Genomic DNA, 56,455 nt, shown 5'->3' with positions numbered 1-56,455 from the left:
GAGCAGGACGACCGCGACGCGCCTCCACGTCGCACCGAGAATGAAGCGTGCCCGATCCCGCAGCATCGGCTTGTCATAGAGCGCCGGAGTTAACAAACCGGCCTCTGGCGTGTGTGCGTCACTGTCGCGCGCGCGCGCTCTGGTCGGTGGATCTGGCCTGCGACGGCTCCGCCAGCTGGTCATCGACCGCATAGAGCGTGCAACTGGGCGACCATTTCATGCAGGCCGCCAGCGAATCGCGCCGGGCCTCCTCGGCCGTCACGCGACCGGCGCGCCAGCCGTACCCGCCGTTCGGCGACGCCGCAAACGCCTTGTGCGGCAGCATGCTGGCGACGTAGCGCCCGAACTCGGCCCGCGCGGCCTCGTTGAGCTGGCGTGGCGGCGGCAGCGGATCGGGCAGGCTCAGGAGTTCATGGCCGGGCCCGCGCTCGCGCAGGAAGGCGTCGAGATACGGCGTCCATTGCGGACGGCCCGCGGCCGAATAGAGATAATGGCCGTCGTCGCCGTAGGGCGGCGCCGCGATGAACCTGGCGTTGCCGCCACCGGCGCGAAACCCGTCATGGAGGCGGCGCGCGAGGTCGGGACCGAAATACGAATCGTTGGTCGCATAGACCCACAGCATCGGCACGCGCGAGGTCTTGCCGAAGGTGGCGAAGGCCTGCACCAGCCCATCCGGATTGCAGACGTCGTCGTCGTCGCGCGAGCCGCGGCCACCGGCGAAGCTGATCGCGGCGACCAGACCAGGCGGTGCCTGCGCGCTCAGCGCGACCGTGGCGAGGCCGCCGGCGGAATGGCCGGCCGCGATCATGCCTAACGTCGTCACGTCGGCCCGGTGCGCCATCGCATCGATCGCGGCGCGCAGATCGGCAACGGCGACCGCAGCCGCCGGCAGGTACGCCGCCTTCGCGCAACCGCCTACGCTGTCGACGCGTCCGCCGGGCGAGGTGCCGTAGCCGCGCCGCATCACGACCAGCGCGGCAAAGCCGCGCCGGGCGTATTCCAGTGCGATGCCATAATATTTGTGCGCCGACATCGCCGCGCGGTCGTCGAACTTGCGCGGCGAGCCGTGGCTGAGCAGCGCCAGCGGATAGCGCTTTGTCCCCGCCGGGCGCACCAGGAACGCCTCCAGCCCCTGCGGTCCGGCCTCCGCCATCGGGATGCGGAGGTCTTCGGTGTAGAATTCCGCAGCCCGCGCCGGTGCGCTCGCCGCGACGAGGCCGGCGATCAGCAGGAGCAGCTTGCGCGATGGAATCATGAGACGATTCGAAAAGGCCGCGGTGGGGCGGAGCATAGCACGAAGTCCTTACTTGAAGCCGTGAAGCCGCTTCTATCACCGTCATCCTGAGGCGCTCGCCTTGCAAAGCAAGGCGAACCTCGAAGGACGACGGCCCGGCTGCATCCGGGCCCTTCATCCTTCGAGGCTCTCCATGCGTCGCGGTTGCGTCGCATGGCTCGCACCTCAGGATGACGGGTATTCTGTCCGCGTCACCACCCACGGAACGCCTTCCCCCTCGCGCGTGTTGTGCCCTTGGCGGGGGCCCGGCCGATGCTATGGTGTCCCGCACTCACGACAGGACGAGGATATTTCAGTGGCTGATGTTCATCCCGCGGCGGGCAAGCAGGCTTCGCCGGACGCGCTCACCAATATTCCGCGGCTGGTGACGGCCTATTTCGCGGGCAAGCCGGATGCATCGGACCCGGCGCAGCGCGTGGCGTTCGGCACGTCGGGCCATCGCGGCACCTCGTTCAAGAACACGTTCAACGAGGGCCACATTCTCGCGACCACGCAGGCGATTTGTGATTACCGGAAGGAGAAGGGCCTGACCGGCCCGCTGTTCATCGGCATCGACACCCATGCGCTGGCCGAGCCGGCGCTCACAAGCGCCATCGAAGTGTTCGCCGCCAACGGCGTCGACATCATGATCGATAAGGACGGCGGCTACACGCCGACGCCTGTCATCTCGCACGCCATCCTCACCTACAACAAGGGCCGCACCAGCGGCCTCGCCGACGGCGTCGTCATCACGCCCTCGCACAATCCCCCCGAGGACGGCGGCTACAAATACAATCCGCCGCATGGCGGCCCCGCCGATACGGATGTGACCGGTGTGGTCGAGAAGCGCGCCAACGCCTATCTCGCAGGCGACCTCGAGGACGTGAAGCGCATCGACTATGCCAAGGCGCGCAAGACCGCGAATGTCCACGCCTACGACTTCATCACGCCTTACGTCACCGATCTCGGCAGTGTCGTCGATCTCGACCTCGTCAAATCCGCCGGCGTCAATATCGGCATCGATCCGCTCGGCGGCGCCGCCGTCCACTACTGGCATCCGATCATCGAGCGCTACGGCCTCAAGGCCACCGTCGTGAACGAGGCGATCGACCCGACCTTCCGCTTCATGACGGTGGACTGGGACGGCAAGATCCGCATGGATTGCTCCTCGCCTTACGCAATGGCAAGCCTGATCGGCATGCGCGACCGCTTCGACGTTGCCTTTGCCAATGACACCGATGCCGATCGCCACGGCATCGTCACGCGCACCGGCGGCCTGATGAATCCGAACCATTATCTGGCGACCGCGATCTCCTATCTGTTCGCGCACCGCCCCGACTGGGGCAAGGACGCCGCAATCGGCAAGACCGTGGTGTCGAGCTCGATCATCGACCGCGTCGCCAAAAAGCTCGGCCGCAAGCTGGTCGAGACGCCGGTCGGCTTCAAATGGTTCGTCGACGGTCTCCTCAGTGGCTCCTTCGGCTTCGGCGGCGAGGAGAGCGCAGGCGCCTCGTTCCTGCGCCGCGACGGCACGGTGTGGACCACCGACAAGGACGGCATCATCCTCGGCCTGTTGGCTGCCGAGATCATGGCCAAAACCGGCCGCGATCCCAGCCAGCTCTTCGGCGATCTCACCGCCGAGTTCGGCGTGCCCCACTACGCGCGCATCGACGTCGCCGCGACCGGGCCGCAAAAGAACATCCTGAAGTCCGTCACGCCCGAGCAGCTCGGCCTGAAGGATCTCGCCGGCGATCCGGTTCGCTCGACGCTGAGCAAGGCGCCCGGCAACGGCCAGCCGTTCGGCGGCATCAAGGTCGAGACTGACTACGGCTGGTTCGCGGCAAGGCCGTCCGGCACCGAGGACGTTTACAAGATCTACGCCGAAAGCTTCCGCAGCACCGAGCACCTGACGCGGATTCAGGAGGAAGCCAAGGCCGGGCTGGCGAGGGTGTTCGCGGCATAGCGGCCAAGCGGCCGCTCTTGCCCTCCCCTGGAGGGGGAGGGTCGATCGCGCGTAAGCGCGAGCGGGGTGGGGTGATCTCTCCTCTCGGGTAGTGCCCTTGTGGAGAGATCACCCCACCCCGCTCCGCATTGCGCTGCGCTTCATGCGTAGCGACCCTCCCCCTCCAGGGGAGGGTAACGCCGCTGCGCTATATGTATACAGCATGGCGCAATGAGGTATTTGGATAAGCCAATTTTAGCCTTGATTGATCCTATCCCCGCGGTATTGTATACATAACGCATACATAACCCGTGGGAGTGAGACAAATGACAAAACCCTTCCCCATGAACGCCTGGTACGCCGCGGCCTGGGACGCCGAGGTGAAGCCGGCACTGTTGCCGCGGACGATCTGCGGCAAGCATGTCGTGATGTACCGCAAGGCCGACGGCTCGGTGGCCGCGCTGGAGGATGCCTGCTGGCATCGCCTGGTGCCGCTGTCCAAGGGCCGGCTCGAAGGCGACACCGTCGTCTGCGGCTATCACGGGCTGAAATACAATGCGCAGGGGCGCTGCACCTTCATGCCCTCGCAGGAGACCATCAACCCGTCGGCCTGTGTGCGCGCCTATCCCGTGGTCGAACGTCACCGCTACATCTGGCTCTGGATGGGCGATCCCGCGCTGGCCGATCCCGCGCTGGTGCCGGACATGCACTGGAATCATGACCCGGCCTGGGCCGGCGACGGCAAGACCATCCACGTCAATTGCGACTACCGCCTCGTGCTCGACAATCTCATGGACCTCACCCACGAGACGTTTGTGCACGGCTCTTCGATCGGCAATGATGCAGTCGCCGAAGCCCCGTTCGACGTCACCCATGGCGAGAAGACGGTGACGGTGACGCGCTGGATGCGCGGCATCGAGCCGCCGCCGTTCTGGGCGAAGCAGCTCGGCAAGCCCGGTCTCGTCGACCGCTGGCAGATCATCCGTTTCGAGGCGCCGTGCACGATCGCCATCGACGTCGGCGTCGCGCCTACAGGCACCGGTGCGCCTGAAGGCGACCGCTCGCAGGGCGTCAACGGCTTCGTGCTCAACACCATCACGCCGGAGACCGAGAAGACCTGCCACTACTTCTGGGCCTTCGTCCGCAACTATCGCATCGGTGAGCAGCGCATCACCACCGAGATCCGCGAAGGCGTCTCCGGCATCTTCCGCGAGGACGAGCTGATTCTCGAAGCGCAGCAGCGGGCGATGGACGAGAACCCCGATCGCATCTTCTACAACCTCAACATCGACGCCGGCGCGATGTGGTCGCGCAAGCTGATCGACCGCATGGTGGCGAAGGAAAACGCGCCGCAACAACTTCAGGCGGCGGAGTAACAGGTCATGGCCGAGCGTGAGGTCGACCGTTCCGTCTCGCAGACCGTGAAGGCGCAGCTCGCGCTGCGCGACCAGATCCTGTCGGGCGCCTTGCGTCCGGGCGAGCGCATCTCCGAGCTGCAGGCGGTGGAGACCACCGGCGCCTCGCGCACGCCGGTGCGCATGGCGCTGGTGCGGCTGGAGGAGGAGGGCCTGCTCGAGGCGATCCCCTCGGGCGGCTTCATGGTTAAGGCGTTCTCCGAGCGCGACATCTCCGATTCCATCGAGCTGCGTGGCACGCTGGAAGGCCTGGCGGCGCGCTTTGCGGCCGAACGCGGCGTCTCCGCGCGCGAGCTCGAGCCGCTGAAGGAATGCCTTGCTGCAATCGACGAACTGCTGCGCCAGGTGCCGATCTCGGTCGATGCCTTCTCGTCCTATGTCACGCTGAATGCGCGCTTCCACGCGCTGCTTACGGAACTGTCGCGCAGTCCGCCGCTGGTCCGGCAGATCGACCGCGCCTCGGCGCTGCCGTTTGCGTCCCCGAGCGGCTTCGTGATGGCGCAGTCGGCGCTGCCTGAGGCGCAGCAGATCCTGATCATCGGACAGGAGCATCATCGCGTCGTGATCGATGCCATCGAGAACCGCGAAGGCGCGCGCGCGGAGGCTATCATGCGCGAGCATGCGCGGCTCGCGGTGCGAAACTTGCGGCTCGCGCTGCGCAACCGGACCCATCTCGACCTCTTGCCGGCGCTCGCGCTGATCAAGACCGCAACCGATTGAGGGCCGTCACCATGCGCTTCATCGAAACCTGGATCCCGGCGACGCTCGTCTCGATGCGCGACCTTGCGCCCGGCATCCGCGAATTCCTGATCAAGCCGGATCAGTTCGACGGTGCGGCCTATCCGGTCGGCAGCCACATCAATGTCAGCGTGACCATCGACGGCCTGCCTGAGACGCGGTCGTATTCGCTGGTCGGTGAGGCCTCCTCGCGTGGCTTCATGATCGCAGTGCGCCGCACTGATGATTCCCGTGGCGGCTCGCGCTACATGTGGTCCTTGCAACCGGGCGCGCGGCTCGACATCACCCAACCCGCCTCGCTGCTTGCGGTGGACTGGGCGCGCGAAAACTACTGCCTGATCGCCGGCGGCATCGGCATCACCCCGATCCTGGGCGCGGCGCAGGCGCTGGCGCGCCGCGGGGCGGATGTCACGCTGCACTATGCTGTGCGCTCGCGCCGTGAGGCCGCCTATCTCGACGATCTCTCCGCGATGCTTGGCGATCGCCTCGTCGTGCATGCCAGCGACGAAGGCCACCGGCTTGATCTCGACGCGCTGTTCGCCTCATTGCCGCAAGGCTCGCTGGCCCTGTTCTGCGGCCCGATGCGGATGCTGGATGCCGCGCGCCATGCCTGGATCGGCGCCGGCCATCCGCTTCCCGATCTCCGCTACGAGACCTTCGGCTCCAGCGGCACGATGCCGACCCAAACGTTTCGCGTCCGATTGAAGGACTCGAACGTCGAGCTCGAAATCCCCCGCGAGCGCTCGATGCTGGACGTGCTCAACGCCAGCGGCCATGATGTGATGTACGATTGCAAGCGCGGCGAATGCGGCCTGTGCGCCATCGACGTGGTCGAGGTCGACGGCGAGATCGACCATCGCGACGTCTTCTTCAGCGACCACCAGAAGCAAAGCAACCAGAAGATCTGCGCCTGCGTCTCCCGCGCCCGCGGCACCATCACGGTGGATACGCTGCTGCGGGCGGATGCGGTTTGAGCGAGGCCGGGGCGGTGTCTATTGGGATGAAAGGACGGCGCCGCGGTCTCCACCTCTCCCGCTTGCGGGAGAGGTCGGCGCGAAGCGCCGGGCTCTCCGCCGCCGTAGCCGCCACTTCGGCCTCATACACCTATGCCGCGTAAATCGCCCGAAGCTTCTTCGTCTCCAGCAGCGCCAGCACGCCATCCGCCGACACCGGCCGGCTGATCAGATAGCCCTGCACTTCGTCGCAGGCGATCTGGCGCAGATATTCGAGCTGGTCGGCCGTCTCGACTCCCTCCGCCACCACGCCGATGCGCAGGTCGCGCGCGAGGCCAATCACAGATTTCACGATCGCGGCGCAATCCGGCTGCACCAGCATGTCGCGGATGAAGGACTGGTCGATCTTGATGCGGCTGAACGGCAGCTTGCGCAGGTAAGTCAGCGAGGAGAAGCCGGTGCCGAAATCATCGAGCGCCACGGTGACGCCGAGCTCCAGCAGCGCGTTCAGGATTGTCGCGGCCGAGCCGTATTTCGACAGCAGCATCGATTCCGTGATTTCGATCTCGAACCGGTTGGGGGAGACATTCGCATCGGCGAATGCCTGCACGATGGTCTGGAGGATAGCCGTGTTGTGAAACTGCGACGCGGAGAAATTCACGGCAACCCTGATGTCTTCGGGCCAGTCCGCCAGCGTCGCGCAGGCGCGGCGGATGACCCATTCGCCGATCTCGTTGATCAGCCCGGTCTCCTCCGCGATTGGTATGAATTCACTCGGCGGCACCAGCCCGCGCGAAGGATGCTGCCAGCGCAATAGCGCCTCGAATCCGGTGATCCGGTTGGTGCCGAGATCGAGGAACGGCTGGAACACCAGGAACAGCTCGTTTCGCGCGATCGCACCTTCGAGGTCCGATTGCAGCGCCTTGCGGTCGCGGGACAGCCTGTCGTCGGCTTGTTCGAAGAAGCAGACGGCGCCCGGCCCCGCCTTCTTGGCGCGGTAGAGCGCGGCATCGGCATTCTTCATGACGTCGAGCGGCGTGTTGCCGTCGCGTGGAGCCAGCACGATGCCGACGCTGGTCGCGCCGACGATCTGGCGGCCCTCGATCTCGAACGGTTCGGTGAAGGCCGCGACGAAGCGTTCGGCGATTTCGAGCGCATCGTCCGGCCGCGCCACGTTGTTCATCACCAGCGCGAACTCGTCGCCGCCGATGCGCGCGACGTGCTCGGCTGCGCGCGTGCAGCGCTGCAGGCGGTTTGCGACCTGGACCAGGAATTCGTCGCCGGCGGGATGGCCGAACTTGTCGTTGACCTCCTTGAAGCGGTCGAGATCGAGCAGGAGCACCGCGAACTCCTCGCCGGATAAAGCCAGGCGTCTCAAGGCCGCGTCGAGCGTTTCGTTGAAGGCGACACGGTTGGGCAGATGGGTGAGGGGATCCAGCCGCACCGTGCGCTCGGCCTCGATCTGCCGCATCACGCGCCGCGCGAACGAGAACGAATTGACGAACACGCCGCGCAGCAGGACGCTGCCGTAGACCACGACGAGAAAGGCGATCAGCAGGAAGGCGAGATCACCGTTCCGGCCGAGGCAGATGGCGATGCCGAGGAAGATGGGCGCCGTGAAGGCGATGGCCGCGATCGGGATCGTGGCGAAGGCCAGCGCGCCGCCGGCCAGCATGCCCGAGCACAGGCAGGTGATGACGAGCTGGCCGCCGGTCGAGGCGTCTGCGAAGAAGGCGACCGGGACGATGCCCCAGGCGGAGCCAAGGATGAAAGCGTTGCGCACCAGCCGGTGCATGGCGCGGCGCGAGACGAATTGCGGCTTGGTGATGCGTCGCGCGGCGTGGGATTGCAGGCCGAAAGCAATCGCGCCGCCGGCGACAGAAGCCGCCCAGATCAGGGCAGGCATCCTGTCCGGCGACTGCCATAGCGCGATGGCGAGCACGATGGCGTTGCAGGCATTGGCGAGCATGATGCCGACCGAATAGCCGAGCACCAGCGACATCTGTTCGGCCCGGATATGCCCGGCCATGGCCTCGTCCGTTGCGGGACCGCCAAAGGCCGACAGATCGCCGGCGAACAGCCGTGCGAAATAGCTGGTCAGTTGAGTCCGCATTCGAAGAGCCTAGCAGCGCGGGCCGTTTGTCCAGCGCGATCTGGAGAATTCGCCGCAAACCTTTGACGAACTATGAATTATCCCCGTTTGCCGCGCTGGCTGCGACCACTTCTGCGTGTTCGTCACGCAGTATCGATAACAAATCGATACAAATTGGCGCTATCCGTCGTGCCTGTGGCACATGGCCTGTTCGGTGGCGGCAAGGAAGCTGTCTGCCTCTTCGCAGAGCGGGCTTCGGGTCCCGGAAGAACTGCTTCCCGATCGGCTTTTTGCCGCACCCCGGCCGGATCGAGACGCCCCCATGATCGCGTGATACGTTTCCTGGACCGATCAGGCGACGCGTGCGCCGCGTCGGCACTGGATTCATTCGAAATCCCGAGGGCCTGTCCATGAGCGCGCCTTCAGCCGATGTGTCGGCAACGGTCGAATACACGATGGATAAGTGGCGGATGGACCGCCTTCCCTGGGCCATGTGGGCTTGCGTCGCCGGCCTTGCGATCGCGCTTCACGCCGAGAGCCGCGGCCAGAGCGGAGCGGCCTTGGCCGCCGTCTATCTGGCTCTCCTGGGTCTGGCGTTCGCAGGCTATGCACTGACCAGCCTGATCGGGCGGTCCGGCCTGCCCTTGCTTCTTGAATTGTTGATCGGCGTCCTTGTCCTGATCATCGTCTCCGGCGTGATCGGTGTGATCAGCGTGTTGGTCGGCGGGCCAAGCGGCCGCTCCAGCTATCTCGGCGCCATGCGCAGTCTCTATTGGAGCCATCTCGTGAATCCATCGCTGAACGTTTTCGGCTGGATGTTGCTCTATCTGGGTCTCGGATGGATAGCGTTTTCAGCTTACCGGCACTTCTACGCGGATCGGGCGGTCGTCTCCATGTCTGCCGCGGGCATCCGGTTTCACAGGCCATGGCTCAAGGGTCTCTTCATTCCCTGGCAGGAGGTGCGCGGGGTAGGCCATCTCGTCGTTCCCGGCATCTCGGGGGTGCCGTACGTCAGTCCATACGCTGCGGCCGTCACGGTCGGTCGGGACTTCTATGAGCAGCACATCGCCTCGAAGCGCAGCTTCTTCGCGCCACCCGGGGCCGAGGCCATGTTCCAGCCGAAAGGCGAGATGATGCAGGTGGTGCTGAACAGCGCCGACATGGCGGTCAAGCCGGAAGATTTTCTCGGGCCTGCCGAGGTGCGATGGAAGGCATTTCGGGATCAACCCAGGCCGTCATCCCAAAACGGCGGCACCATCGTCTATGGACGCTGGTCGATCGACGGCTCTCGGTGGCAGGCGGTTTGGTTTCTTGCGCCCCTCATCGGCATGTCCGTGGTCATGCTGTACCGATAGGGGCAATCCTGCTCACTGTCCGAGTTGCTTCGGATCGTAGAAGAAGCGCTCCTCGATGATCTCATTGCCTCGCCAGGTCTGCCACGCGATCTCCTCCAGCGTCCGCGTCACGCCCTCGGCGTTGGTGAAGGAGAATTTCCAGCGGCTGGCGACAACGTCGCCATCGATCAGGCTTGGGCCGAGGCGCACGGCGGTGACCTCCTTGAACGCCGCCAGCACGCCGCGCTCCTTGTCCGCGAGCTTGTCGCGCCCGACCACGGGCTCGGCGAGGTTCTCATAGGTCGCGGCATCCGGGGTGTAGTAGTCGAGGATCGCGCCGACGAAGTCGCCATCCTCCAGCCGCTTTGCAAAGGCTTCGACGATCTCACGGCTCGGCATGGCGACCTCACAATTAAAACCGACTGACGGTCGGTAAATACCGACCGATAGTCGAAAAGTCAACTGGCCGCCTGTCGCGAATTCGACTAGACGAGAGCACATGGCCAGACAGGCGGAGCGGCGGGCGGCGACGACGGAAGCGATCCTGACCGCGGCGCGCCGGCTGTTCGGGACGCACGGCTTTGCCGCCACCACCATGGACGAGATCGCGGAAGGCGCCTCCGTCGCCAAGGGCGCGGTCTATCATCACTTCAAGACCAAGGAGGCGGTGTTCGAGGCCGTGTTCGATCAGGTCTCGCGCGATCTCGTTGCCGAGATCGACCGCACCGCCCGCGCCGAGAAGGACGTGCTCGCCGCGATGGTCGCCGGCACTCAGCATTACTTTGCCGCGACCGCAAAGGGCCCGACCGGCCAGATCATCTTGCGCGACGGTCCCGCTGTGCTCGGCTGGGAGCGCTGGCGCGAAATCGACGCGCGGCACTTTGGCGGCAAGCTGCCGCGCGCGATCGCGGCCGCGATGGAGTCCGGCCTGATCGCGCGGCAGCCGGTCGAGCCGCTGGCGCGGCTCCTGCTCGGCGCGGTGACGGAGGCCGCGGTCGCCTGCGCCGGGCGCGCCGATATCGCAAGGGCCGGCGCGGAATATGCCCGTGCGTTCAAGTCGCTGGTCGAGGCGCTGCGCGTCAAGCCATGATCGTGCTAAGCCACGAAACGGAAACGCCACAGCAACAAGAAGAATGCAGCGCATGAACGCAAATTCCTCCCTCACTCCGTCAGATCCCGAGTTCGACTACATCATCGTCGGCGCCGGCTCCGCCGGTTGCGTGCTGGCCAACAGGCTCTCTGCGAACGGCAAGCACAGCGTGCTGCTGCTCGAAGCCGGCCCGAAGGACTCCAACATCTGGATCCACGTGCCGCTCGGCTACGGCAAGCTGTTCAAGGAGAAGACCGTCAACTGGATGTACCAGACCGAGCCGGAGCCCGAGTTGAAGGGCCGCCAGGTGTTCCAGCCGCGCGGCAAAACGCTGGGCGGATCGAGCTCGATCAACGGCCTGCTCTATGTCCGCGGCCAGCACGAGGACTACGATCGCTGGCGCCAGCTCGGCAACACCGGCTGGGGCTATGACGACGTGCTGCCCTATTTCAAGAAGGCCGAGAACCAGTCGCGCGGCGCGGATCGCTATCACGGCACGGGTGGTCCGCTGCCGGTCTCCAACATGATCGTGACCGACCCGCTCTCGAAGGCCTTCATCGATGCCGCCGTCGAGACCGGTCTGCCCTACAATCCTGATTTCAACGGTGCGACGCAGGAGGGCGTCGGCCTGTTCCAGACCACGACGCGCAACGGCCGCCGCGCCTCGACCGCGGTGGCCTATCTCGGCCCGGCCAAGACCCGCGGCAATCTCAAGATCGAAACGAGTGCGCTCGGCCAGCGTGTGCTGTTCGAGGGACGTCGCGCCGTCGGCGTGGAATATCGGCAAGGCGCTGCATTGCGCCGCGCGCGGGCGCGGAAGGAAGTCGTGCTGTCGAGCGGCGCCTACAACTCGCCGCAGCTGCTCCAGCTCTCAGGCGTCGGCCCCGGCGATCTCCTGCGCAAGCACGGCATTGAGGTGGTGCTGGATGCACCGGGCGTCGGTCACGATCTCCAGGACCACATGCAGGTCCGCATCGTGATGCGCTGCTCGCAGAAGATCACCCTCAACGACACCATCAATCATCCGCTCCGCCGCACCATGGCCGGCGCGCGCTATGCGCTGTTCCGGAAGGGCTGGCTGACGATCGCGGCCGGCACGGCGGGCGCATTCTTCAAGACCAATCCGCGGCTCGCCTCGCCCGATATCCAGGTGCACTTCCTGCCGTTCTCGACCGACAAGATGGGCGAGAAGCTGCACGATTTCTCCGGCTTCACCGCCTCCGTGTGCCAGCTCCGTCCCGAGAGCCGCGGCTCCTTGCGCATCAAGAGCGCCGACCCGACCGTGCCGCCGGAGATCCGCATCAACTACATGTCGACCGAGACTGACCGCACCACCAACGTCGAAGGCCTGAAGATCCTGCGCAAGATATTGAACGCACCGGCACTAAAGCCGTTCGTGATCAGCGAGTACGATCCTGGGGCAAAGGTATCCACGGATGCCGAGATTCTGGATTATTGCCGCGAGCGCGGCAGCACCATCTATCATCCGACCTCGACCTGTCGTATGGGCAACGATGCGCTCGCGGTGGTCGACCAGCGGCTGAAGGTGAGGGGGCTCGACGGCCTTCGTGTCGTCGACGGCTCGATCATGCCGGACCTCGTGTCGGGGAACACCAACGCGCCGATCATCATGATCGCCGAAAAGGCCTCCGACATGATATTGGAGGATACCCGCTAAACACGCGTCTCGGAAGGACCAGGACTTGGCTACGCGATTCAAGATCGGCACCCGCAAGAGCGCGATGGCGCTGGCACAGACGGACGAGATCGCGCGCCGCCTGACCGCCGCCGTGCCCGGTCTCGACGTCGAGATCGTCAAGTTCGACACCACGGGCGATCTCGACCAGACCAGCAAGCTCTTGCCGCATGGCGGCAAGGGCGGCGCCTTCGTGGCGCAGATCCGCGCCGCCGTGCTGTCGGGCGAATTGCAGGCGGCGATGCATTCGCTGAAGGACATGCCGGGCAACGAGGATACGCCCGGCCTCGTCATCGGTGCCACGCTGTCGCGCGATCCGCCCGGCGATGCGCTGGTGCTGCGTTATGGCGTGACGCTGGAGGCGCTGCGCCAATCCCGTGGCAACGGTTTCAAGATCGGCACCAACGCGGTGCGCCGAGCCGCCTATGCGCGGCGGTTGTTCCCGGAGGTGGAGGTGATCCACTTCCGCGGCGCCGCCGACACCCGCGTGCGAAAACTCGACAATGGCGAGAAGCAACGCCTGCCGGACGGCGGCGCCGTGGGCCCGGCCGATGCGTTGATCATGGCGCGCTCGGGCCTCGATCGCGTTGGTCTGGCTGATCGTATCGCTTACGAATTCACTGCGGCGGAGATGCTGCCCGCGGCGGGGCAGGGCATCGTCGCCGTCGAATGCGCGGCCCAGGACTGGCAAACAAGGCAGATCCTTGCGTCGATTGACGATCCCTTAGCCCATGCCTCTGCCGATGCCGAGCGCGAGGTGCTGTGGGTGCTCAATGGACACTGCAATTCGCCGGTCGCGGGCTTCTCGACCATCGCCGGCGATCAGATGTCGCTCACCGCATCCGTGCTCGACCTCTCCGGCAACACCATCATCGAAGCCTCGCGTACGGGGCCGGCCAACCGCCCGCGCGAGCTCGGCCGTGCGGTGGGATTGGATCTGCTGGCGAAGGGGGCGGCGGAGATCATCGAGCGCAGCCGGCCGCGCTAGACTCTCACCAAATTTCTCATGGGGGCGATCATGGCATTATGCCCCTGTTTTGCGCGACGGGTCAAACGCGCGGGATGGGCCATGCCGGCCCAAAATTTTCAATGACTTGGCTACTGTGCATGGGGTTGTTTTCGCGGTTTTTGTTTTGCCGCACCCGAAGGGGCGAAATAAATCAGCCCCGCACGCGCTTCAGCATCTGCTCGACATGGGCGATCGGCGTCTCCGGCTGGATGCCGTGGCCGAGGTTGAAGATCAGCCGCCCTTGCGCAAAATTGGCCAGCACGTCGTCGACCGCGCGGTCGAGCGCGGCGCCGCCGGTGATTAGCGCCAGCGGATCGAGATTGCCCTGCACCGCGACCTTGCTCTGCACGCGCTCGCGGATGAAGGCCGGCTCCGCGGTCCAGTCGATGCTGACCGCGTTGACGCCGGTCGCCTCGACATAAGCAGGCAGCAGCGCGCCGGCGCCGCGGGGAAAACCGATGATCTTCGCATCCGGCACTTTCGCACGCACGCCCTGCACGATGCGCCGCGTCGGCTCGGTCGACCAGCGCGCGAACTCGGCGGGCGGCAGCACGCCAGCCCAGGTGTCGAAGATCTGCAACGCGTCGGCACCGGCGGCGAGCTGCGCCAACAGATATTCGATCGAGTTGTCGACCAGCACGTCAATGATTTTGGAAAACGCCTCGGGATGTCGGTAGGCCATCATCCGGGCCGGCGCCTGGTCGGGCGTGCCGTGGCCCGCGACCATGTAAGTCGCCACCGTCCACGGCGCGCCGCAGAAGCCGATCAGCGCGACCTCAGGAGCCAGCGCGCCGCGCACGATCTTCAGCGCTTCGAATACCGGCGCGAGCTTGCCGAAGTCTGCACGCGGCGCCAGCGTCGCGACCTTGGCTGGATCGTCCAGCGGCTCCAGCCGCGGGCCTTCGCCGACCTCGAACCGCACCGAGCGTCCGAGCGCATAGGGGATCACCAGAATGTCGGAGAAGATGATCGCCGCATCGAAGCCGAACCTGCGGATCGGTTGCAGCGTCACCTCGGCGGCAAGCTCCGGGTTGAAACAGAGATCGAGGAAGCCGCCGGCCTTGGCGCGCACCTCGCGATATTCCGGCAGGTAGCGCCCGGCCTGGCGCATCATCCACATAGGCGGGACGGTCTGGCGCTGGCCGGAGAGCACGTCGATGAACGGTTTCGTCGGAGACTGGGGCACGAATGGTCCTGTAGAAGGTTATGGCTCCTGATACACCGCTCCGGCCCTCAGCGGAACAGGGGAACCAGCGCAATCGGGCCGCGTTGACCAGCCAATGGAGGATCTCATGGCTGAGACATTCAATCCCGCGCCGCACGACAAGCACGCCGACGATCCGCGCGAAGCCCTCGCTGCCGATCGCAACGCCAAGCTCGACGCCGGCCTGAAGGATACGTTCCCGGCCTCCGATCCCGTGAGCGCCGCGCAACCGACACCCTCGAAGGCCGATGCCGATGCCGAGCATCCCTCGCTCTGGGACAAGGTTAAGGCCATCTTCAGCTAGCGGCCTCGCGCGCCGGATTCCGATAGGCCTGCTAATGTCTTGTTAGCGATGCCTGGATCGTCGCGTCCGTAAGACTACTGGAAGCGGGGGAGATCGCCACGTAACCCGGTAGTGACTTCAGAATTCAATAACAGAAGCGGCAGAGTTTCCGAACGACCGGAGGACCCTGCCGCATGAGCGCTGCTAACCAACGAGCCGGATGGAGCCGCCTGCCGCTGCGCGCGGCGGCCTTCGTCGTGCTGACCTGCGCGACCATTCTCGGCGTCAGCGGTTGGCGCGAATGGGCGGCGCGTGACGCGGTGCTCAAGGGCGCCGAGACGGAGATGGCGAACGTTGCCCGTTCGCTGACCCAGCATGCCGAGGACAGCCTCGACCTGCTCGATTCCGGCGTCGTCGGCGTCGTCAGCCGGCTGGAGATGGACGGCACCGAACCCGCCACGATCACCAAGCTCAGAAACCTCATGGAGGTGCGCAAGAAAGCGACGGAGCGAGTGCACAGCTTCGCCATCATCGACGACCATGGCAACTGGCTGACCTCGCCCGGCACGATCGGCTCGACGCTCAGCGACGACGCGTTCTTCCGCCATCACCAGCTCTCCCCGAAACGAGAGGCCCATCTCGGCCTTCCCGTGAAGAGCCTGCTCGATGGCGAATGGGTCGTCACCCTGTCGCGCCGCTTCAACAAGGCGGACGGCAGCTTTGGCGGCGTGGTGCTCGCGACCATCAGCTCCGGATATCTGTCGCATTTCTACGAGCAGTTCGAGATCAGCCGCAACAGTTCCGTTGCGCTGACACATGGCGACGGCCTGATCGTCGCACGCTACCCGAGCAACGAGAAATTCGCCGCACGCAGCGTCGCCGACAAGCCGCTGTTTCGCGACCCGAGCCTGCAACGGCCGAGCGGCGCCTATCACTTCAAGTCGCCGCTGGACGGCGCCGAACGCGTCAGCTTTTTCAAACGCAGCAACCGCTATCGGTTCTTCCTGCTCGCCACCGTCGACAAGGACGCACTGCTGGCGCCCTGGCGCGCCGCCGCAGTTTCCCGCATGCTCTACGTGCTTGCGCTGGTCATGCTGATCGCGATCATCGGCGCGGTGCTGGTGCGGCAATTGCATCGCGGCCAGCGCATGGCGGCCGCCCTGATCGAGAAGGAAGCGCATTTCCGCCTGCTCGCCGAAGGCTCCAGCGACATGGTGACCCGGATCGGGCTCGACGAACGGCTACGCTATGTCTCGCGGTCGTCGGTTCGCGTCGTCGGCTGGCGGGCCAACCAGCTGATCGGCACGCCGGCTCTTGCGGGTATCAATCCGGAGGACCTGCCGGAGGTCCAGGCGATCGTCGACGCCATGAAGCGTGGCGAGAAGGAGGAGGCGCGTCTCACCTACCGCAACTCGCACCGGCAGAACGGCGAAATCTGGCTCGAATCGACCATGCGGGTGACGCGCAAGGACAATGGCCGCATCGACGGCGTGGTCGCGATCTCCCGCGACATCACCGAGCACAAGAAGCTGGAAACCAGGCTCGAAACGCTCGCGATCGAGGATAGCCTCACCGGTCTTGCCAATCGCCGCCGTTTCGACGAGCGGCTGAAGGAGGAATGGGCGCGTGCCTATCGCGACCGCTCCAGCCTCGCTCTGTTGATGATCGATGTGGACCACTTCAAGCCCTACAACGATGAATACGGCCATCCCGCGGGCGATGCCTGCCTGCGCCGGATCGCAAAGATCATCGCGGCCGAAGCGCAGCGCGCCGGCGATCTGGCGACGCGCTATGGCGGCGAGGAATTCGCCGTGCTGCTGCCGAACGTCGACGCCGCCGGCTGTGCCCTGGTCGGCGAGCGGATCCGGGAGGCCATTCACCGGGCGAACCTCGTCCACGCCTCCAGCCCGATTTCGGGACGCGTGAGCGCCTCGCTTGGCGGCGCGGCCTGCCGGCCGGCGTTCGAGCGTACTGCAGGAGTCGCCTCGCTGGTCGAGGCCGCCGATCGCGCGCTCTACGCCGCCAAGGATGCCGGTCGCGACCGCCTGATCATGTCCGGCGAGGTCATGAACCTGCTGCCGAAGGCGTCCGGACAGTAAGAGCCGTCCGGTCGCCAATATCGTGTTCAATAATGCGGCGGAGGCTCGTTGGCGGGCCCCGGCGCATTTGCCTCGGCGTCCTGGAGCCGCTCATTGAGCTGCGCGATCTGCCGCGTCAGCGTATCGATCTGCTTCCACTGCGCGGTGATGGTCTGGTTCAACGTCTCGATCGTGTCGTCCTGGTAGGCGATGCGCGTCTCCAGCGTGTCCATGCGCTCGCTCAGCGTCTTGATCTCATTCGTCACGCGTTACGTCCTTGTTTCGCTCGCGCAAGCCGTGGCCGAGCGCCACGCGCTCGTCGAACACGAAGCATTCGCCGCGCCAGCGGCTCTCCGCCTCCGGCACCTCCTCGAGATATTTGAGGATGCCGCCCTTGAGGTGATAGACCTCGGCAAAGCCCCGCGCGAGCAGATGCGCGCTCGCCTTCTCGCAGCGAATGCCGCCGGTGCAGAACATCGCGATCCTGCGGTGCCTTGCTGGATCGAGGCTGGCTGCGGCAAAATCCTTGAACTGGCCGAAGCTCTTGATGCCGGGGTCGACCGCGCCCTCGAATGTCCCCATGGCCACTTCGAAGGCGTTGCGGGTGTCGACCAGCAGCGTGTCGGGCATCGCAATCAGCGCGTTCCACTCGGCGGCATCGACATAGGTGCCGACCTGGCAGGTCGGATCGGCAGTCTCGTCGCCGAGCGTGACGATCTCCTTCTTGAGCCGCACCTTGAGCCGCCCGAAAGGCATCGCTTCCGCAGTCGAGAATTTCAATTCGAGATTGTCGAGCCGGCCGCCGAACATGTCGCCGTGTGCGAGTTCATGGGCGAAGGCATCGATCGCTTCCGGCGCACCGGCGACCGTGCCGTTGATGCCCTCCTGCGCCAGCAACACGCTGCCCTTGAGCCTAAGCCCAGCGCAGAACGCGCGCAGCGGCTCGCGCAGATCGCGGTAATCCGGGAGGGCGACGAATTGGTAGAAGGCCGCGACCTTGGTGGCCGAATTCGGATCAGACATGGCAGCTCGTTTAGCAGGCGGCGGCCAGCCGGAAAACCCGCGTGGCCGCCAGCGTCGAAAGGTCCATACGCCCAGCGGATGGCAGCCATTTACCTGGTATGCCAGCATTGCCCCGCCGGGCCGGAATGTGTCATGTAGACCCGGTTTTTCCGAGACGGCGCGGCGCGCGCATCCACGGCCAAAAAAGCCTAACGAGAGCAAGACATTCAATGAGAAACTTCCATTTCCCCGGCAGGTCCACGGTCCACGCCACCAACGCGATGGTTGCGACCTCGCATCCGCAGGCCTCGCTGGCCGCGATCGAGGTGCTGCGCGAGGGCGGCACGGCGGTGGACGCGGCGGTCGCGGGCTCGGCCGTGCTCGGCGTGATCGAGCCGCAATCGACCGGCATCGGCGGCGACTGCTTCGCGCTGATCCAGCCGCGCGGCGAGGGCAAGATCATCGCCTATAACGGCTCCGGCCGCGCTCCGAAGGCGGCGAACGCCGACTGGTATCTCGAGCGCAAGATCAACTCCGTGCCGCTGACCTCGGCGCATGCGGTCTCGATCCCCGGCGTGGTCGACGCCTTCGCCACCGTGCTGCGCGACCACGGCAAGTTCGGCTTCGACCGCCTGCTCCAGCCCGCGATCAAGGCGGCTGAGGAGGGCTACGTCGTCGCCCCGCGCATCGCCTTCGACTGGAAGAACCAGTTCGAGAAGCTGAAGAATGGCACCAACACCGTGCGCTACCTGCTGCCGGGCGGCAAGCCGCCGGTGGCCGGCGACGTCATCCGCCAGGTCGAGCTCGGCAAGACGCTGCGCGCCATCGCCAAGGACGGCCGCGACGCCTTCTACAAGGGCGAGATCGCGGAGGACATGGTCGAGACCCTTAGGGGCATTGGCGGTCTGCATACGCTCGACGATTTCGCCGCGCACACGACCGAAGTGACCACGCCGATCGGCACCATGTACAAGGGATACGACGTCTGGCAGTGCCCGCCGAATGGCCCGGGCGTCACGGCGCTCTTGATGCTCAACATCCTGTCGCGCTTCGACCTGACCAAGTACGCGCCCGTGAGCGTCGAGCGCTTCCATCTCGAGGCCGAAGCCGCGCGCATCGCCTACATGAATCGCGAGATGCACGTCGCCTCTCCCGAGCACATGAAGATCAATGTCGCCGAGATGCTCGAGAAGGGCTTTGCCGAGGAGTACATCGGCAAGATCCGCATGGACGGCATGCTCGACCTGCCCAACGTCGCGCCGCCGATGAACCCTTCGACCATCTACATCACGGTGGTGGACAAGGACCGCAACGTCTGCTCGTTCATCAACTCGGTCGCGCATTCTTTCGGCTCCGCGATCGTCTCCAACAAGACCGGCGTCTTGTTCCAGAACCGCGCCGGCGGCTTCCGCATCCAGCCCGGCCATCCCAACTGCATCGAAGGCGGCAAGCGCCCGCTGCACACGATCATGCCGGGCCTGCTCACCAAGGGCGGTCGTTCCACGATGTCGTTCGCGGTGATGGGCGGCCAATACCAGCCGACCGGCCAGACCCGTCTCCTGACCAACATTCTCGATTACGGCTGCGACGTGCAGGAGGCGATCGACATGCCGCGCGGCCTGCACTACGAGGGCCAGTACCAGCTCGAGGACAGCGTTCCTGCCGACATCGTCGAAGGCCTGAAGAAGCTCGGTCACAAGACCACCAGCGTGGTCGGCCCGCTCGGCGGCGCTCAGGCGATCTGGATCAACTGGGACAAGGGCACGCTCACCGGCGGCTCCGATCCGCGCAAGGACGGCTGCGCGCTCGGCTATTGAGCTCGCGCGGGGTTCCGCGCGAGATCAGGACGCGCGAGATCAGGAAAAGTTGACGAAGGGCGGCGCGAGATTTGCTGCGCCGCCCTTTCTCGTTCGGAACTGCACTCATTGCTCCAAGTTATGGGGCGATGAGCGGTGCAGGCGTGCGCTGCTTTGCAGATAGCGGCGGAGGCCGGCCCATGTCCCACAAATCAAGTTCCCGAACATCTGGATTCGATCGGCGCGCCTTCATGGCCGGTGCCGCCGGAAGTGTGCTGGTTCCGATGACGGCGCGCGCGGCCGCGCAAGATGCGAATGCGCCTGTCGCGCAGGATCCGTCGCTTCCCGTTGAGGTCACGCTTCGGGTGAACGGCAAGGACAAGCACCTGCGCCTCGACGCGCGCACCACGGTGCTCGACGCGCTGCGTGAACATCTCAAGCTCACTGGCAGCAAGAAGGGCTGCGACCACGGCCAGTGTGGTGCCTGCACGGTGCTGATCGATGATCGCCGCGTGGTATCGTGCCTGACGCTGGCGCTCGCGGCCGAAGGGCAGGAGATCACGACGATCGAGGGTCTCGCCACTGACGACCGCCTGCATCCGATGCAGCAGGCCTTTGTCGACAATGACGCGTTCCAGTGCGGCTACTGCACGCCCGGCCAGATCATGTCTGCCGTGGCCTGCGTGAAGGAGGGACATGCGGGAAACGAGGCCGACATCCGCGAATATATGAGCGGCAACATCTGCCGCTGCGCCGCCTATCCCAACATCGTCGCCGCCGTGAAGCAGGCCGCGCCCGAGATCATGAAAGGCTAGGCGCATGCGACCATTTTCGTATCAGAGAGCATCAGACCCGAACATGGCCGTGCAGGCGCTCGGCGCCGCAGCGGCCGCCAACAATCCGTTGACGAAAGCGACGGCGCAGCCGCTTGCCGGCGGCACTACGCTGATCGATTTGATGAAGCTCGACGTGATGCGCCCCACCACGATCGTCGATATCAATCCGCTGGCGCACGCCTGGTCGGCGATTGAGCCAGGCGGCGATGCCTTGCGGCTCGGCGCGCTGGCAAAGATGTCCGACGTGGCCGCGCACGCCGAGATCGAGCGCAGCTATCCGGTGATCGCGGATTCGCTGAAGCTCGCCGCCAGCGCCCAGCTGCGCAACATGGCGACGCTCGGCGGCAACGTGATGCAGCGGACGCGTTGCAACTACTTCCGCGACGTCTCCTACGACAATTGCAACAAGCGCAATCCCGGGTCCGGCTGTGCCGCAATGGACGGGGTCAACCGCATGCATGCGGTGCTCGGTATCTCCGATCAGTGCATCGCGACCTATCCTGGTGATTTCGCCCAGGCGCTGATCGCGCTGGATGCAACGATCGAGATCACGGGCAAGGCCGGTACGCGCAGCATGCCGTTCGCGCAGCTTCACAAAGCTCCGGGCAGCACGCCTGACATCGAGACCGCGCTTCAGCCGGGCGAGCTGATCTCGGCGTTTTCCATTTCCGGACGCTGGCCGCGCTCGGTGTATCTCAAGGCGCGCGACCGGCAATCCTATGAATTCGCACTGTCATCGGCTGCGGTCGCGCTCGACGTGCAGGACGGCACGATCAGGGACGCGCGCGTCGCGCTCGGCGGTGTCGCCACCGTGCCGTGGCGGGCGCGCGAGGCGGAGGCGCTGTTGAAGGGACAGAAGTTCGACGAAGCGCTGGCGCAGCGCGTCGCCGAGGCCGCCTTTGCGGATGCCCGCGGCCGCCGGCACAATAGCTTCAAGATCGCGCTCGGCAAGCGTGTGGTGGCACGCGCGCTCCAGCAGGCCGTAACGATGGAGATCTGACCATGACCGCTGCAGCTCCCGGGCCCAAGGCGAATATGGGACAATCCGTGCCGCGCTATGATGCGGCCGCAAAGGTCACGGGGCGCGCGACCTATGCCTCCGACATGCCGCTGGATAATCCGGCCTACGCATTCCTGGTCACGAGCGCCATCGCCAAGGGCCGCATCGACCGCTTCGATCTCGACGATGCCGGGCGCGTCCGCGGCGTGATCGATATCGTCACGCACGAGAACGCCCCGAAGCTGAAGGAATCGAAACTCTTCAGCAACGGCGGCTATGCCGGCACCACGATCCAGCCGCTGAAATCGGCCGAGATCGCGCATGACGGTCAGATCATCGCCGTGATCATCGCGGAGAGCTATGAGGCGGCGCGCGAGGCCGCCAATCGCGTCAAGGTCAGCTACACCGCGGCGGCGCCGAGCGCGAGCTTCGACTCGCCGGGAACGACCATGGCAGCAGCCAAGGGACAGAACGCGCAGTTCAAGGAAGACCCTGCGGTCGGCGACTTCGCCAAGGCGTTCGATGCGGCTGAGGTCAAGCTCACCGCTTCCTACGACACGCCGACGCAGCACCACAATCCGATGGAGCTGTTCACGACCAGCTGCGCCTGGATGGGCGACAATCTCGTCATCTACGAGGGCAGCCAGTATGTCCATGGCCTGAAGAACGGCGTGGCCGAGCAGCTCGGCATCGACGCCGACAAGGTGCGCGTGGTCAATCCCTATGTCGGCGGCGGGTTCGGTTCGCGGGGCTCGATGACGCCGCGGACCGCCATCATCGCCGGGATTGCCAAGCGCCTGAACCGCCCGATCAAGCTGGTCCCGACCCGCGACCAGGGCTTTACCATCACGACCTACCGCGCCGAGACGCGGCATGAGATCAAGCTCGGTGCGAGCCGAGACGGCAAGCTGGTCGCTTTGAGGCATGAGGGCGCCGAAGTCTCCTCGCGCCCCGACGCCTATTGCGTCGGCGGCACCAAGACGACGACGCGGCTCTATGCCTGCCCGAACGTGGACAGCCTGGTCTCGATCGTGCGCGCCGATCGCAACACGCCCGGCTTCATGCGCTCGCCCCCGGAGGTGCCGTATCTGTTTGCGCTGGAGAGCGCGCTCGACGAGCTGGCGGTGAAGCTGAACCTGGATCCGGTCGAGCTTCGCCGCACCAATGACACCACCACGGAGCCGATCGGCGGCAAGCCCTATACATCGCGCTCGCTAATGGCGTGCTTCGACGAGGCCGCCAAGGCGTTCGGCTGGTCGCAGCGCTCGCCGGAGCCGAAATCGATGTCGGACGGCGACTGGTTGATCGGCTACGGCTGCGCCGCCACCTGCTATCCGACGCAGATGGCGCCGTCCGCGGCGCGCGTGCGCCTGCAGCGCGACGGCCGTACCCGCGTCGAGATCGCCGGCCACGAGATCGGCACCGGTGCTTATACCGTCATCGCCCAGACTGCGGCCGAGCGGCTCGGGGTGCCGCTCGAGAAGGTCGCGGTCTTCATGGGCGACAGCGACCTGCCGCCCGCGCCGGTTGCCGGCGGCTCCAACTCGACCGCCAGCACCTGCTCGGCCGTGATGATGGTATGCGATCAGATCCGACAGCGCCTGTTCAAGGCGGTGATGCCGAGCGACAGCCTCGCCGACAAGGCCAAGGAGACCGTCGGCATCAGCCCGGCACCGTCGACCCAGGCGGCCAAAGGCGATCGCTCCCTCGATATCGAGAAGGCCTTCGATGCGCTCGGCGTCGGCGTCATCGAGGAATATAGCGAGTGGAAGCCGGAGGGCGCGCCGCTGGATTCCTTCCGCGCCATGCACAATGGGCAGGTACGGCTCATCGGTGGTCATGCCATGAAGGACCAGATCGCCTACGCCTTCGGCGCCGAGTTCGTCGAGGTCCGCGTCAACCGCTTCACGCATGAAATCCGCTGCCCCCGCCTGGTCGGCGCGTTCGCGGCGGGGAGGATCATGAATCCGCGCACCGCGCGCAGCCAGCTCATGGGCGGCCTGATATGGGGCATGTCCTCGGCGCTGCTGGAAGCCACCGAGATCGACGAGCGCAATGCGCGCTACGTCAACGACAATCTTGCCGACTACCTCGTGCCCGTGAATGCCGATGTGCCCGGCGTCGAGGTCATCATGCTCTCCGAGCAGGACGATCACATCAACCCGGTGGGCGCAAAGGGCCTCGGCGAGCTTGCCAATGTCGGCACCAATGCCGCGATCTGCAACGCGATCTATCACGCCACCGGCCAGCGCATCCGCAAGCTGCCGGTGCGGCTGGAAAATATCGAGGTCTAAAGGGGTGGAAACGGCGGCGGCGTTGGGTTAGACACCTCCCGCCTCAAATGGAAGGTGTCTCATGCAGCGTTTCCAGCGCCTGCTCCTCGCTATCATGTCGGCACTCGCGATCACCGTGATTGGTGGCGTGTCCGATTTCGTTTCCACCACGGCCTTGGCCCAGACCGCAGGAAAGACCATGACCACAGCTTCAGGCTTGCAGATCATCGACTCCACCGTCGGCACCGGTGCCTCGCCGCAACCCGGTCAGATCTGCGTGATGCACTATACCGGCTGGCTCTATGAAAACGGCCAGAAGGGCAAGAAATTCGACTCCTCCGTCGATCGCAAGGAGCCGTTCGAATTCCCGATTGGCAAGGGCCGCGTCATCGCCGGCTGGGACGAGGGCGTTGCCTCGATGAAGGTCGGCGGCAAGCGCACGCTGATCATCCCACCGCAGCTCGGCTACGGCGCCCGCGGCGCCGGCGGCGTGATCCCGCCGAACGCGACGCTGATGTTCGACGTGGAATTGCTGGCTGTGAAATAATTCACACCGTCATTCCGGGGCGATGCGATAGCATCGAACTATGGTGCGCAATTGCGCACCTGAGAATCTCGAGATTCCCCGTGCGCAATTGCGCACCTGAGGTCTGGTCCTTCGGACCATCCCGGAATGACGGCACAACAAAAAGACCGGCCTTGTGGCCGGTCTTTTCATTTTCAATCTTACGCGCGTCACTCCGCCGCGCGGCGTGCCGCCGCCGCGGCGCGATCCATCGCATCCTTCGCGGCGTCCTTGGCATCGCCCATGGCCTGCTGGCCTTTGCCCTTCACCTCCTGCACCGCGCCTTCGCCCTCCATGCGATCGGATCCGGCGGCTTCGCCGATGCCCTGCTTGGCCTTGCCGATCGCCTCGTTGGCGTTGCCCTTGATCTTGTCGGTCGTGCTACCCATGAAACGCTCCTTCCATTTTGCTCGGTGAGGCAACGTCCGGCAGCTATCAGCGTTCCGATTTTGGTATGGCTTGCAGCTGTGCCTTTAGGTTAGTTTTGCCGTGCAGAGAACCAACAGAAAGCAAGTCCCATGACCGGCCATGACCACTCGCATTCCCACCATGACCATGATCATGATCGCTGGAAGCATGATGGCGTGCGCGTCATTCCGGGCAACCAGCTCGATACCAACGTCCCGTCGACAGCAGGCATGGACCGCGCGGCCGCGATCAATTTTGCACGCGTCGGCGCGCAGAAATTGTGGGCGGGCACGGTCAGCATCAAGCCGGATGCCAAGACCGGCGCGCATCATCACGGCCATCTCGAAAGCGTCATCTATGTGGTGAAGGGCAAGGCGCGCATGCGCTGGGGTGAAAGCCTGCAATTCACCGCGGAGGCCGGTCCCGGCGATTTCATCTTTGTCCCGCCTTACGTGCCGCACCAGGAGATCAACGCCAGCCCGGACGAGGTGCTGGAATGCGTGCTGGTGCGCAGCGACGGCGAGGCGGTGGCGATCAACCTCGACATCGAGCCGGTCGAGAAGCCCGAGACCGTGCTGTGGATCGACCCGGTGCACCGCGATCCCAACGAGAAGAAGTAGGACTCTTCAGGGGCGCGGGGGCGGTGCGACAGAATCCCCGCGAGATCAGGGTCCAAATATTTGTCGGAAGCGGTGTCGGATGGCGACCTGGCCGTCCGTCCTTGGGCAGAACCCCGCCCAAGGAGCTTCCGATGCCCAAGATGATCTTCGTCAACCTGCCGGTGACCGACCTCAAGCGCGCGACCGCCTTTTATGAGGCCGTCGGCGCGGTCAAGAACCCGCAATTCAGCGACGAGACGGCGAGCTGCATGGTCTTTTCCGAGACCATTTTCGCCATGTTGCTGACCCACGACAAATTCCGTCAGTTCACGCCAAAGCCGATCGCGGATGCCAGGACCTCGAACCAGGTGCTGTTCTGTCTGTCCGCGGACAGCCGCAGCGATGTCGACGATATCGTCGCCAAGGCCGAGGCTGCGGGCGGGGTGGCCGATCCCAGCCCGAAGGACGAATACAGCTTCATGTACGGCCGCAGCTTCGAGGATCCCGATGGGCATATGTGGGGTGTGAACTGGATGGACCTCGCGGCCGCACCTCTGCAGCCCGATATGGCGAACGCCTGATCCAGGCATAGAAGAGGAACATTCACGATGTCCAAGCTCGTGCCCTGCATGTGGTTCAACGGCGATGCCGAGGACGCTGCAAAATTCTACGTCTCGCTGGTCCCGAATTCAGAGATCACGCACGTCCAGCGCAACGTTTCGGACGGCCCCTCCGGCAAGGAAGGCTCGGTGCTCGTCGTCGAGTTCACCGTGGCCGGACAGCCGCTGGTCGCGCTCAATGGCGGCATGAAGATGGAATACACCCACGCGATCTCGCTGATGATCCATTGCGACGATCAGGCCCAGGTCGACAGCGTCTGGAACGCCTTCCTCGCCCATGGCGGCAAGGAGGAGCGGTGCGGCTGGCTGAGGGATCGCTGGGGCGTGGCCTGGCAGGTGGTGCCGAAGGTGATGTTCGAGTTCCTGTCGAGCCCGGACAAGGCCGCGGCCGCGCGCGCGATGCAGGCCATGATGAAGATGGTGAAGCTGGACGTCGAGGTGTTGCGCCGCGCGTTCGAGGGCAAGTCCGCGGCGTGAGGCCAGCACAGGTGCCGTAGGGTGGGCAAAGGCGCGCTTGCGCCGTGCCCACCATTGTCTCTTGTTGAGAGAGAAGCGGTGGGCACGCTACGCTTTGCCCACCCTACGAGACTATGCCGAGTCTCTTAATAGTTAATCCGCAATCCCACGCCGCCGTGGATCGTGTTGCCGACCGGCTGCGGGCCGAGCGTGCCGTTGGCGAAGAGGTCCACGATCCAGCCCTTCTGCACGCGGAAGCCGAGGCGGCCGCCATATTCGAACCAGCCCTGGTTGCCCATGGTCGGCACCACCATGCCCTGGCCGGTCACGGTGGCGACGATGCCGCTGTGGCTGGCGAAGGACTGCACCCAGCCGCCGTTGATGTTGGTCTCGATGTTGCTGCCGAATAGATGCGTCCACTGGCCGCCGATCTTGACGAGGCTGGTGCGATCGGTGCCGGTCGCAATCGTGGCGTCGAATGGATTGAAAGCTACGGCGCTGTCGCTATAGCCCGACACGCGTTGCCAGAGCTGCCAGACCTCGATCGAGGCCGCGACCTCGTCGCGCGGCGAGAGGCGGCTGATCCAGCCGGCGCGGCCGTAGACGGCGTAGTTCGAAGCGTTGGTCGAGCTCGTCACGCTCACCGGGCCGAGACTGGTGTCGTAGCTGCGCGTGTAGCGCGCCTTCTCCCATGGCGTCAGGATGGTGCCGACGTCGAAGAACGGGCGCGACGAGCCCCAGTCGGTGAAGTCGTAGCGCAGCGCGAAGGCGCCGATCGGTGCGCTCGTGATCTTGTAACCGCCCTCGTTGTAGTGCGTGTAGGCGATGCCGGCCAGCAGCGACAGATTGTTGGTCAGCGCCTTGCGGCCGTGGATGCCGGCCGAGAACGAGCCGGCCGAGCCGAATGCGCTGATGCAGTCGCCGCAATTGATCTGCTCGTTGACGCCGAGCAGCACCGTGCCGAGCACCCGGTTGGTGATCATCTGGTTGAAGCGCTGATTGGCGAGGCCGCCGATCGAATTGCCGCTGGAATCCGCGCCGGTCGGTCCCGAGGGCGGAGGATACGGGCTCGGTGAAGGCGACGGATAGGGGCTCGGCGACGGGGAGGGAGTCGGCGTGGGTGACGGAGACGGCGACGGGGAATAGGTCGGGGAGGGACTGGGATTTGGCTCACCGCACTCGGACCCGCACTCCGACGCCTGCGCAGCCGCCGGGCGGGCATTGAACGTGACAAGCGCAAACGCCGCAGTTGCGGTCAGCGCAGCCGCAAGGATGAGGCGCTGGACGTTGAATTTCGCCATCGTCAGCGCCCGCACAGGATGCCGTCGTCCTGGACGGCGGGCGTGATGGTCGGCGAAGCGCCGGCGTACTGGTTGACCGCGCAAAGCCCGGCGCTCGCGGCGCAGTTGGCGGCGAACGTCCAGGGCGGCGTGTTGCTCTTGGTGATGCTCACCTTGCCGCCGGTCGAGGTGATGATGGCGGTGTCACCGGGCTGGGTGAGCTGCACGCATTGGCCGCTCCTCGTGCAGACGCTGGCCGCGCCGTCCTGAAGCACGACCACGGAGCGTCCGCGCTGCGAGAGAATGTCGAGCGTGGTGCCGCGCACGCCGATGGTCGCGAGCGGCGTCGTGATCTTGTAGGCGGCCTTGTCGGAGTTGCCGGTGACGAAGCGGAACGCGCCGGTGGTCATGCGGATCGCGACGTCGCGATAGCTGTGCTCGTCGTTGAAGACGGTGCGGTCGAGCTTCAGCGTGGCGCTCGGGCCGAGCGACAGATTGGTGCTGTCGGCCATCACGAAACGCGCCGCGCTGTCGGTGCCAGTCCGCACGGTCTCGTCGCGCAGCATGCTGTCGCCGACATTGATCGGCGTCGTGGTCGCGGCGACGCGCACCACTTCGTTCTGGATCACGACGGCCTCGCCGACACGCGTCTGCGCCTTGGCGCCGGACGCCGCGCAGATTGCGGCCGTGAGCAGTGTGGGGAAAAGCCAAAAACGCAAATTCATTTCGAAACCGATCGATGTGTCCCTGATCGTACCGGATCGCGCACGCTTCTGATGTGGCGGAATTATCACAAGCGGCGCGGGACGTGCGTCATGCTTAGTGACAGTTGCGGCAGAATGCGTTCAATGACGAGAACCAGTATATTTTTCTCCGCGGTGAAGCCGATTTGCCACGCAAGACAGCCCTACAAAAGACGCTTGAATCACCTGCGGTTCCGAGGATGTCGCGGAGCGCAGTGATTGCTGTCGCGATCTTCCTGATCGCGCATCTGGCGCTGCTGATCGGCCTCACTGCGCCGGAAAAATTCGTCTTCGACGAGGTCCATTACGTGCCGGCGGCGCGGCAGATGCTGGCGCCCGCGATGTCGCAGCCGATGCTCAATCCGATGCATCCGCCGCTGGCCAAGGAGCTGATTGCGGCATCGATCGCAACCTTCGGCGACAACGCGCTTGGCTGGCGCTATCCCGCGACATTGTTCGGCGCGCTCGCGATCGTCGCGATCTATCTGTGCGGCCTCGCGCTGTTCTCCGCGCAAGGGCCCGCTATCGCAGCGGCGCTGATCGCTGGCCTCAACCAGATGCTGTACGTGCAGGCGCGCATCGCCATGCTCGACATCTTTGCGCTCGGCTTCGGCCTGGTCGCGACCGCCGCCTTCATGCATGGTTTTCGCAGAGAGCGGCCGCAGGCGATGTTTGCGCTCGCGGGCAGCCTGTTCGGCTGTGCTGCGGCATGCAAATGGAGCGGCCTGTTTCCACTTGGCGTCTGCATCGTCATCGTTGCTGTGGTCCGCCTGATGCAGGGCTGGCGTACGCTGTTCGCCGACGCGAAGCCGGACGACTGGTATCGGCCGGAGCTTTGGCCCGGCCTGAAGCTGCATGATGTCGCGCTCTGCTTCGCCGTCTTGCCGATGGTGGCCTATCTTGCCGCCTTCGTCCCGCTCTATGGATTGTCGCTGTCGGAATTGATCGAGGCGCAGCGGCGGATCTTTGCTGACAACACCACGACGGCCATCGCCGGCCACACCTATATGAGCGCATGGCCATCCTGGCCGTTGCTCGCGCGCCCGGTCTGGTTCCTGTTCGACAAGACGGCGGAGGACCACGTCGCCGCGATCGTCTTCCTCGGCAATCCGCTCGTGCTGTGGCCGGCTCTGCTCGCGCTAATCGTGGTGCTGCGCGATTTCATCGTCGCGCGGCGCTGGGATGCGTTCCTGATCGCGGCATTCTATTTCGGTCCCTGGCTCGCCTGGGCGTTGCTGCCGCGCACCCTGGGTTTCATCTACTACTACCTGCCGGCCGCGACCGCGGCGTCGCTCGCGCTGGTCTATGTGCTGCGCCGGGAGGGGCTGCCGCGCTGGCTGTTGTGGGCCTATGTTGGCGTCGCCGCGACGGGCTTTGCGGTCATGCTGCCGATTTCCGCAGCCTTCGTCGGCACCTCAATGAGGACCTTCAACCGGCTGATGCTGTTCCAAGGTTGGATATGACAGCGCCGCCTGCCGGGGAGGGCAGGCGGCGTGCTGCTTGCGACAAAGTGCTTGGACTTATTTTGCCGCGGTCTTGGTGTCCATGTTCACGACCTGGACGCGGCGGTTGATCGGGTCGGCGCCGTTGGCGGCATCCTTCAGCTTGGTCTCGCCGTAACCGACGGTGACGAGATCGGTGCCGTTCAGGCCATAGTTCTGCATCAGGTACTTCTTGATGGTGTCGGCCCGTCGTTCCGAGAGCCCTTGATTGTATTCTTCGCCGCCGATCGCGTCGGTGTGGCCGGCGACCACGAAAGTCGAGCCCTTCAGCGCCGGATCGGACAGCGCCTTGCCGAGCGCCTGCACCGATGCCACCGATGTCTTGGCGATGTCGGCCGAGTTGTAGTCGAACTGGATCTCCAGATCGATCTTCGGCTTGGTCGCGGCGAGCTCGGCGATCTGCTCGCGCTCGCCTGTCGAGAGCGACCGGGTCGAGCGGTTGCGCACGGTGTTCAGGAAGCTCGCTTCCTTGGCCTGCGCGGTCGTGTCAACCTGCGGCCCAACGGATAGGCCGCGGGTCGCCGGCTTCGGCTTCAGCGCATCCAGGATCTTGTCGGTGGAAACGTTGTTGTCGCCGGCCAGAGCCAGGCCAGCCGTCATCGACAGGGCCGCGGAGAGAGTTATCGCCTTCAGTCCAAAGAACTTATCAAAACGGGTCATAATCGTATCCTCGCTGTTACGCCTGATGGCGATTTGATGCTGCGAGCCTAGGGCAGGTTCAACAGCACTGATGTGATCTTGGTCACATTCGAAACTGCGAGCCGAGGGTCACTCTGGTCTGGCGCCTGATCGCTTTGCCGAACGGGGGCTTGGTTCCCGGGAACCCGCGGGTCCCGATCGTCGCGAAGGCGTCGCGTCGAAGCCCGCGTGCAAACAAGAATTCGTCCAGATGCCCGCCTAGCAGTCAAGAATCCGACCGCGACGGGAGCCGAGTTCCATCCAGTGCCAAGGCCTAGTGACTACCAGCGTGACTACCAATTTTATCGCAGCGGCCCGCCGGATCGGACAGTGTCCCTGAGCTCAATGCCCATCTATATCGGCGCCGCGATGATCGCGGTGGCGATCCTGCTGTCGACGCTGATCACGGGGCTGACCTCCCGCTATGTCGGGCTCGAAGGGCCGACCGAGGAGAACATGTGGCTGGTCGATCGTCTCACGGGCGACGTCTATCGCTGCCAGTCGGAGGGGCGCGGCAAGGCGTCGTGCGAGCCGGACGTCGCCACGGGGAGCGTCGGGGAGCGCCCAAAAGCCGCACACCAATAAGGGGCTGGCGCTGCGGCGCAGCAACGAAAATGTCTTCTCCCTGAAAACTTGGCGCTGAAGAATGGCTCCTGTGTTGGCCGGCATGGCGCCGGTTTTGTTCTATGGAGGAGACATTCGATGAAGATGTTGCTTTCGGCCGTTCTGCTCACCGCGCTCGCGGCCGCGCCGGCTTCTGCGGCAAAGATGCAGCCCTGTACGGGCGAGGCAATCGGCAAGTCGATGACCGCGATGGGAACCGTGGATTCGCCGGGCAAGCAGGCAATGGCCAAGGAAATGGCTGCAGCCAACACCGAGATGAGCAAAGGCAATATGCGCGGCGCCTGCAAGCATTACATGAAGGCGCAGAAGATGAGCGCGAAATAGTTCGAGCCGTACGTTGACCGACCGCGCTGTCAGCAGATGGCAGCGCGGTTTTCTTTGCCTCCCTTGTTTGCAACAGTGCGAATCCCGCTACATTGCCTCCTGCAATGTCCCGCACGCCCAAACCGCTTCCACTCAGCACGACACAGGCCCGGCAGATCTGGCTGCATGCCCAGCGGCTGGACGAGCGCACCCCGTTCGGCGAGGGGGCGCAGGCGGTGGCGGACGCGATCGCTCATCTCGGCTATGTGCAGATCGACACCATCAACGTGATCGAGCGCTGTCACCACCACATCTTGTTCAGCCGCATCCCGTCCTACCGTCGCGCCGATCTGCGTCATGCCCAGAGCACCGACAAGAGCGTGTTCGAGTATTGGACGCACGCGCTCTCCTACGTGCCGGCGAACGACTTCCGCTTCTTCCTGCCGGCGATGCGCGAGCACCGGCGCGAGGGGCACAAATGGTTCGCTTCGGTGAAGTCGGCCGACACGCGCAAGGTGATGCGGCTGCTGCGCGTCGGTCCGCTGACGATCCGCGACATCGACGACGACGTGCTCGTCGAGAAGGAGCATCTGTGGCAGAGCCGCAAGCCGTCGAAGCGGGCATTGCAGCTCGCCTTCTACACCGGCGCCGTGACCATCAGCGAGCGCCAGGGCATGCTCAAAACCTATGAGCTGATGACGCGCCATTTCGGCTGGGACAAGCTGCCGAAGCCGGCTTCAAGCAAGGAGATCACAGCCTATCTGCTCGACCGCGCGCTGCGCTCGCAGGGCGTGGTCAGCCTCGATTCGATCTGCCACCTCGACGCGCCGCGCAAGAAGCCGGTCGCGCGCCTGATCGCCTCGCGCGTCCGCCGCGGCGAGCTGGTGCCTGTTACGATCGAGGGCGCCGGCAAGCAGGAGCATTGGGCCTCGCCCGCAGCGCTGGAGCTGCATGAGGTGTCGCCTGATCTCGTCCACATCCTATCGCCGTTCGATCCCCTGATCATCCAGCGCAAGCGCACCAATCTGATCTTCGGCTACAACCACCTGTTCGAAGCCTATGTGCCGAAGGCCAAGCGCAAGTTCGGCTACTTCGCGCTGCCCGTGCTGGTCGGCGACGAGATCGTCGCCGCGCTCGATCTCAAGACCGATCGGCAGGCGAAGAAGCTGTTGATGCAGAAATGGACCTGGGTCGGGCAGGGCAGGAAGACGGCGGGACGAAAGGAGCTCAAGCGGAGGATCGAGGACGAGCTCGATCGCTTCGAGCGGTTTCAATTGGCGGAGTGAGACGCCTTCCGCGTCGGCGCAACAGGTTTATCCGGCTGCGCTCCGTGCATTGCTCGCTCCATTGACTCTTTGCCCGCGATGCTCAAAACCGCCACTCAGCCCACAAAAGCAACAACCCGGGGGGAAGCCATGAGCCAGACCACCTATGCCGGTTCCGCCGGCGGTGCCAAGAGCGCTAGCAAGAGCGACATCGAAACCTCGACCATTCGCGCCATCTCCTGGCGCCTGATTCCGTTCCTGGTGCTGGCCTACTTCTTCTCCTATCTCGACCGCGTCAATCTCGGCTTCGCCGCACTGACCATGAACGCGGAGCTGAAGTTCACGCCGCTGATCTTCTCCTGGGGCGCCGGCATCTTCTTCATCGGCTACTTCATCTTCGAAGTGCCGAGCAACCTCGCGCTGGAAAAATTCGGCGCGAGCCGCTGGATCGCCCGCATCATGGTGACCTGGGGCATCATCTCGGCGCTGATGGCGATGGTCAGCGGCGTCACGAGCTTCTACGTCCTGCGCTTCCTGCTCGGCGTCGCCGAGGCCGGCTTCTTCCCGGGCATCATCCTCTATCTCACCTATTGGTATCCGGCCGAATATCGCGCCCGCTTCCTCGCGGCCTTCGCTATTGCGGTGCCGGTCTCGACCGTGATCGGCGCGCCGATCTCGGGCCTGCTGCTCGGGCTCGACGGCATGATGGGGCTGAAAGGCTGGCAGTGGCTGTTCATCATCGAGGGCATCCCCTCGGTGCTGCTCGGCATCGTCACCTGGTTCTATCTCACCGACAAGCCGGAGAAGGCGGACTGGCTCTCGGCCGAGCAGAAGGCGTGGCTGAAGGCGAAGCTTGATTCCGAGATCGCGGCCAAGCAGGCGGTGAAGCATTTCTCGCTCGGCGAGGCACTGTCTTCACCGAAAGTGATCGCGCTCAGCCTGATTTATTTCGGCTTCGTCGGTGCGCTCTATGGCATGCAGTTCTGGCTGCCGCAGATCGTCAAGGCGTTCGGCCTCACCAACGCGCAGACCGGCTTCGTCACCGCGATCCCGTATCTGTTCGGCACCATCGCCATGATCCTGTGGGCGCGGCATTCGGATGCGAGCCGCGAGCGCGTCATGCATGTCGGCGCGCCGCTGCTCCTCACCGCGGTTGCGCTCGGCGTCTCCAGCTACCTCACTGATCCCACCATGACGATGGTGGTGCTGACGGTCGCCGCGATCGGCGTGTTCTGCTGCTTCGGCGTGTTCTGGACGCTGCCGACTGCCTGGCTGTCCGGTACAGCGGCGGCCGGCGCCATCGCCCTGATCAACTCGATCGGCAACCTCGCCGGCTTCGGCGGCCCCTATCTGATCGGCTGGGTCAAGGAAGCCACCGGCCAGACCTCGACCGGCCTGCTCGTGCTCGCCGTGCTGCCGCTGATCGCTGGCATCCTGGTGTTTGTGGGCGGCCACGACAGCAAGCACGAGTTCGCCGAACAGGGGCGGTGAGGGCATTAGCCTCGTAGGGTGAGCAAAGGCGCCCCCTTTGGACGCCGTGCCCACCATCTTTCCCGGTAGCGACGGACGCGGTGGGCACGCTTCCGCCTTCGCCCTGTGGGCTTCCGCCCAATCCGTACCACCCTTTAACGATCACGCTTTCCTGATGACTGACGATTATTGACTTTTATCAGTGATTAGTCGACATTCCTCTCATTGCAGCCGCAGGAGTGTCCGCCGATGTTCGTCCGGTCCGTTTTGTCCAGCTATTCCAAGCTTTTGGCGGGGTGTGTCGCTGGCCCTGATGGCCGCTGCGCTGGCCGGGTGCAATGATACAGTTGCTGAAAAGGCCGAGCCGCCGCGGCCGGTTCTGGTCGCGACCACGCATTATGATGCAGAGACGCCGGAACGCAGCTTTGTCGGCACCATCAGGCCCCGCATTGAGAGCGATCTCGGCTTCCGCGTCGCTGGCAAGGTCGCCAAGCGCCTCGTCGAAGTCGGCCAGACCGTCGAGGTCGGCCAGCCGCTCGCCACCCTCGACGAGGTCGATCTGAAGCTCCAGGCCGAGCAGGCCCTGGCTGAACAGACCGCCGCGACCGGCGTGCTGGCCCAGGCAGCCGCTGCCGAGCAGCGCGCCAAGGATCTGAAGGCTAAGGGCTGGACCACCGACGCGCAGATGGACTCGAGCCGCGCCGCCGCGGACGAAGCCCGCGCCCGCCTGAACCGCGCCGAGCGCGCGCTCGAATTGAGCAAGAATTCCCTTTCCTACGCGACGCTTGTTGCCGACGCCCGTGGCGTTGTCACCGCAACGCTGATCGAGCCCGGCCAGGTGGTCGCCGCGGGCCAGGCTTCGATCCGTGTCGCCCGCTTTGCCGAGAAGGAAGCGGTCGTCGCGATCCCTGAGACGCTGGTCGGACGCGCCAAGTCGGGCGCCGCCAGCGTCACTCTTTGGTCGGAGCCGGACAAGAAGTACGCAGCGAAGCTGCGCGAGATCGCGCCGGCCGCCGATCCGGCCACGCGCACTTATCTGGCAAAGTTCTCGCTGCCCGAGGCCGACGACAAGGTCGCGCTTGGCATGACCGCGACGCTGACGCTGTCGGACGCCGCCACCGAGCGCGTTGCGCGGCTGCCGCTGTCGGCATTGTTCAACGAAGGCGGCAAGCCCTCGTTCTACGTCGTCGACGACAACGGCTCCGTCACACTGAAGCCGGTGACGGTGAAGTCCTACGAGAGCAACGACGTCATCATCACGGGCGGCGTGGAAGAGGGCGCCAAGATCGTGGCCCTCGGCGTGCAGAAGCTCGATCCGGGCCAGCGGGTGCGGATCGTGTCGTCGCTGAGTTTCTAGTTCCTGTCATTCCGGGATGGTCCGAAGGACCAGACCACAGGTGCGCAATTGCGCACCGGGGAATCTCGAGATTCCGGGTTCGCCCTGCGGTCGCCCCGGAATGACGAAGAAAGTGAGTTACGTCGTGTGAGGTGAGTTTCGGCCCTTGTCCCTAAGCAAAGGCTGAAGCGGCGAAGCGATCCAGAACCTGCCCAGCCCCCTGGATTGCTTCGCTGCCTCGCGACGACGGTTTGAACAGAGCGGCTGTCGTTGTTTGCAACTGGATCGTCTTTCGGAGAGTGCGATGAAGCGCTTCAACCTTTCGGCCTGGGCGGTCAGCCATCCGACGCTGGTGCTCTTCCTGATGATCATCCTCGGCGTCGCCGGCTTCTTCTCCTATGAGAAGCTCGGTCGCGCCGAGGACCCGTTCTTCACAGTCAAGACGGTGAACGTTTCCGTCATGTGGCCGGGTGCGACGTCGCAGGAGATGCAGGCGCAGGTCGCCGATCCCATCGAGAAGAAGATCCAGGAGCTGCCCTACTTCGAGAAGGTGCAGACCTATTCCAAGCCCGGCTTCGCCGCACTCCAGGTGACCTTCCGCGACAACACGCCGCCGAAGGACGTGCCCTACCTCTTCTATCTGCTGCGCAAGAAGCTGGTCGACGTGCAGGGCCAGCTGCCGTCCGGCATCCTCGGGCCCGTCGTCAACGACGAGTTCTCCGACGTCGATTCCATCCTCTACATGATGACCGGCGACGGCGCCGATTATGCCCAGCTCAAGAAGGTCTCGGAAGGATTCCGTCAGCGCCTGTTGAAGGTGCCTGGTGTGACCAAGGTCGACGTCTACGGCAATCAGGATGAGCGCATCTTCGTCGAGTTCAGTCATGCCAAGCTCGCCACGCTCGGCATCACGCCGCAGGCGCTGTTCGATTCCCTTGCCAAGCAGAACAACGTGACCCCGGCCGGCACGGTCGAGACTTCCTCGCAGCGCGTGCCGCTGCGCGTCACCGGCGCGCTCGACGGGGCCAAGGCCGTCGCTGAGACCCCGGTCGAGAGCAACGGCCGCGTCTTCCGTCTCGGCGACATCGCCACCGTCACCCATGGCTTTGTCGATCCGCCGAGCTTCGTCGTCCGTCAGGAAGGCAAGCCCGCGATCGGCATCGGCGTCGTCACCGCCAAGGGCGCCAACATCCTCGATCTCGGCAAGGAGGTCGAGAAGGCAACCGCCGAGTTCATGAAGGCCGTGCCGCAGGGGATCGACGTCAAGCTGATCGCCGACCAGCCCAAGGTGGTCGAGCATGCCGTCGGCGAGTTCGTGCACTCCTTCATGGAAGCGCTCGTCATCGTGCTGTTCGTCTCGTTCCTGGCGCTCGGCTGGCGCACCGGCATCGTGGTCGCGCTGTCGGTGCCCTTGGTGCTCGGCATCGTCTTCATCGTCATGAACACGATGTCGCTCGACCTGCACCGCATCACGCTCGGCGCGCTGATCATCGCGCTCGGCCTGCTCGTCGACGACGCCATCATCGCGGTCGAGATGATGGTGGTGAAGATGGAGCAGGGCTGGGACCGCATGCGCGCGGCGTCCTTTGCCTGGGAATCAACTGCGTTTCCGATGCTCACGGGAACGCTGGTCACGGCCGCTGGCTTCCTCCCCATCGGCTTTGCCAATTCCGCGGTCGGCGAATATGCCGGCAGCATCTTCTGGATCGTGGCGATCGCGCTGGTCGCCTCCTGGTTCGTGGCGGTGATCTTCACGCCCTATATCGGCGTCAAGCTGCTGCCGGAGATGAAGGCGCACCACAATCACGATCCGCACGCGGTCTACGAGACCCGCATGTACCGCGGCCTGCGCGCCATCGTGCAATGGTGCGTCAACCACCGCATCACCGTGGTGGTTGCGACCGTCGGCGTCTTCGCCGCCTCGATCGTCGGCTTCGGCCATGTCCAGCAGCAGTTCTTCCCGCTCTCGGAGCGGCCGGAGCTGTTCCTGCAGCTGCGCCTGCCCGAAGGCACCGCCTTCAACGTCACCGAGAAGGCGGTGAAGAAGGCCGAGACGCTGCTGAAGGATGACAAGGACATCGAGACCTATACCTCCTATGTCGGCCAGGGCTCGCCGCGCTTCTGGCTCGGCCTCAACCCGCAGCTGCCGAACGAGGCCTTCGCCGAGATCGTCATCGTCGCCAAGGGCGTCGAGGCGCGCGAGCGCATCAAGGCCAAGATCGAGAACGCGGCTGCCGACGGCTTCCTCACCGAGGCGCGCGTGCGCGTCGACCGCTTCAACTTCGGTCCGCCGGTCGGCTTCCCCGTCCAGTTCCGCGTGATCGGCCCCGACGCCAACAAGGTGCGCGAGATCGCCTACCAGGTTCGCGACGTCATGCGCCAGAACAAGAGCGTCAAGGACGTCCAGCTCGACTGGAACGAGCAGTCGCCCTATCTCAAGCTCGTCGTCGACCAGGACCGCGCCCGTGCCATGGGCCTGACGCCACAGGACGTCTCGCAGGCGCTCGCGATGCTGATCTCGGGTTCGCAGGTCACCACCGTGCGCGACGGCATCGAGAAGGTCGGCGTGGTCGCCCGTGCGATCCCGTCCGAACGCCTCGACCTCGGCGGCGTCGGTGATCTCACCATCACCTCGCGCAATGGGGTGGCCGTGCCGCTGCAGCAGATCGCCAAGATCGAGTATGCCCATGAGGAGCCGATCATGTGGCGGCGCAACCGCGACATGGCGATCACCGTGCGCTCCGACGTCGTCGACGGCGTGCAGGCGCCCGACGTCACGGGCCAGATCACGCCGAAGCTGAAGGCGATCAAGGACCACCTCGAGCCGGCCTACCGCATCGAGGCAGGTGGCGCGTTCGAGGAATCGGCCAAGGGCAACGCTTCGATCTTCATCCTCTTCCCGGTGATGGTCATGGTGATGCTGACGCTGCTGATGATCCAGCTGCAGAGCTTCTCGCGCCTGATCCTGGTGTTCCTGACCGCGCCGCTCGGTATCGTCGGCGCCTCGCTCGGCCTCAACGTCGCCAATGCCCCGTTCGGCTTCGTGGCCCTGCTCGGCCTGATCGCCCTCGCCGGCATGATCATGCGCAATACCGTCATCCTGGTCGACCAGATCGAGACCGACGTTTCTCATGGTTTGACTCGCCGAGAGGCGATCGTGGAGGCGACCGTCCGCCGTGCCCGACCGGTGGTGCTGACGGCGCTCGCTGCCATTCTCGCCATGATCCCGCTGTCGCGCTCGGCCTTCTGGGGCCCGATGGCGATCACCATCATGGGCGGCCTGTTCGTTGCGACCTTCCTGACGCTTCTGTATCTGCCGGGTCTTTACGCCTTGTGGTTCAGGAAGAGCCTGGACGAGGCCGGCACCGTCGAGCAGCCTGCCGCGCCGCAGCATGGGAGCGATGACCAGCACGCAATTCCGCTTGCTGAAGCGGCTGAATAAGTGAGATGAAGTACTGACGAACGAGTCCTGACAGATGACACTGGTTGCGGAACATATCGAAGGCGACACCCGGGATCGTATCCTCGAGGTGGCCGAGCGGCTGTTCCGCCAGATCGGCTACCAGAAGACCACGGTCGGCGACATCGCCAAGGAGCTCCGGATGAGCCCCGCCAACGTGTATCGCTTCTTCGAATCGAAGAAGGCGATCCACCAGGCGGTGGCGCGGAGCCTGATGGGCGAGGTCGAACTTGAGGCCCAGCGGATCGTGGCGAAGCCCGGTCCGGTCAAGGAGCGCTTCCGCGAGCTGCTCACCACCATCCACCGCATGAACACCGAGCGCTATGTCGGCGACAACAAGCTGCACGAGATGGTCGCGATCGCGATGGAGGAGGACTGGGACGTCTGCGTCGCCCATATGGAGTGCATCGCCGGCGTCATCGGCCAGATGATCGCGCAAGGTGTCGCCTCCGGCGAGTTCGAGGCGCCGGACCTGCAACTGGCCTCGCTGTGCGCCTGCACCGCGATGATCCGCTTCTTCCACCCCCAGATGATCGCCCAGTGCGCCACCAAGCCGGGTCCGACCATCGACCAGATGATCGATTTCGTCATCGCGGGTCTGTCGCCGCGCCACTGACGGGCAGGCGGGTTTCCCCTATAAGCAGGCCGACCGCCCCGGGCTGACAGGCTGGTGGCGGCCAAGGACGGATCAACAAACTCTGTCATTGCGAGCGCAGCGAAGCAATCCAGACTGTCTCCGCGGAGGGATTCTGGATTGCTTCGCTGCGCTCGCAATGACGAAAAGGAAGCAGCGCGTGACCGACAAAGACCTTTACTTCTACGAGCCCTCCAAGGGCCACGGCCTCAAGCACGATCCCTTCAACGCCATCATCGCGCCGCGGCCGATCGGCTGGATCTCCTCACGCGACGCCAGGGGCCACGTCAATCTCGCGCCCTACAGCTTCTTCAACGCGTTCTGTTACGTGCCGCCGATCATCGGCTTCTCCTCGACCAACTGGAAGGGACACGGTCGAGAACATGCAGCAGACCGGTGAGTTCGTCTGGAATCTCGCCACGATGGATCTCGCCAAGCACATGAACGCGACCGCCGCGCATGTCGCGCCCGAGGTCGACGAGTTCGAGGTCGCGGGCCTGACCGCCGTGCCCGGCAGGCTGGTCAACGTGCCGCGCGTCGGCGAGAGCCCCGTCGCCTTCGAGTGCAAGGTCTCCGACATCGTCCGCCTCAAGGGCGCCAACGGCAAGGAGGCCGACGCCTGGCTGACGCTGGGCGAGGTCGTCGCCGTCCACATCGACAAGGCCATGATCAAGGACGGCGTCTACCAGACCGCCGCCGCCCGCCCCATCGTCCGGGCCGGCCGCCGCGGCGACTATTTCGAGATCAAGCCGGAAAACATGTTCGAGATGGTGCGGCCGGATTGATCCGGCCTCTCTCCCCGCCGTCATTCCGGGGCGCGCCGTTAGGCGCGAACCCGGAATCCATTCATCGACCCGCGCTGCCGCACGATGGATTCTCAGGTGCGCAATTGCGCACCATAGCTCGCGCTTCGCGCGCCCCGGAATGACAGCAGGACCTCACCCCCATTTCCCCTCCCGGAACTGCCGCCGCACCCTGGCCGTTATGGTCCGGGGCTGATAGGCCGCGTCAATTTTGCAGCCGAACCCTTCGCTTCCGCCAGCCAATTTCCGCTAAAGTGCCCGATAATCCGCGCCGATGCATGAGGTCCGCCATGAGCTTCCGCCGCGACACCCTGACCAAGCCGATCTTCTCCTGGGCGCGCGGCGTGCTGCCGGCGATGTCCGATACCGAGCGCGAGGCGCTGGAGGCGGGCGACGTCTGGTGGGATGCCGATCTCTTCACCGGCAACCCTGATTGGTCGAAGCTGCTGAAGGTCCCGCAGGCGACGCTAACGGACGAGGAACGGGCCTTCCTCAACGGTCCCGTCGACGAGCTCTGCGCCATGCTCGACGAGTGGAAAATCTTCTGGGAATGGCGCGACCTGCCGCAGGACGTCTGGCACTTCGTCAAGCGCGAGAAGTTCTTCGGGATGATCATTCCGAGGGAGTTCGGCGGCCTCGGCTTCTCGCCCTACGCGCATTCGGAAGTGGTGCGCAAGATCTCGACCCGCTCGATCGCCGCGGCCGTCACCGTGATGGTGCCGAACTCGCTCGGCCCGGGCGAGCTCTTGATGCGCTTCGGTACCAGGGAGCAGCAGCAGCGCTGGCTGCCGCGGCTCGCCGACGGCCGCGACATTCCCTGCTTCGGCCTCACCAGCCCCGAGGCCGGCTCCGACGCTGCCTCGATGGTCGACACCGGCATCATCTGCAAGGGCACTTTCGAGGACCGCGAGGTCGTCGGCCTCAGGCTGAACTGGCACAAGCGCTACATCACGCTCGGCCCGGTCGCGACGCTGCTCGGTCTCGCCTTCAAGGCCTATGATCCCGATCATCTCGTCGGCGATCAGGACGAGCTCGGCATCACCGTGGCGCTGATCCCGACCAATCTGCCCGGCGTTGAGATCGGCCAGCGCCATTTGCCGTCGATGCAGGTGTTCCAGAACGGCCCGAACTGGGGCCGCGACGTCTTCATTCCGCTCCACTACGTCATCGGCGGCAAGGAGCGCCTCGGGCAGGGCTGGAAGATGCTGATGACGGCGCTTGCCGCCGGCCGCGGCATCTCGCTGCCGTCGCTCTCTGCTGCGGGCGCCGCCTACGCGGCGCGCACCACAGGTAGCTATGCCCGCATCCGCGAGCAGTTCGGCATCTCCATCTCCAAGTTCGAAGGCGTCGAGGAGCCGCTCGCGCGCATTGTCGCCACTGCTTACCAACTCGATGCCGCACGCCGGCTCACTTGCGCGGCGCTGAATGCCGGCGTCCATCCCGCCGTCATCTCCGGCATCATGAAGCTGCACGCGACCGAGCGGATGCGGGTCGCGATCGACGACGCCATGGACATCCATGGCGGCAAGGCCGTGATCGACGGTCCGCAAAACTATCTGGGCAATCTGCACCGTGCCGTCCCGGTCGGCATCACGGTCGAGGGCGCCAACATTCTCACCCGCAATCTCATCGTGTTCGGGCAGGGCGCGATCCGCGCGCATCCCTATCTGCTCGACGAGATGAATGCGCTGGCGGACACCGATCGCGAGCGCGGGCTCACCGCGTTCGACACAGCGTTCTGGAAACATGTCGGCCACAGCTTCCGGACCCTGTTCCGCGCCTTCGGCCGCAGTTGGACCTTTGGCGCATTCGCGCCGGCGCCCGATGCCGGCGATGCCACGCCATTTTACCGGCAGCTCTCACGCTACTCCGCGGCCTTTGCGCTCTGCGCCGACCTGGCGCTTCTGACGCTCGGCGGCGCGCTCAAGCGCAAGGAGATGCTGTCGGCCCGGTTCGGCGACATCCTGTCCGAGCTCTATCTGCTTTCGGCCGCGCTGAAGCGCTGGCAGGATGAAGGCCGGCAGAAGGAGGATTTTGCCGCCCTGGAATGGTGCATGGCGACCGGCTTCAAAACCATCGAGAACCGCCTTGCCGAAATCCTCGCCAACCTGCCGAATCGTTTCGTCGCCGGCTTCCTCAAGCTCGTGGTCCAGCCCTTCGGCGCCCGCGTGCTCGGCCCGTCCGATCGCGTCGTGCATCAATGCGCCAGCCTCGTGCTGGAGCCCTCGGCCTCGCGCGAGCGCCTGACGCCGGATTTGGCTCATGTCGATGATGACGGCGGCTTTGCCCGGCTGGAGCGGGCGTTCAAGCTGGTCGCTGGCACGGACGCCATCGCCAAGCGCCTGCGTGCTGCGCATATCCGCGACTGGAAGGACGCGGTCGCCAAGGGTGTGATCACCCAGGCCGAAGGCGAGCAGCTTGCCACTGCCCGCGAAGCCGTCAAGGAGGTGATCGAGGTCGACGATTTTGCGCCGGATGCGCTGTCGCCGATTTACAAGAAAACCGTCAATGTGCATCAGTTCTTCCAGGAACTCGGTGAGCAGAGGGCGGCGAGCTGATGGCACGACCGGTATTCATCGTCGACGGCAGCCGGACGCCGTTCTTGAAGGCCCGTTCTGGGCCGGGTCCGTTCACGCCAGTCGATCTCGCCGTGCAGTGCGGACGGCCGCTCTTGGCGCGGCAGCCGTTCGCTCCCGATGAGTTCGACCAAGTCATCCTCGGTTGCGTCAACGTGATCGCGGACGAGATGAATCCGGCCCGCGTCGCCGCGCTCCGGCTCGGCATGGGCGAGGACATGGTCGCCTTCACCGTGCAGATCAATTGTGGCTCCGGGATGCAGTCGATCGACACCGCCTACCGCTACATCCGCGAAGGCCATGCCGACATGATCCTCGCCGGCGGCACCGAGGCGCTCAGCCACGCGCCGCTGGTCTGGCCCAATTCCGGCGTGCGCTGGTTCGCCGGGCTCGCCACCGCCAAGGGCGTGGCCGCGAAGCTCGCCGCTGCGTTCAAGCTGCGCCCGCGCTATCTCAAGCCGATCATCGGCCTCGAGCGCGGGCTGACCGATCCGGTCACTGATCTGAACATGGGCCAGACCGCCGAGGTCGTCGGCCATCTCTTCGGCATCACGCGCGCACAGTCGGACGCCTATGCGGCCGAGAGCCACCGCCGGCTCGCGCATGCACAAGGCGCGGGTTTTCTCAAGGGCGAGGTGGAGACCGCGTTTTCACGCGATGGCAAGTTCTTCGACCATGACGACGGCGTGCGGCCGGACTCGACGGCCGAGTCTCTCGCAAAACTGAGGCCGGTGTTCGAGCGTCCCTGGGGCCAGGTCACGGCGGGCAATTCCTCGCAGATCACCGACGGCGCCTCCTGGGTGATCCTCGCCTCCGACGACGCAGTGGCAAAGCACAGACTTACGCCGAAGGCTGCGATCGTCGACAGCCATTGGGCCGCGCTCGATCCAAGCGTCATGGGGCTCGGCCCGGTGATGTCGGTGACGCCGCTGCTCCAGCGCAACGACCTCACCATCAAGGATGTCGAGACCTGGGAGCTGAACGAGGCCTTCGCGACGCAAGTGCTCGGCTGCCTCGCCGCCTGGAACGACGACAAGTTCTGCCGCGAAATATTGCGGCTCGACGGCGCGGCCGGCGAGATCGACCGCGAGCGGCTGAACGTCGACGGCGGTGCGATCTCGCTCGGCCATCCGGTCGGCACCTCCGGTAACCGCATCGTGCTGCACCTCGTCAACGCGATGAAGCGGCTCGGCACGCGGCGCGGCGTCGCCACCGAATGCATCGGCGGCGGACTCGGTGGCGCCATGCTGATCGAGGCGGTGTGACTATGGATTCGAAGATCATGACCGCGCTCGGCGATCGCGTTCTCACGCTCGGGCCGCAACCGGCGCCAGACAGCCCCTACAAGCACTTCAAGCTGACGCGCGATGCCGATGGCGTTGCCTGGCTGCTGTTTGATCGCACTGATGCGAGCGCCAACACGCTGTCCTCCGACGTGATGGAGGAGTTCGATGCAGTGCTTGCGGCAATCGAGACCGAGCGTCCCGCCGGGCTCGTGATCCGCTCGGCAAAGCCCTCCGGCTTCATTGCGGGCGCCGACGTCAACGAATTCCGCGGTGCGTCTGATCCCGACATGGTGGAGACGCGCATCCGCGCCGCGCATGCGGTGGTCGACCATCTGGAAGCCTTGAGGCTGCCGACGGTCGCGGTCATCCATGGCTTCTGCCTCGGCGGCGGGCTCGAGGTGGCGCTGGCCTGCCAGGCGCGCATCGCCATCGACGGTGCGCGATTCGGCTTCCCGGAGGTGATGCTCGGCCTGCATCCCGGCCTCGGTGGCACGGCGCGGTTCACCGCGCTGGTCAATCCGACCCAGTCGATGGCGCTGATGCTGACCGGCCGTACCATCGACGCGCGCCGCGCCAAGGCGCTCGGCCTCGTCGACACCGTCACGCAGGAGCGGCACGTCCAGGGCGCGGTGAAGGATGCGCTGTTCGGCCGTCTGAAGCGGGCCAAGCCCGGCCTGCTCACGCGCGCCGCCAATCTCGGCCCGGTGCGTGGCCTGCTGGCCAAGCGCATGCGCGCGGAGGCGGCGAAGGCTGCATCGCGCGAGCACTATCCCGCGCCTTACGCGCTGATCGATCTCTGGGAGGCCCATGGCGGCAGCAAGGCCGCGATGCTGAAGGCGGAGCAGGCCTCGTTCGCCAGGCTGATGGTGACGCCGACCGCGCAGAATTTGATCCGCGTCTTCTTCCTGCGTGAGCAGATGAAGAAGGCGGCAGGCTCCGGCAGCACGGTGAAACATGTCCACGTCATCGGTGCCGGCGCCATGGGCGGCGACATCGCGGCCTGGTGTGCGGGGCAGGGGCTGCGCGTCTCGCTCGCCGACATGAAGGCGGAGCCGATCGCGGGCGCGGTCAAGCGCGCCGCCGAGCTCTACGGCAAGATCATCCGCAAGCCCACGGACGTGCGCGACGCGCTCGATCGCCTCATCCCCGACATGGACGGCGAGGGCGTACGCAACGCCGATCTCATCATCGAAGCGGTGCCGGAAAAGCTCGAGCTGAAACAGAAGGTTTATGCCAGCCTCGAGCCGCGGATGAAGCCGGGCGCGATCCTCGCGACCAATACATCGAGCATTCCGCTTCAAGACTTGCGCACCACGCTGGCGCGGGCGGAGCGGCTGGTCGGTTTGCATTTCTTCAATCCGGTGTCGCGGCTGCAGCTGGTTGAGGTCGTCAGCCATGACGGCAACGATCCGCAGGTTCTGAAAGAGGCGCTCGCCTTCGTCGGCGCGATCGACCGTCTGCCGCTCGCCGTGAAGAGCTCACCCGGCTTTCTCGTTAACCGCGCGCTGACGCCGTACATGCTCGAAGCGATGGTGATGCTGGACGAAAAGATCGATCAGCGACTGATTGACTCCGCGGCCGAGCAGTTCGGCATGCCGATGGGACCGATCGAGCTTGCCGATCAGGTCGGGCTCGACATCTGCCTCGACGTCGGCGACATGCTGCGCACCAAGTTCGGCGATCTCTTGCCGCCGACGCCGGCCCTGGCTGCGCGAGAAGGTCGCCAAGGGCGAGCTCGGCCGCAAGACCGGCAAGGGCTTCTACACCTGGAAGGACGGCAAGGCGGAGAAGGCACGGCTTCCAGAGACCGGCCCGCGCGTCACCGACCAGATGATCGACCGCCTGGTGCTGCCGATGTCCAACGTCTGCGTCGCGGCGCTTCGTGAGGGCATCGTCGACGACGCGGATGCGGTCGACGGCGCCATGATCTTCGGCACCGGTTATGCACCGTTCCGCGGCGGTCCGCTGAACTATGCGCGCACGCGCGGCGTGGAAAACATTGTATCCACCCTGCGTGGGCTGGCGGAACGATTCGGCGAGCGCTTCGCGCCCGATCCGGGCTGGGACAATTTCAAGTGAGCAATCTCAAGTGAGAGAGGCATGAACGAGCAAGCCACGACCGGGCCGAGCGGCGATCTCTGCATCCGCACGCTGGCGATGCCGGCGGACACCAACGCCAACGGCGACATCTTCGGCGGCTGGCTGCTGAGCCAGATGGACGTCGGCGGCGGCGTGTTTGCCTCGAAGGTCGCAAGGTCGCGCACCGTGACGGTCGCGATCGAGGCGATGAATTTCCGCAAAGCGGTCTATGTCGGCGATCTCGTCTCGGTCTATGCCAATCTCGTGCGCGTCGGGCGGACCTCGCTGACCGTGCATCTCGAGGCCTGGGCATTGCGGCGCAAGGAGCTGCATCCGTTCCTCGTCACCGACGGCCATTTCACCTACGTCTCGATCGACGATCACGGCCGTCCGCAGGCGATCCAGCGAAACGATCCGCCGATCGCGACGTAGTCACGCGCGACGCTCTGCCTCATCTCACGAAGACGCAGCAAGGGCCGCCAAACGCGGCGCCAGTGCGTCGTGCTCGTCGCGGCTTCGCCAAGAACCAGTCATAAAACGGATGAGGTCCCGGCGTACTCAATTGCGTGTCGATTCGGGGTGGAAACGGCCTCAAATGCCTGAGGAACCTTTGGGCAGGAGCACCGTTATTTGCCCGCACTGAGGAATCCACGGACCATGCCGGACAGCTACATCATCGAAGTCGATTCGCAGACCGCAGGTATCGTCGTTCGTTCTTCTGGAGGCTACTGCTTCTTCGCCTCATCCCACCGATTCAACCGTCTCGAAGGCCAGCTCTTCCGCAATGCGCGCGAAGCCGAGCGCGCAGCGCGCAGGCTGGTGAACGGCGATGTGAAGGAGGCGGCGTAACTGCCTGCCGCCGGTGAATTTGACGCGCGAAGCGTGGTCGGAATTTTTTGCCGAGCGCACCGCTGTCGTTTCCTTCTCCCCTTGCGGGAGAAGGTGGCATAGGCCGCCTCCGGCGGCCGTGCCTTAAGAGAACGTCGAAGCAAAGCTTCGGCTATGGCGCCGGATGAGGGGTTGTCTCTGCAAACGCAGAAGTGAGAGGTTCGCTTCGCGGATAGAGACCCCTCACCCGTCTCGCCGCTGTGGCGGCGAACCACCCTCTCCCGCAAGGGGGGGGGGAGGGGTAACATCGCCATCACAGCTTCGTCGCTGCCCGCGACAAGAGCTTCCACTCGTCGCCCTGCTTCTGCCAGTTCATCAGGATGTGAAGGTTGGTCGATACTTTCTTCCCATCGGCCGCCATCTCCTGCTCGCCCAGCCAGTGGAAGCGCACGATCGCTGCAGGGCCGACGACCTTGATGGTGGGGTCCTTGTATTCGATCGACAGGAATTTCGATTTGCCGTCGGTGGCGTTGGCGATGAAGGCCGCCTTGTCCTCGACCTTGCCGCTGGAATGGCTGTAGCTCAGATCGTCCCAGCACAGCGCGCCGAGCGCCTTCGGGTCGGCCGCGATCTGGGCGAGGCGGAAGGCCTCGACCTTCTTCGCCACGGCGTCCTCGTCTGCTGAAGCGGCCAACGCCGATGTGGTGAGAGCGAGTGCGGAGACCGCGAGAGTCGAGAGAGCCAGATCGCGTCGGTTGATCGTCATCGTTTCCTCCTTTTTGATCTTGCACCGAGTGTTGCAGCCGCGCGCGATTTTGTCGAGTGTCACGTCGCGGTCATGTCGATGCGTCATTGCACGATCGCGACCGTATTGATACGTCTTCCGCATCGATGAGTCGCGCATTTGGGAAAGTACGGAAATGATCGAGGCCAGCTACGATGCGATGGGCAGGGCGTTGTTGTTCGACATCGACGGCACGCTCGCCGACACCGATCCGTTGCACTTGAAGGCTTTCAACCAGGTGCTCGGCCCGCACGGCCATGTCTTCGATCACGCGCGCTTCTCCCGGGAGCTGCAGGGCTTCGCCAATGTCGCGATCGGTGAGCGCTTTCTGCCCGATGAGGCGCCGGAGCGTCGCGCCGCGATCCTCGACGAGAAGGAGGAGGTCTTCCGCACGCTGGTGGCCGGGCAGATCGCACCTCTGCCGGGCCTGATGGCGCTGCTCGACCGGGCCGATAGCGCCGGCATCCCCATGGTCGCCGTGACCAATGCGCCGCGTCTCAACGCCGAGCTGCTGCTCTCCGGCCTCGGCATCACGCATCGCTTCAGGGCGCTCGTGATCGGCGCCGAGCTGCCGCACGGCAAGCCGCATCCGCTGCCCTATCAGGAGGGGCTGCGTTTCGTCGGCGCGCGGCCGGAAACCTCGATCGCATTCGAGGACTCCCGCACCGGCGTGCAATCGGCCACGGCGGCCGGAATTCCGACCGTCGGCATCCGCACCAGCCTCAGCCATGCTGACCTGGTTGCATCAGGCGCGGTCACGTCCGCCAGCGCCTTCGACGATCCCGCGTTGCTCGCGCGTCTTGCGAGCGTCATGACTTGGTAAGAAATGGCGTGGTGAGGCCCCTTCATCCGTTAACCGTGATCGGCGCGCGCATTGACCGACGGCGCGAACCGCCGCACCATGTATCATCCTGATTTGAGGCCGTTGCCGTGACCGGATTGACCCATCGCCAAGCCGAAATCCTCAACATCGCGCGCGCTTCCGGCCGCGTCATGGTGGAGGAGCTTGCGCGCCGCTTCGAGGTGTCCGCGCAGACCATCCGCAAGGATCTCAACGATCTCTGCGAGCGGAGATCGCTGACCCGCATCCATGGCGGCGCCATCATCGCCTCGGGCGTCGAAAATCTCGCCTATGAGGCGCGCCGTTTCGTCGCCGCCGACGAGAAGAAGGCGATCGGGGCCGCGGCCGCTTCGCTGATCCCGAACGGCTGCTCGCTCTTCATCAACATCGGCACCACGACGGAGGAGGTCGCGAGCGCGCTGACCTCGCACGAGGACCTCCTCGTCATCACCAACAACCTCAATGTCGCGATGCTGCTTTACCGTCATCCTCGCATCGAGGTCGTGGTCGCCGGCGGCACGGTGCGCCGCGCCGACGGCGCGGTGGTCGGCTCGACCGCGACGCAGTTGATCGGCCAGTTCAAGGTCGACTACGCCATCATCGGGGCGTCCGCGATCGACGAGGAGGGCGCGCTGCTCGACTTCGACTATCGCGAGGTGCAGGTGGCGCAGGCCATCATCGCCAATGCCCGCAGCGTCATGCTGGTCGCCGATTCCACAAAACTTCGGCGCAGCGCGCCGGTGCGCATCGCCCACATCACCCAGATACAGACCTTCGTCACCGACCAGGAGCTGCCCGAGCGCCTCGCCACCATCTGCCACAGCAAGGGCATCGAGGTGGTCGAGGCGCTGCCGAAGGGCGCGGACATCGACGATGCGCCGGCCGATGCCCAGGATGCGGCACCGGAAGCCGCGCCGGTGGTGCGGTTGAGATAGGCTTTATACGTCGTCCCACGGATTGAGCAGCGGGACGCCGAACGCCGCAAAATCCTTCACATTGCGCGTGACGAGCGTGAGGTTGTTCGCGAGCGCGGTCGCCGCAAAGAAGCCGTCCATGACGGACAGCGCAACGCCGCTTCTGCGGCTCTGAGCCATCAGGTCGCCCCAGTGCTCCGCCGCGGCGTGGTCGATCGGCAGGACGCGTTCGGCAAACCGCGCAGGCAGATCGTGGGCAAGCCAGGCGGCCAGCGCGGTGCGCCGGCGGCCGTCCTCGAGCAATGCGATGCCGCGGCGAAGCTCGGCGATCGAGGCGACGCTGATGAACGCGCGATCCTCATCTATCGTATCCAGCCACGCCAGAACTTTCGGCGAAGGCGCGGGCCGCTGAATCTCCGAGAGCACGTTGGTGTCAAGCAACAGGTTCACGGCATTTCGTCGCGTGGTGCGTCGTGCACGCGCTCAAGGTCGAGGTCGGCGCCGCGCAGCGGCGATGCCAACAGGAATTCGGCCAAGGTGCCTTTGCGCGCAGTCTTGCGCGCCCATTCCTCGGCGGAGACGACAACCGCATTGGGTTTGCCGTGCCGGGTGATCACCTGCGGGCCGGCTTGAGCGCGGTCGATCACCTCGGACAGTCGTGCCTTGGCGTTGGCAAGCGTCCAAGTGTCATCAGTCGGAAGCGTGTCGGGGGCAGTGTTGCGATCGGCCATGCGAGCTAGAACCAGTATGACTACTATGACTATAATTTTGCGTAGCCGTCCATTCAAGGGGATGCTGCTGCATCTCGAAGCGCCGCCCAAGCTGCTCATTTCTCATCCAAGTGCTCCCGAAAAAAGTTCCTCTTTCATTTCCTTTCGCCTGTCTTTCATCTTGCTTTCGTTTTCGAGTGTGATCTAATCAAAAACGAAAGTAGCCGCTCGACGGAACGGGCGGTCGCCGGGGGATGCGTCTGTTGGAGCGTATTTTCGATCTCGCCATCATCGGAGGCGGTGTTAACGGCTGCGGCATCGCGCGTGATGCGGTGGGCCGCGGCAACACGGTTTTCCTGTGCGAAATGAACGATCTGGCGAGCGGGACGTCGTCCTGGTCGACCAAGCTGGTGCATGGCGGTCTGCGCTATCTCGAATATTACGAGTTTCGCCTCGTCCGCGAGGCGCTGATCGAGCGCGAGATTCTCTGGGGCATCGCGCCCCACATCATCCGTCCCCTTCGTTTCGTTTTGCCGCATCACGCCGGACTGCGTCCGGCCTGGCTGCTGCGTCTCGGCCTGTTCCTCTATGATCACATCGGCGGCCGCCACCTGCTGCCGGCGACGCGCTCGGTCGATCTCAAGCGCGATGAGGTAGGCAAGCCGCTGATCCCGAATCGCTACAGCCGCGCCTTTGAGTATTCGGATTGTTTCGTCGACGACGCCCGCCTCGTCGTGCTCAACGCGCGCGATGCCGCCGACAAGGGCGCCGAGATCCGCACCCGCACCCGCGCCACCGAGATCCGCCAGGCTGACGGCGTCTGGACCGTCAGCATGCTCAACACGCTGACCGGCGAGCGCTCGCAGATCCGGGCGCGGGCCCTGGTCAATGCCGGCGGCCCCTGGGTCGAGGACGTGCTCGGCCGCGGCGCCGGCGTCAATGCCAAGGCAAAAGTCCGCCTGGTGCAGGGCTCGCACATCGTCGTGAAAAAACTCTACGATCACGACCGCGCCTACATGTTCCAGAACGCGGACGGCCGCATCATCTTCGTGATCCCGTACCAGGACGATTTCACGCTGATCGGCACCACCGACCGCGACTATGACGGCGATCCCGCCAAGGTGAAGGCGACGGCCGAGGAGATCCAGTATCTCTGCACGGCGGCGAGCGAATATCTGGCCAAGCCCGTGACGCCCAATGAGGTGGTGTGGACCTATTCCGGCGTTCGTCCGCTCTATGACGACGGCGCCAGCGAGGCCAAGGCCGCGACGCGCGACTACGTGTTCGAACTCGATACGCCCGGCGGGGTGCCGCTGCTGTCGATCTATGGCGGCAAGATCACGACCTATCGGAGGCTCGCCGAGGAGGCCCTGGAACGCCTTGCGCCCTATCTTCGCAGCGCGAAAGCGCGCGAGGGCTGGACCGGCAAATGGCCGCTGCCCGGCGGCGACATGGACGTGTCCGACATCGACGGGCTGATCGCCGAGTTCCAGCGCGGCTATCCCTTCCTAAGTCACGAGCATGCAAGGCGGCTCGCGCGCGCCTATGGCACACGGGCGGTCAAGCTGCTCGGCGATGCCAAATCGGCGGCCGATCTCGGCCAGGCTTTCGGTGCGACGCTGACCGAGCGCGAGGTCCGCTATCTCATGGCCAATGAATGGGCCGTTACCGCCGAGGACATCGTCTGGCGCCGTTCCAAGCTCGGCCTGCGACTATCTGCCGACGAGATCGCGGCGCTTGACGACTGGATAAGGACCCACGCCGTGCCGCAAAGTCCCCTGCTGGAAGCAGGAGGCCGCTCATGACCGTGACACTCGATCACGTGACCCGGACCGTCGAGGGCGTCGAGCACATCCGCGACGTCTCCCTGACGCTCGAGAGCGGAACGCTCAACGTGCTGCTCGGTCCGACGCTGTCGGGCAAGACCTCGATCATGCGATTGCTCGCCGGCCTCGACAAGCCGACCACGGGCAAGGTGCTGGTCAATGGCAAGGACGTCACCGGCGCCGACGTGCGCCAGCGCTCCGTCGCGATGGTCTATCAGCAGTTCATCAACTACCCCTCGCTGACGGTCTATGAGAACATCGCCTCGCCCTTGCGCGTGCAGGGCAAGCCGCGCGGCGAGATCGAGGCGCGCGTGGCGGAAGCGGCAAAGCTGCTGCGGCTCGAGCCGTTCCTGAAACGCACGCCGCTCCAGCTTTCCGGCGGCCAGCAGCAGCGCACCGCGATCGCACGCGCGCTGGTCAAGGGCGCCGACCTCGTGCTGCTCGACGAGCCGCTCGCCAATCTCGACTACAAGCTGCGCGAGGAGCTGCGCGCCGAGCTGCCGCGCATCTTCGAGGCCTCGGGCGCGATCTTCGTCTATGCCACCACCGAGCCGACCGAGGCGCTGCTGCTCGGCGGCAACACGGTGTGCATGTGGCAGGGCCAGGCGCTCCAGATGGGCGAGACCTCTAACGTTTACCGCCGCCCGCAGACGCTGCGCGTTGCGCAGGTCTTCTCCGATCCGCCGCTCAATCTCGTCGGCCTCGAGAAGGGGGATGGCATGGTCCAATATGCCGGCGGGAGTGCAGCGCCCGCGTCCGGGCTTTATGCCGATCTGCCCGACGGCTTCTATCGCGTCGGCTTTCGTGCCCATCAGCTCGGGCTCGCCAATGGCGAGGCCGAGCGCCATGCCTTCCATGCCATTGTCACGGTGACGGAGATCACCGGTTCGGAGAGTTTCGTGCATCTGACCCGCGACGGATCGAACTGGGTTGCGGTGCTGCATGGCGTGCACGAGTTCGAGCCGGGCCAGACCATCGATGCCGTGCTCGATCCGAATGATGTCTTCGTCTTCGACGCGGCGGACCGTCTGGTCGCCGCTCCAAGCGCGTGAGGAATGCGATATGGCCCGCATTGACCTCGTCGATCTCGCCCATTCCTACGGCGGCAATGATGCGCCGCAGGAGAGCTTTGCGCTGAAGCCCGTCACCATGACCTGGAGGCAGGGCGGCGCCTATGCGCTGCTCGGCCCAAGCGGCTGCGGCAAGACCACGCTGCTCAACGTCATCTCCGGCATCATCACGCCGTCGCGCGGACAGATCCTGTTCGACGGCAAGGACATCACACCGCTGTCAACCCAGAAGCGCAACATCGCCCAGGTGTTCCAGTTTCCGGTGATCTACGACACCATGACGGTGGGGCAGAACCTGGCGTTTCCGCTGAAGAACCGCGGCGTGCCGAAGGCCGATATCGACAGGCGCGTCGCCGAGATCGGCCGCCTGCTCGACCTCGAGCCTTATCTGAACCGCAAGGCGACGCGGCTCACGGCCGATGCCAAGCAGAAGATCTCGCTCGGCCGCGGCCTCGTCCGCTCCGACGTCGCCGCCGTGCTGTTCGACGAGCCACTGACGGTGATCGATCCCGAGCTGAAATGGCAGCTCCGCTCCAAGCTGAAGGCGCTGCATCGCGAGCTCGACCTCACGATGATCTACGTCACCCACGACCAGACCGAGGCGCTGACCTTCGCCGACACCGTGGTCGTCATGCATGACGGCCGCGTGGTGCAGAGCGGCACGCCGGCCGAGCTGTTCGAGAAGCCGGCCCATACCTTCGTCGGCTATTTCATCGGCTCGCCCGGCATGAACATCCTGCCGGCCGAGGTGAAGGGGCGCGAGGCCAAGATCGGCGGCCACGTCATTGCGCTCAACCGCGCTTACGACTATCTGCCCGCAGGCGCGAAGATCGAGATCGGCGTGCGTCCCGAATTCGTGGAGGTCGTTGCGCCGGCGCCGGGCCTGCTCACTGCGAAGATCGAGCGCATCGATGACCTTGGCCGTATCCGCTTCGCGCGGGCACGTCTCGGGGATGCCAAGCTGGCGGCGCGCGCCCCCGGCGGCTTCACGAGCTCAGACGGCAATGCCGGACTGAAATTCGACCCGTCGCACGTCCACGTCTATGCCGACAGCCTTCTGGTGGAGGGAGCCGCCTGATGGACAAGACCGTCAACCAAAAAGCCTGGTTCCTGGTGCTACCGGTGTTCCTGGTCGTCGCCTTCTCGGCGGTGCTGCCGCTGATGACGGTGGTGAACTATTCGATGCAGGACACCTTCGGCAACAACCAGTTCTTCTGGAACGGCGTCGGCTGGTTCAAGGAATTGCTCGATCCCTCGACCGATCTCGGCGGCCGATTTCTCGCCTCGCTCGGCCGCAATCTGTTCTTTTCGCTGGTGATCCTCGCGATCGAGGTGCCGCTCGGCATCGTTGTCGCGTTGTCGATGCCGCGCGAGGGCTGGACAGTCGCGGCCTGCCTCGTGATTCTCGCGCTGCCGCTGCTGATTCCGTGGAACGTGGTCGGCACGATCTGGCAGATTTTTGGCCGTCCGGACATCGGCCTGCTCGGCTATGCGCTCAACGCTGCCGGCTTCGACTATAATTACGTCTCCAACGACATCGACGCCTGGGTCACCGTCATCGTGATGGACGTCTGGCACTGGACCAGCCTCGTCGCGCTGCTCTGCTATGCCGGCCTGAAGTCGATTCCGGATGCATATTACCAGGCGGCGCAGATCGACGGCGCCTCGCGCTGGGCGGTGTTCAAGGCGATCCAGCTGCCGAAGATGAATCGCGTGCTGCTGATCGCGGTGCTGCTGCGCTTCATGGACAGCTTCATGATCTACACCGAGCCGTTCGTCGTTACCGGCGGCGGGCCCGGCAACTCCACGACCTTCGTCTCGATCGAGCTCGTCAAGATCGCGCTCGGCCAGTTCGACCTCGGCAAGGCCGCGGCGCTGTCGTTGGTCTACAACCTGATCATCCTGATCGTGTGCTGGATCTTCTACACCGTCATGACCAATGCCGGCGTCGAACGCAAAGTCCAGGCTTCGAGCGAGCCGGCGGTGGAGCCGAAGCCATCGGCTGTGCTCGAGCCCGTGCCCGCGCTCAAGCCAAAGGAAGGAGTGGCCTGATGCATTCTATCCCTGGCCGCCGCCTCATCATGGGGCTGTTCCTGGTCTTCCTGCTGCTGCCGATCTACTGGCTCGTCAACATGAGCTTCAAGACCAACAGCGAGATCGTCTCGACGATGACGCTGTGGCCGCATACTCCGACGCTGCAGCATTACAAGCGCATCTTCACCGACGAGAGCTGGTATTCCGGCTACATCAATTCGCTCGAATACGTCGTCCTCAACACCATCATCTCGATCTCGGTGGCGCTGCCGGCGGCCTACGCGTTCTCGCGCTACCGCTTCCTCGGCGACAAGCACCTGTTCTTCTGGCTCCTGTCGAACCGCATGGCGCCGGCCGCGGTCTATGCGCTGCCGTTCTTCAACCTCTATTCGGCGATCGGGCTGTTCGACACGCCCTGGGCCGTCGCGCTCGCGCACTGCATCTTCAACGTGCCGCTGGCAGTCTGGATCCTGGAAGGCTTCGTCTCCGGCGTGCCGCGCGAGATCGACGAGACCGCCTTCCTCGACGGCTATTCCTTTCCGCGCTTCTTCATCAGGATCCTGGTGCCGCTGATCGCGAGCGGCATCGGCGTCGCCGCCTTCTTCTGCTTCATGTTCTCCTGGGTCGAGCTGCTGCTGGCGCGCACGCTGACCTCGGTGCATGCAAAGCCCATAGCCGCGATCATGACGCGCACGGTGTCGGCGGCGGGCATGGACTGGGGCCTGCTGGCTGCCGCCGGCGTGCTCA

Annotated in this window: 50 protein-coding genes and 3 pseudogenes (2 of these 53 running past the window's edge); 39 read left to right on the top strand and 14 right to left on the bottom strand. The window is 65.0% G+C overall.

Annotated features, from left to right (window positions below):
- Positions 1–66, bottom strand: the 5' end (the start) of a protein-coding gene (locus tag ACVIIV_RS35340; RefSeq protein ID WP_456748315.1) for a transglycosylase SLT domain-containing protein. The gene continues 687 nt to the left of window position 1, outside the view; only the first 66 of its 753 coding nucleotides appear in the window; it begins with the start codon at positions 64–66; its stop codon lies off the left edge, out of view.
- A 52-nt stretch (positions 67–118) separates the two neighbouring features.
- Positions 119–1,255 carry a dienelactone hydrolase family protein gene (locus ACVIIV_RS35335; RefSeq protein ID WP_456748314.1) on the bottom strand — a complete coding sequence of 379 codons (1,137 nt, stop codon included), beginning with the start codon at positions 1,253–1,255 and terminating at the stop codon, positions 119–121.
- Between the two features lie 334 nt (positions 1,256–1,589).
- Between ACVIIV_RS35335 and pgm the strand changes: the two genes are divergently transcribed.
- The 4 genes from pgm to ACVIIV_RS35315 all read left to right on the top strand — a co-directional run bounded on the left by pgm (position 1,590) and on the right by ACVIIV_RS35315 (position 6,342).
- Positions 1,590–3,236: a phosphoglucomutase (alpha-D-glucose-1,6-bisphosphate-dependent) gene (gene pgm / locus ACVIIV_RS35330; protein WP_456748313.1), complete on the top strand. Its 1,647-nt coding sequence runs from the start codon at positions 1,590–1,592 to the stop codon at positions 3,234–3,236.
- Positions 3,237–3,541: 305 nt separating this feature from the next.
- Positions 3,542–4,591, top strand: a complete 1,050-nt coding sequence (locus ACVIIV_RS35325; RefSeq protein ID WP_456748312.1) for an aromatic ring-hydroxylating dioxygenase subunit alpha — start codon at positions 3,542–3,544, stop codon at positions 4,589–4,591.
- A gap of 6 nt (positions 4,592–4,597) precedes the next feature.
- The gene (locus ACVIIV_RS35320) at positions 4,598–5,350 is read left to right on the top strand and encodes a GntR family transcriptional regulator (protein ID WP_456748311.1); all 753 of its coding nucleotides are present in this window, start codon (positions 4,598–4,600) and stop codon (positions 5,348–5,350) included.
- Positions 5,351–5,361: 11 nt separating this feature from the next.
- Positions 5,362–6,342, top strand: a complete 981-nt coding sequence (locus ACVIIV_RS35315; protein WP_456748310.1) for a PDR/VanB family oxidoreductase — start codon at positions 5,362–5,364, stop codon at positions 6,340–6,342.
- Between the two features lie 130 nt (positions 6,343–6,472).
- Here ACVIIV_RS35315 and ACVIIV_RS35310 read toward each other — a convergent pair whose 3' ends face one another.
- Positions 6,473–8,434: a putative bifunctional diguanylate cyclase/phosphodiesterase gene (locus tag ACVIIV_RS35310; protein ID WP_456748309.1), complete on the bottom strand. Its 1,962-nt coding sequence runs from the start codon at positions 8,432–8,434 to the stop codon at positions 6,473–6,475.
- Between the two features lie 389 nt (positions 8,435–8,823).
- Between ACVIIV_RS35310 and ACVIIV_RS35305 the strand changes: the two genes are divergently transcribed.
- Positions 8,824–9,768 carry a hypothetical protein gene (locus ACVIIV_RS35305; RefSeq protein ID WP_456748308.1) on the top strand — a complete coding sequence of 315 codons (945 nt, stop codon included), beginning with the start codon at positions 8,824–8,826 and terminating at the stop codon, positions 9,766–9,768.
- Between the two features lie 12 nt (positions 9,769–9,780).
- On the opposite strand, the gene ACVIIV_RS35300 is transcribed toward ACVIIV_RS35305, so the two are convergent.
- Positions 9,781–10,146, bottom strand: coding sequence for a nuclear transport factor 2 family protein (locus tag ACVIIV_RS35300; RefSeq protein ID WP_456748307.1), 366 nt, complete (start codon positions 10,144–10,146; stop codon positions 9,781–9,783).
- A 100-nt stretch (positions 10,147–10,246) separates the two neighbouring features.
- Between ACVIIV_RS35300 and ACVIIV_RS35295 the strand changes: the two genes are divergently transcribed.
- The 3 genes from ACVIIV_RS35295 to hemC are packed head-to-tail and all read left to right on the top strand — an operon-like array spanning position 10,247 to position 13,521.
- Complete coding sequence (locus tag ACVIIV_RS35295; RefSeq protein WP_456748306.1) at positions 10,247–10,837, top strand: TetR/AcrR family transcriptional regulator; 591 nt, start codon at positions 10,247–10,249, stop codon at positions 10,835–10,837.
- A 52-nt stretch (positions 10,838–10,889) separates the two neighbouring features.
- The gene (locus ACVIIV_RS35290; RefSeq protein ID WP_456748305.1) at positions 10,890–12,515 is read left to right on the top strand and encodes a GMC family oxidoreductase; all 1,626 of its coding nucleotides are present in this window, start codon (positions 10,890–10,892) and stop codon (positions 12,513–12,515) included.
- A gap of 25 nt (positions 12,516–12,540) precedes the next feature.
- Positions 12,541–13,521 (top strand): hydroxymethylbilane synthase, encoded by a 981-nt coding sequence (gene hemC, locus ACVIIV_RS35285; RefSeq protein ID WP_456748304.1) that lies wholly within the window; start codon positions 12,541–12,543, stop codon positions 13,519–13,521.
- A gap of 172 nt (positions 13,522–13,693) precedes the next feature.
- On the opposite strand, the gene hemE is transcribed toward hemC, so the two are convergent.
- Positions 13,694–14,728: a uroporphyrinogen decarboxylase gene (gene hemE / locus ACVIIV_RS35280; protein ID WP_456748303.1), complete on the bottom strand. Its 1,035-nt coding sequence runs from the start codon at positions 14,726–14,728 to the stop codon at positions 13,694–13,696.
- Positions 14,729–14,834: 106 nt separating this feature from the next.
- On the opposite strand from hemE, the gene ACVIIV_RS35275 reads away from it, so the two are divergent.
- Complete coding sequence (locus ACVIIV_RS35275) at positions 14,835–15,050, top strand: hypothetical protein (RefSeq protein ID WP_456748302.1); 216 nt, start codon at positions 14,835–14,837, stop codon at positions 15,048–15,050.
- A gap of 173 nt (positions 15,051–15,223) precedes the next feature.
- Complete coding sequence (locus tag ACVIIV_RS35270; protein WP_456748301.1) at positions 15,224–17,128, top strand: sensor domain-containing diguanylate cyclase; 1,905 nt, start codon at positions 15,224–15,226, stop codon at positions 17,126–17,128.
- Between the two features lie 26 nt (positions 17,129–17,154).
- Here ACVIIV_RS35270 and ACVIIV_RS35265 read toward each other — a convergent pair whose 3' ends face one another.
- Positions 17,155–17,373, bottom strand: a complete 219-nt coding sequence (locus ACVIIV_RS35265; protein WP_456748300.1) for a SlyX family protein — start codon at positions 17,371–17,373, stop codon at positions 17,155–17,157.
- Positions 17,363–18,130 carry an oxygen-dependent tRNA uridine(34) hydroxylase TrhO gene (gene trhO / locus ACVIIV_RS35260; RefSeq protein WP_456748299.1) on the bottom strand — a complete coding sequence of 256 codons (768 nt, stop codon included), beginning with the start codon at positions 18,128–18,130 and terminating at the stop codon, positions 17,363–17,365. The genes ACVIIV_RS35265 and trhO overlap by 11 nt, the downstream gene beginning before the upstream one ends.
- Before the next feature lie 209 nt (positions 18,131–18,339).
- On the opposite strand from trhO, the gene ggt reads away from it, so the two are divergent.
- The 5 genes from ggt to ACVIIV_RS35235 all read left to right on the top strand — a co-directional run bounded on the left by ggt (position 18,340) and on the right by ACVIIV_RS35235 (position 24,561).
- Entirely contained in the window at positions 18,340–19,926 is a 1,587-nt protein-coding gene (gene ggt, locus ACVIIV_RS35255; protein WP_456748298.1) for a gamma-glutamyltransferase, read from the top strand.
- A 179-nt stretch (positions 19,927–20,105) separates the two neighbouring features.
- Positions 20,106–20,720 carry a (2Fe-2S)-binding protein gene (locus ACVIIV_RS35250; protein ID WP_456748297.1) on the top strand — a complete coding sequence of 205 codons (615 nt, stop codon included), beginning with the start codon at positions 20,106–20,108 and terminating at the stop codon, positions 20,718–20,720.
- A 4-nt stretch (positions 20,721–20,724) separates the two neighbouring features.
- Positions 20,725–21,741 carry an FAD binding domain-containing protein gene (locus tag ACVIIV_RS35245; RefSeq protein ID WP_456748296.1) on the top strand — a complete coding sequence of 339 codons (1,017 nt, stop codon included), beginning with the start codon at positions 20,725–20,727 and terminating at the stop codon, positions 21,739–21,741.
- A gap of 2 nt (positions 21,742–21,743) precedes the next feature.
- Positions 21,744–24,035, top strand: coding sequence for a xanthine dehydrogenase family protein molybdopterin-binding subunit (locus ACVIIV_RS35240; RefSeq protein ID WP_456748295.1), 2,292 nt, complete (start codon positions 21,744–21,746; stop codon positions 24,033–24,035).
- 61 nt (positions 24,036–24,096) lie between these two features.
- Entirely contained in the window at positions 24,097–24,561 is a 465-nt protein-coding gene (locus tag ACVIIV_RS35235) for an FKBP-type peptidyl-prolyl cis-trans isomerase (protein WP_456748294.1), read from the top strand.
- Positions 24,562–24,749: 188 nt separating this feature from the next.
- Here ACVIIV_RS35235 and ACVIIV_RS35230 read toward each other — a convergent pair whose 3' ends face one another.
- Positions 24,750–24,968 carry a CsbD family protein gene (locus ACVIIV_RS35230; protein WP_456748293.1) on the bottom strand — a complete coding sequence of 73 codons (219 nt, stop codon included), beginning with the start codon at positions 24,966–24,968 and terminating at the stop codon, positions 24,750–24,752.
- Positions 24,969–25,097: 129 nt separating this feature from the next.
- Between ACVIIV_RS35230 and ACVIIV_RS35225 the strand changes: the two genes are divergently transcribed.
- From ACVIIV_RS35225 to ACVIIV_RS35215, 3 genes are all read left to right on the top strand, one after another.
- Positions 25,098–25,607 carry a cupin domain-containing protein gene (locus tag ACVIIV_RS35225; protein WP_024341406.1) on the top strand — a complete coding sequence of 170 codons (510 nt, stop codon included), beginning with the start codon at positions 25,098–25,100 and terminating at the stop codon, positions 25,605–25,607.
- A 131-nt stretch (positions 25,608–25,738) separates the two neighbouring features.
- Positions 25,739–26,167: a VOC family protein gene (locus ACVIIV_RS35220; protein WP_456748292.1), complete on the top strand. Its 429-nt coding sequence runs from the start codon at positions 25,739–25,741 to the stop codon at positions 26,165–26,167.
- A gap of 27 nt (positions 26,168–26,194) precedes the next feature.
- Positions 26,195–26,683: a VOC family protein gene (locus ACVIIV_RS35215; protein ID WP_456748291.1), complete on the top strand. Its 489-nt coding sequence runs from the start codon at positions 26,195–26,197 to the stop codon at positions 26,681–26,683.
- 125 nt (positions 26,684–26,808) lie between these two features.
- Here ACVIIV_RS35215 and ACVIIV_RS35210 read toward each other — a convergent pair whose 3' ends face one another.
- Both ACVIIV_RS35210 and ACVIIV_RS35205 read right to left on the bottom strand, forming a co-directional pair.
- Positions 26,809–27,963: a hypothetical protein gene (locus ACVIIV_RS35210; RefSeq protein ID WP_456748290.1), complete on the bottom strand. Its 1,155-nt coding sequence runs from the start codon at positions 27,961–27,963 to the stop codon at positions 26,809–26,811.
- Positions 27,964–27,965: 2 nt separating this feature from the next.
- Positions 27,966–28,667, bottom strand: coding sequence for a FecR family protein (locus ACVIIV_RS35205; RefSeq protein WP_456748289.1), 702 nt, complete (start codon positions 28,665–28,667; stop codon positions 27,966–27,968).
- Positions 28,668–28,885: 218 nt separating this feature from the next.
- Between ACVIIV_RS35205 and ACVIIV_RS35200 the strand changes: the two genes are divergently transcribed.
- Positions 28,886–30,148 carry a phospholipid carrier-dependent glycosyltransferase gene (locus ACVIIV_RS35200; protein ID WP_456748288.1) on the top strand — a complete coding sequence of 421 codons (1,263 nt, stop codon included), beginning with the start codon at positions 28,886–28,888 and terminating at the stop codon, positions 30,146–30,148.
- 57 nt (positions 30,149–30,205) lie between these two features.
- Here the strand turns inward: ACVIIV_RS35200 and ACVIIV_RS35195 are convergent, their stop codons facing one another.
- Entirely contained in the window at positions 30,206–30,847 is a 642-nt protein-coding gene (locus ACVIIV_RS35195; RefSeq protein ID WP_456748287.1) for an OmpA family protein, read from the bottom strand.
- A 363-nt stretch (positions 30,848–31,210) separates the two neighbouring features.
- Here ACVIIV_RS35195 and ACVIIV_RS35190 point away from each other — a divergent pair, with 363 nt between their 5' ends.
- The 13 genes and pseudogenes from ACVIIV_RS35190 (at position 31,211) to ACVIIV_RS35130 (ending at position 47,550) form a co-directional block, all read left to right on the top strand.
- Positions 31,211–31,450, top strand: a complete 240-nt coding sequence (locus ACVIIV_RS35190; protein WP_456748286.1) for a hypothetical protein — start codon at positions 31,211–31,213, stop codon at positions 31,448–31,450.
- A gap of 117 nt (positions 31,451–31,567) precedes the next feature.
- Positions 31,568–31,813 carry a hypothetical protein gene (locus ACVIIV_RS35185; protein WP_456748285.1) on the top strand — a complete coding sequence of 82 codons (246 nt, stop codon included), beginning with the start codon at positions 31,568–31,570 and terminating at the stop codon, positions 31,811–31,813.
- A 104-nt stretch (positions 31,814–31,917) separates the two neighbouring features.
- Entirely contained in the window at positions 31,918–33,078 is a 1,161-nt protein-coding gene (locus ACVIIV_RS35180) for a winged helix-turn-helix domain-containing protein (RefSeq protein ID WP_456748284.1), read from the top strand.
- A gap of 129 nt (positions 33,079–33,207) precedes the next feature.
- On the top strand, positions 33,208–34,548 hold the full coding sequence (locus ACVIIV_RS35175) for an MFS transporter (RefSeq protein ID WP_456748283.1): 1,341 nt from the start codon (positions 33,208–33,210) through the stop codon (positions 34,546–34,548).
- A gap of 228 nt (positions 34,549–34,776) precedes the next feature.
- Positions 34,777–35,884: pseudogene (locus ACVIIV_RS35170) on the top strand (efflux RND transporter periplasmic adaptor subunit).
- A 283-nt stretch (positions 35,885–36,167) separates the two neighbouring features.
- The gene (locus ACVIIV_RS35165) at positions 36,168–39,305 is read left to right on the top strand and encodes an efflux RND transporter permease subunit (RefSeq protein WP_456748282.1); all 3,138 of its coding nucleotides are present in this window, start codon (positions 36,168–36,170) and stop codon (positions 39,303–39,305) included.
- A gap of 34 nt (positions 39,306–39,339) precedes the next feature.
- Positions 39,340–39,939: a TetR/AcrR family transcriptional regulator gene (locus ACVIIV_RS35160; protein ID WP_456748281.1), complete on the top strand. Its 600-nt coding sequence runs from the start codon at positions 39,340–39,342 to the stop codon at positions 39,937–39,939.
- A 178-nt stretch (positions 39,940–40,117) separates the two neighbouring features.
- Positions 40,118–40,742 (top strand): annotated as a pseudogene (locus ACVIIV_RS35155) (flavin reductase family protein).
- Positions 40,743–41,050: 308 nt separating this feature from the next.
- Positions 41,051–43,318, top strand: coding sequence for an acyl-CoA dehydrogenase (locus ACVIIV_RS35150; RefSeq protein WP_456748280.1), 2,268 nt, complete (start codon positions 41,051–41,053; stop codon positions 43,316–43,318).
- Positions 43,318–44,601, top strand: coding sequence for an acetyl-CoA C-acetyltransferase (locus tag ACVIIV_RS35145; protein WP_456748279.1), 1,284 nt, complete (start codon positions 43,318–43,320; stop codon positions 44,599–44,601). The genes ACVIIV_RS35150 and ACVIIV_RS35145 overlap by 1 nt, the downstream gene beginning before the upstream one ends.
- A 2-nt stretch (positions 44,602–44,603) precedes the next feature.
- Positions 44,604–46,701 (top strand): annotated as a pseudogene (locus ACVIIV_RS35140) (3-hydroxyacyl-CoA dehydrogenase NAD-binding domain-containing protein).
- Positions 46,702–46,722: 21 nt separating this feature from the next.
- Entirely contained in the window at positions 46,723–47,133 is a 411-nt protein-coding gene (locus tag ACVIIV_RS35135; protein ID WP_027577195.1) for an acyl-CoA thioesterase, read from the top strand.
- A gap of 225 nt (positions 47,134–47,358) precedes the next feature.
- Positions 47,359–47,550 (top strand): hypothetical protein, encoded by a 192-nt coding sequence (locus ACVIIV_RS35130; protein WP_036013862.1) that lies wholly within the window; start codon positions 47,359–47,361, stop codon positions 47,548–47,550.
- A gap of 292 nt (positions 47,551–47,842) precedes the next feature.
- Here the strand turns inward: ACVIIV_RS35130 and ACVIIV_RS35125 are convergent, their stop codons facing one another.
- Positions 47,843–48,295 carry a nuclear transport factor 2 family protein gene (locus ACVIIV_RS35125; RefSeq protein ID WP_456748278.1) on the bottom strand — a complete coding sequence of 151 codons (453 nt, stop codon included), beginning with the start codon at positions 48,293–48,295 and terminating at the stop codon, positions 47,843–47,845.
- 154 nt (positions 48,296–48,449) lie between these two features.
- Here ACVIIV_RS35125 and ACVIIV_RS35120 point away from each other — a divergent pair, with 154 nt between their 5' ends.
- The gene (locus ACVIIV_RS35120) at positions 48,450–49,136 is read left to right on the top strand and encodes an HAD family hydrolase (RefSeq protein ID WP_456748277.1); all 687 of its coding nucleotides are present in this window, start codon (positions 48,450–48,452) and stop codon (positions 49,134–49,136) included.
- A 107-nt stretch (positions 49,137–49,243) separates the two neighbouring features.
- Positions 49,244–50,089, top strand: a complete 846-nt coding sequence (locus ACVIIV_RS35115; RefSeq protein ID WP_035699976.1) for a DeoR/GlpR family DNA-binding transcription regulator — start codon at positions 49,244–49,246, stop codon at positions 50,087–50,089.
- Positions 50,090–50,092: 3 nt separating this feature from the next.
- On the opposite strand, the gene ACVIIV_RS35110 is transcribed toward ACVIIV_RS35115, so the two are convergent.
- Together ACVIIV_RS35110 and ACVIIV_RS35105 are read right to left on the bottom strand one after the other, a co-directional pair.
- Positions 50,093–50,518 carry a PIN domain-containing protein gene (locus tag ACVIIV_RS35110; RefSeq protein WP_456748276.1) on the bottom strand — a complete coding sequence of 142 codons (426 nt, stop codon included), beginning with the start codon at positions 50,516–50,518 and terminating at the stop codon, positions 50,093–50,095.
- Positions 50,515–50,799, bottom strand: a complete 285-nt coding sequence (locus tag ACVIIV_RS35105) for a type II toxin-antitoxin system Phd/YefM family antitoxin (RefSeq protein ID WP_456748275.1) — start codon at positions 50,797–50,799, stop codon at positions 50,515–50,517. The genes ACVIIV_RS35110 and ACVIIV_RS35105 overlap by 4 nt, the downstream gene beginning before the upstream one ends.
- A 233-nt stretch (positions 50,800–51,032) precedes the next feature.
- Between ACVIIV_RS35105 and glpD the strand changes: the two genes are divergently transcribed.
- The 5 genes in view from glpD to ACVIIV_RS35080 are tightly spaced (at most 10 nt apart) and all read left to right on the top strand, a layout consistent with a single transcriptional unit that may run on beyond the window.
- Positions 51,033–52,583 (top strand): glycerol-3-phosphate dehydrogenase, encoded by a 1,551-nt coding sequence (gene glpD / locus ACVIIV_RS35100; RefSeq protein WP_456748274.1) that lies wholly within the window; start codon positions 51,033–51,035, stop codon positions 52,581–52,583.
- The gene (locus ACVIIV_RS35095) at positions 52,580–53,656 is read left to right on the top strand and encodes an ABC transporter ATP-binding protein (protein ID WP_456748273.1); all 1,077 of its coding nucleotides are present in this window, start codon (positions 52,580–52,582) and stop codon (positions 53,654–53,656) included. The genes glpD and ACVIIV_RS35095 overlap by 4 nt, the downstream gene beginning before the upstream one ends.
- A 10-nt stretch (positions 53,657–53,666) precedes the next feature.
- Positions 53,667–54,752: an ABC transporter ATP-binding protein gene (locus ACVIIV_RS35090; RefSeq protein WP_456748272.1), complete on the top strand. Its 1,086-nt coding sequence runs from the start codon at positions 53,667–53,669 to the stop codon at positions 54,750–54,752.
- Positions 54,752–55,726: a carbohydrate ABC transporter permease gene (locus tag ACVIIV_RS35085; RefSeq protein WP_456748271.1), complete on the top strand. Its 975-nt coding sequence runs from the start codon at positions 54,752–54,754 to the stop codon at positions 55,724–55,726. Before ACVIIV_RS35090 ends, ACVIIV_RS35085 begins: the two co-directional genes overlap by 1 nt.
- Positions 55,726–56,455, top strand: partial view of a carbohydrate ABC transporter permease gene (locus ACVIIV_RS35080; RefSeq protein ID WP_456748270.1) — the 5' portion only. The gene runs 77 nt beyond the window's last position; only the first 730 of its 807 coding nucleotides appear in the window; the start codon lies at positions 55,726–55,728; its stop codon lies off the right edge, out of view. Before ACVIIV_RS35085 ends, ACVIIV_RS35080 begins: the two co-directional genes overlap by 1 nt.

The sequence above is a fragment of the Bradyrhizobium sp. USDA 4354 genome (genome assembly GCF_054060315.1).
The sequence above is the reverse complement of the archived record's forward strand: the minus strand, read 5'-3'. Positions and strand labels throughout refer to the sequence as shown.

Bases quoted from the DNA above. Each gene is read 5' to 3' on its own strand.
- ACVIIV_RS35230 (WP_456748293.1), bottom strand. From the start codon at position 24,968: ATGGGTAGCACGACCGACAAGATCAAGGGCAACGCCAACGAGGCGATC.
- ACVIIV_RS35245 (WP_456748296.1), top strand. From the start codon at position 20,725: ATGCGACCATTTTCGTATCAGAGAGCATCAGACCCGAACATGGCCGTG.
- ACVIIV_RS35275 (WP_456748302.1), top strand. From the start codon at position 14,835: ATGGCTGAGACATTCAATCCCGCGCCGCACGACAAGCACGCCGACGAT.
- ACVIIV_RS35290 (WP_456748305.1), top strand. From the start codon at position 10,890: ATGAACGCAAATTCCTCCCTCACTCCGTCAGATCCCGAGTTCGACTAC.
- ACVIIV_RS35335 (WP_456748314.1), bottom strand. From the start codon at position 1,255: ATGATTCCATCGCGCAAGCTGCTCCTGCTGATCGCCGGCCTCGTCGCG.
- ACVIIV_RS35135 (WP_027577195.1), top strand. From the start codon at position 46,723: ATGAACGAGCAAGCCACGACCGGGCCGAGCGGCGATCTCTGCATCCGC.
- ACVIIV_RS35235 (WP_456748294.1), top strand. From the start codon at position 24,097: ATGCAGCGTTTCCAGCGCCTGCTCCTCGCTATCATGTCGGCACTCGCG.
- ACVIIV_RS35105 (WP_456748275.1), bottom strand. From the start codon at position 50,799: ATGGCCGATCGCAACACTGCCCCCGACACGCTTCCGACTGATGACACT.
- glpD (WP_456748274.1), top strand. From the start codon at position 51,033: ATGCGTCTGTTGGAGCGTATTTTCGATCTCGCCATCATCGGAGGCGGT.
- ACVIIV_RS35215 (WP_456748291.1), top strand. From the start codon at position 26,195: ATGTCCAAGCTCGTGCCCTGCATGTGGTTCAACGGCGATGCCGAGGAC.
- ACVIIV_RS35095 (WP_456748273.1), top strand. From the start codon at position 52,580: ATGACCGTGACACTCGATCACGTGACCCGGACCGTCGAGGGCGTCGAG.
- ACVIIV_RS35190 (WP_456748286.1), top strand. From the start codon at position 31,211: ATGCCCATCTATATCGGCGCCGCGATGATCGCGGTGGCGATCCTGCTG.
- ACVIIV_RS35160 (WP_456748281.1), top strand. From the start codon at position 39,340: ATGACACTGGTTGCGGAACATATCGAAGGCGACACCCGGGATCGTATC.
- ggt (WP_456748298.1), top strand. From the start codon at position 18,340: ATGAGAAACTTCCATTTCCCCGGCAGGTCCACGGTCCACGCCACCAAC.
- ACVIIV_RS35185 (WP_456748285.1), top strand. From the start codon at position 31,568: ATGAAGATGTTGCTTTCGGCCGTTCTGCTCACCGCGCTCGCGGCCGCG.
- ACVIIV_RS35240 (WP_456748295.1), top strand. From the start codon at position 21,744: ATGACCGCTGCAGCTCCCGGGCCCAAGGCGAATATGGGACAATCCGTG.
- ACVIIV_RS35090 (WP_456748272.1), top strand. From the start codon at position 53,667: ATGGCCCGCATTGACCTCGTCGATCTCGCCCATTCCTACGGCGGCAAT.
- ACVIIV_RS35300 (WP_456748307.1), bottom strand. From the start codon at position 10,146: ATGCCGAGCCGTGAGATCGTCGAAGCCTTTGCAAAGCGGCTGGAGGAT.
- ACVIIV_RS35210 (WP_456748290.1), bottom strand. From the start codon at position 27,963: ATGGCGAAATTCAACGTCCAGCGCCTCATCCTTGCGGCTGCGCTGACC.
- ACVIIV_RS35250 (WP_456748297.1), top strand. From the start codon at position 20,106: ATGTCCCACAAATCAAGTTCCCGAACATCTGGATTCGATCGGCGCGCC.
- ACVIIV_RS35270 (WP_456748301.1), top strand. From the start codon at position 15,224: ATGAGCGCTGCTAACCAACGAGCCGGATGGAGCCGCCTGCCGCTGCGC.
- ACVIIV_RS35085 (WP_456748271.1), top strand. From the start codon at position 54,752: ATGGACAAGACCGTCAACCAAAAAGCCTGGTTCCTGGTGCTACCGGTG.
- ACVIIV_RS35120 (WP_456748277.1), top strand. From the start codon at position 48,450: ATGATCGAGGCCAGCTACGATGCGATGGGCAGGGCGTTGTTGTTCGAC.
- ACVIIV_RS35205 (WP_456748289.1), bottom strand. From the start codon at position 28,667: ATGAATTTGCGTTTTTGGCTTTTCCCCACACTGCTCACGGCCGCAATC.
- ACVIIV_RS35150 (WP_456748280.1), top strand. From the start codon at position 41,051: ATGAGCTTCCGCCGCGACACCCTGACCAAGCCGATCTTCTCCTGGGCG.
- ACVIIV_RS35200 (WP_456748288.1), top strand. From the start codon at position 28,886: ATGTCGCGGAGCGCAGTGATTGCTGTCGCGATCTTCCTGATCGCGCAT.
- ACVIIV_RS35180 (WP_456748284.1), top strand. From the start codon at position 31,918: ATGTCCCGCACGCCCAAACCGCTTCCACTCAGCACGACACAGGCCCGG.
- ACVIIV_RS35305 (WP_456748308.1), top strand. From the start codon at position 8,824: ATGAGCGCGCCTTCAGCCGATGTGTCGGCAACGGTCGAATACACGATG.
- ACVIIV_RS35220 (WP_456748292.1), top strand. From the start codon at position 25,739: ATGCCCAAGATGATCTTCGTCAACCTGCCGGTGACCGACCTCAAGCGC.
- ACVIIV_RS35325 (WP_456748312.1), top strand. From the start codon at position 3,542: ATGACAAAACCCTTCCCCATGAACGCCTGGTACGCCGCGGCCTGGGAC.
- ACVIIV_RS35145 (WP_456748279.1), top strand. From the start codon at position 43,318: ATGGCACGACCGGTATTCATCGTCGACGGCAGCCGGACGCCGTTCTTG.
- ACVIIV_RS35295 (WP_456748306.1), top strand. From the start codon at position 10,247: ATGGCCAGACAGGCGGAGCGGCGGGCGGCGACGACGGAAGCGATCCTG.
- ACVIIV_RS35310 (WP_456748309.1), bottom strand. From the start codon at position 8,434: ATGCGGACTCAACTGACCAGCTATTTCGCACGGCTGTTCGCCGGCGAT.
- ACVIIV_RS35125 (WP_456748278.1), bottom strand. From the start codon at position 48,295: ATGACGATCAACCGACGCGATCTGGCTCTCTCGACTCTCGCGGTCTCC.
- ACVIIV_RS35225 (WP_024341406.1), top strand. From the start codon at position 25,098: ATGACCGGCCATGACCACTCGCATTCCCACCATGACCATGATCATGAT.
- trhO (WP_456748299.1), bottom strand. From the start codon at position 18,130: ATGTCTGATCCGAATTCGGCCACCAAGGTCGCGGCCTTCTACCAATTC.
- ACVIIV_RS35315 (WP_456748310.1), top strand. From the start codon at position 5,362: ATGCGCTTCATCGAAACCTGGATCCCGGCGACGCTCGTCTCGATGCGC.
- ACVIIV_RS35195 (WP_456748287.1), bottom strand. From the start codon at position 30,847: ATGACCCGTTTTGATAAGTTCTTTGGACTGAAGGCGATAACTCTCTCC.
- ACVIIV_RS35130 (WP_036013862.1), top strand. From the start codon at position 47,359: ATGCCGGACAGCTACATCATCGAAGTCGATTCGCAGACCGCAGGTATC.
- ACVIIV_RS35165 (WP_456748282.1), top strand. From the start codon at position 36,168: ATGAAGCGCTTCAACCTTTCGGCCTGGGCGGTCAGCCATCCGACGCTG.
- ACVIIV_RS35320 (WP_456748311.1), top strand. From the start codon at position 4,598: ATGGCCGAGCGTGAGGTCGACCGTTCCGTCTCGCAGACCGTGAAGGCG.
- ACVIIV_RS35175 (WP_456748283.1), top strand. From the start codon at position 33,208: ATGAGCCAGACCACCTATGCCGGTTCCGCCGGCGGTGCCAAGAGCGCT.